Below are 53,053 nucleotides of genomic sequence, written 5' to 3'. Positions count from 1 at the left end.
ACACGTTGGTGTGCGATCTGAGTGTGATGCAAGGGATCGAAGGCGGCCGTCGTGATCAGGATGTGGGCGCCTCCTGGGGTGGCAGGACCACGAGCTTGCCGTGAGGCGCGCCCGAAACGCTCGCCTCCATGGCCTCGCGCCAGTCGCTGAATGGGAAGGTGCCCGCGATGGGGAGCCGGAACTCGCCTCTGGCTGCGAGGTCGGCGTACTCCGCGACGACACCGGCATCCGGAAACGCGCCGGAGGCGAGGAGCAGGTCGAGGTTGACCCGGGCGCCGAGCTGTCGCGCTTCGTCGTGGTTGCTGATGGTGACGACACGGGACGGCACACCGCCTGCGAGCACGATGAGTTCGGCCAGTGTTCCCGGGCTGGGGCGCGGGGTGTCGAGCACCAGGTCCACGTCGCCACCGGCTAGGGCGCGCACCCGATCGGGCATTCCCTCTCCATAAGGAGTGACAAGAGCGCCGAACTCCTCCAGCTGATCCGCGAGGCTCGGTCCAGCTGTCGCGATGACGCGAACGCCGTGCCGCAGGGCCACCTGCACCGCCGCGAAGCCGACCATGCCGCCGGCGCCGTGGACGAGAAGCGTGGAGCCACGCTCCACCCCCATGGCGTCGAGCGTCCACACCGCTGTCTTGACGACCATCGGGAGGGTGGCGGCATGCGCTTCGTCGAGACCGTCGGGCAGCGGGAACCACTCGCGCAGGATCGCCACATCGGCAAGGCCGCCGCTGGCCTGTCCGGTGACGTCCGCCGTGCCGAAAACCCGATCGCCGACGGCGACGCCATCCACCCCTGCTCCGACCGCGTCAACGGTTCCGGCGACGTCGAAGCCGATCCCGCGCGGCAGTGCGCCGGCCTGGAAGCCGCGGCACACCTCCCAGTCGGCGGGATTGAGGCCGACCGCGGCGACTCGGACACGGACCTGGCCGGCACCGGGATCGGGGATCTCGGTCCGCTCCTCACGGAGCACATCGGACGGTTCGCCGTATTCGTGGAAACGGACGGTGCGGGATGGGATGGCGGTCATGCGCTCCTCCTCGGTATCGTTGTGACAGTCGCTGACGCTACCACGTTAAGTCAGTGACTGTCACTACGAAGGAGATCGCATGCCGAGAAGCGGCGAGGATGCACGCCGTCGCCTGCGGGAGGCTGCGCTCGAGCTCTACGGCGAGCAGGGCTACGACTCGACCACCACCGCGCAGATCGCGGCCCGCGCCGGCGTAACCGAGCGCACCTTCTTCCGGCACTTCGCCGACAAGCGGGAGGTGCTCTTCGGCGGTGACTCCGAGTTGCGGGACACGATGGTCGGCGCCATCGCGGGCGCGGCGCCTGAGACGTCGCCCCTCGATCTCGTGGTCGGCGCCTACCTCGCCGCCGTACCCCTGTTCGTCGCCGGGCGCCCGATCGCGATCCGGCGCGCGGAACTCATCGACGCCACTCCGGCCCTTCAAGAGCGAGCGCACGCCAAAACCGCTGCCCTCGCCGACGCGGTCGTCGACGCCCTGATGTCGCGGGGGATCACCGAGCCGACTGCCCGACTCGCTGCCCAGGTCGGCGCCGCAGCATTCCAGCGCGCGGGCGCGCAGTGGTACGCAGACCCGTCGCTCGACCTCCCGGCACTGGTCCGCGGCGCCGTCGACGAGGTCCGGCGGCTCTGACACCGAACCATGAGGTTGTAGCTGCACGCGGACGGCCGGGCGCCACCCCTGCCACCTGACGCGTCCGACCTCCTAACCTGGGGACGTGAGCCGCGAAGTCGAGGAGCGCAACCGGCGCCTGCTGCGTGCCCGCGACGCCATGGACAGGTCGTACGCCGAGCCGCTCGATGTGCGCGCCGTCGCGGCCGTCGCCCACATCTCGCCTGCGCACTTCAGCCGCTCCTTCCGTGCCGTCTTCGGCGAATCGCCTCACCAGTACCTGCAACGACGGAGGGTCGAGCGGGCGATGTTCCTGCTGCGTGAGACCGGACGTCCCGTGAGCGAGATCTGCCTCGACGTCGGGTTCAGCAGTCCGGGGACATTCAGCAGAACCTTCCGGGCGATCGTCGGGGTGACCCCCGGCGCCTACCGGAAGCGGCACGGGCCCGCGGTGACGCCGCACTGTGTCCAGCTCACCGTCATGCGACCCGTCCCCGGGCCGCCTCGACTCGAGCAAGAGAGCACGTTCGGATAAGTCGTCGACCCTCGCCGCTTTCTAGGATCGGGATCGACAATGGGGACTCATAAGGCGAAGGAGCCGGGAAGACGATGATCACCGCACTGAATGTCGCGTCCATCTTCGTTCTGAACAAGGACGAGGCACTGGACTTCTACGTCGGCAAACTCGGGCTGGAGAAAGGGAACGACGTCCAGCAGGGCACCTACCGCTGGCTCACGGTCCGCGTACCCGGAGGCGAGACCGAGATCTCCCTCGAGGAGCCCGGCCCGCCGGTGCACGACGAGGCGACCGGCAATCAGATCCGCGAGCTGATCACCAAGGGCGCACTGGGCGGGGGCCTCGTGTTCATTGCGGATGACGTGAGAGCCCTGTACGACACTCTGCGCGAGCGCGGCGTCACCGACTTCACCCAGGAGCCGACCGAGCACTTCTACGGCACCGACATGGGCGTCCGCGATCCGTTCGGCAACCCGATCCGCATCCTGCAGCAGGGGAACGGCTGAGCCGTCGCCGGCTCGTCCGATCAGCTCCCGTCGATCACCGTGTCGTCGGCGTGAGCGCCGTAGAACTCCGACTGCCGCCGCATGATCTCCCGCATCGACGTGTCGAGACCGGCGCCGTAGACGGTTCCCGCGTAGTCGAGTTCCCGCTGGATGGCCCAGATGTCGTCATGCCGTTCCGGCGGCAGGATGGATGCGGGTGAACCGACCGCGATCCATCCGATCGGGACGACGGCGCCCGGCTCGAGCACGGTGTTCACCTGGACGACCCCGTTGATGCGCACCTCCGCGCCCGTGCCGATGCGGCTGCCGGGGAAGAGTGAGGCGCCGGTCGCGATGAAGGCCTCATCCTCGACGATGCTCCCGTTCACGTGGGCATGCGGCCCGACCATGACGGCGGCGCCGACCCGCGCCGGGTGCCCCGACCGTCCGCGGATGAGCGCATGCTCCATGACGACGGTGTCCTCGCCGATGGTCACCTCACCGTCCTCCGCGCTGAACACGGCCCCGTGAAGGATGCGAGCGCCCGCCCCGACCCGGACGTTGCCGACGAGGACCGCGGACGGCGCGACATAGGCGGTCGCGTGGATCGACGGTTCACGGTCTCGGTGTCTGATGAGCATGCGCCCATGATGGCCGATCGCGGTCGTGGACGGGATCATCCTCCGGGAGGACGCGCGATCGGGTCCGGAGGCGTTCAATAGACGCATGATCGGCATCCTCCTCCCGGTGCTGCAGGGCGCAGGCAGCGTGGCGCTCGCGTTCGTCGCTTTCGCCCTCGCGTTCAGCTGGCCCTCGCTCCTGGCGCCGCTCCTGCGGCTGCGGACCGAGCGGGCACGGCTCGCCGGGTTCGCCGGCCTGGGGCTCGTGCTCGTGCTGGCCGCATCCCTCATCTACGCGACGCCGGGCGTGCTGCTCCGCGACCCGCTGGGGCTGCTGCTCGCGTTCCCGGTCGCCGCACTGTGGCTCATCGGCGCCGTCGCCCTCGTCATCCGCGGGCTCATCCTGGACGGCGCCGCGCGCGCCATCTCGGTCGCGTTCGCTGTGGTGGCGGGATGCGGAGCCCTCGCCGGCATCGTCTCGGCCGTCCTCGTCCAGCACGGGATGCCGGACACGGTCACGCCGACGGGCGCGTTCCTTCTCACGGTCGGGGCGCTCGCCGCTGTAGTGTTCTGGGCGCGCGCGGAGGAGCCGGAACCGCAGCTCAGCTGACCCCGGCGGCCGCCGCTGCGGCGTCGGGCAGGGGCCGACCGCCCCGCCACCGTCGGGAGATCCAGACGACTCCGTAGCCGGCGGCGAGGATGACGACGGCGATGAGAACCACGTAGAACGCGACGGACAGGTAGCCGTTCGGGCTCGTCTGCGGGTTCAGGAACGGGTACGGATACCACGGCGACTTCCCCGTCACCGGGTCCGCGGCGAACGGCGCGCGGATCAGCGTGTACACCGCCCAGAGGATCGGGAAGACGGCGATCCCCCACACGGCGCGCAGGCGCAGTGGGGTGCGCCCGGGCGCGAAGAGCCAGTCGATCAGCAGGTAAGCGGGCGCGATCACGTGCAGCACTTCGTTCGACCAGCCGACCGTCGTCCCCTGCGCGAGCGAGATGTTGCGCAGCAGCAGGTTGTAGACCACCCCGGTCGTCACCAGATAGGTGACGGATGCGGCACGCAGCCCGGTGAACCATCCCGGGTCGTCCCCCTTCCGCACGATCAGCAGAACCGCGCCGATCCCGAGCACGACGACTCCCAGAACGTTCGAGTCGATCGTGAAGAAGCTGAAGAAGTTCGCAACCAGACCGGCGACGTTGCCGCCCCGATCGCCGATGGATCGAACACTGGTCGTGAACTGGGCGATGACCGCCGCCAAGGTGAGGAGGAAGAACACCGCGCGGAGAACCGCGAAACCGATCCGCATGCCGCGATCGTAGCGAGCGAGCGGCCGTCGGTGGGCGAACGCGCAGGAACCCGCCGACTAGAATGGTTGGCGAATCCCGTATGAAAGAGGGCCTACGTGGCTACCGCCGTCCCTGCCCAGCATTCCGACATCCACGCGCACAGCCGGTACTGGGTCGTTCCCGCCGTCCGTGCCGTCGTCGCGTTGGCCGCCGCAGCGGTCATCACGTTCACCCGGGATGCGCACACGGCGATGTTCGGCCTCATCGTGTTCGGGGTCTTCGCGATCGTCGACGGGCTCGCCACCGGCGTGCTGAGCGCACTGCTCGCCGGCCGCCGCATCACCCGCGTGCTCTTCGCGGTGCAGGGAGCGATCGGCGTGATCGCCGGCGTCCTCGCCCTGGTGCTGTCGCACTCCGGCCTCGGCCTCTTCCTCTACCTGGTGACGGTGTGGGCGGCGCTCACCGGCATCCTCGAGCTCTACAACGGTGTCCGCGAACGCGGCCATGACGCCGCCGCCCGCGACTGGCTCATCACCGGCGCCCTGACCGCGGTGCTGGCTCTCGTGCTGCTGTTCGTGCCCGCCGACGCGGTGCTCGCGATCGGCCTGTTCGGCGCCTGGGCCGTCATCGTCGGCGTCTTCCAGGGGATCGGGGCGGCGACGTTGCGGAGCGCGGCGCACGAGCGGACGCCGTCGCGCGGAGCGGAGAGCGGATCGTGAGCCGGCGCAGCAAGAAGGACCCCCGAGTGAACCAGAGCCTGCAGCCGACGCGCCGCGACCGCTTCCTTCCCGTCGAGCTGCTGGGCATCTCGGCCGGGCTCGCCGTCTTCGTCGGTCTGATCGTGCTGGTCGCCACGCGGGAGTTCGTGCTCGCCGGGGTCGGTTTCGGCGTCACCTTCATCATCAGCGTCGTCCTGCTCGCCCTGTTCGCGCTCGCGTTCAAGCCGACCGAGGCCGAGGTGGAGGACATCCACGAGCAGGATGCGGAGGCGCGCGCCAAGGCGCAGGCCCGCGCGGAGGGCGAAGACCGGCCCCGCGGCCACTGACCGCTCCCCTGGCCCGCGCTGGCGGGGTCGCCGTGCCCTACAGGTAGTCGACCAGCTCCGACGCGAGGCCGATGTAACCGGCGGGCGTGAGTGCCAGCAGCCGGTTCTTCGCGGCCTGGCCGATCTCCAGCCCGTTGACGAACTCGGTCAGCGCGGCGTGATCGACCCGCTTGCCGCGCGTCAACTCCTTCAGCAGCGCGTACGGGTCGGTGATGGTCGAACGGCCGGCGGTGACCTCGGCGCGGATCACCGTCTGGATGGCCTCGGCGAGCACCTCCCAGTTGGCGTCGAGATCATCGGCGAGAGCCTGGCGGTCGATGGCGATCTGGCCGAGTCCGCGCTCGATGTTGTCGAGGGCGAGCAGCGAGTGACCGAGCCCGACGCCGATGTTCCGCTGCGTGGTCGAGTCGGTCAGGTCGCGCTGCAGGCGGCTGGTGACGAGCGTCGAGGCGAGCGAGTCGAGCACCGCGCTCGAGAGCTCGAGGTTGGCCTCGGCGTTCTCGAAGCGGATCGGGTTCACCTTGTGCGGCATGGTCGACGAACCGGTGGCGCCCGGCTCGGGGACCTGACGGAAGTAGCCGAGCGAGATGTACGTCCAGATGTCGGTGCACAGGTTGTGCAGGATGCGGTTGGCGTGCGAGATGCGCGAGTAGAGCTCGGCCTGCCAGTCGTGCGACTCGATCTGCGTGGTCAGCGGGTTCCAGTCGAGGCCGAGGCTCTCGACGAACTCGCGCGAGATGCGCGGCCAGTCGGCGTCCGGGTCGGCGACGAGATGCGCCGCGAAGGTGCCCGTCGCGCCGCTGAACTTGCCCAGGTGCACGCCGCCCTCGATCTGCTCCCGCACCCGCTCGAGGCGGTGCACGAAGACCGCGAGTTCTTTGCCCATCGTCGTCGGGGTGGCCGGCTGCCCGTGCGTGCGGGCGAGCATCGCGTCGTCGCGGTACTGCTTCGCCTGCGCGCGGAGCTCCGCGATGACCGCCCGGAACTTCGGCAGCCAGGACTCGCTCACCGCGGCGCTCACCGTCAGGGCGTACGAGAGGTTGTTGATGTCCTCGCTGGTCGCAGCGAAGTGCGTGAGCTCGGCGATGTGGTCGAGTCCGAGCGCGTGCAGCCGCTCACGGACCAGGTACTCGACGGCCTTCACGTCGTGCCTGGTGGTCGCCTCCAGCTCGGCGAGCCGGTCGATCTCTGCCTGCCCGAATTCGTCGGCGAGCGCCCGGAGCATCGCCTTCTGCTCACCGGTCAGCGGGGAGGAGCCGAACATCCGGTGCTCGGTCAGGTAGATCAGCCACTCGACCTCGACCTGGACGCGGGCACGGTTCAGACCGGCCTCCGACAGGTGGTCGCCGAGGCCGATCACGGCGGACCGGTAGCGGCCGTCGAGGGGGCTGAGCGGCTGGGGAGGCAGGGCGGACATGGTGCTCCTCGCGGGATCAGGCGGCGGGTACCCGACCATTCTCCCGCACGTGCGCGGCGCCCGCGGACGTCAGTCGCGGCTGACGGGCCGGATGAGCAGCCCGAGCAGCCACGCGATGATGCCCAGCACGAGCGCGCCGAGGACGCCCCACCAGAAGCCGTCGATGTGGAGCCCGAAGCCCATGGCATCGCTGATCCACGACACGATGAACAGCAGGAACGCGTTCACGAGCAGCGAGATCAGCCCGAGCGTGAGGATGTACAGCGGGAACGCGACCACCCGGATGACCGTGCCGACGATCGCGTTCACCAGGCCGAAGATCAGCGCGATGAGCAGGTAGGTCAGAACGGTGGCGGTGGTGTCCGGAGCGTACGGGTGCACGGTCACACCGCTGACGATCAGCGTCGTGAGCCAGAGGGCGAGGGCGTTGACGATCAGTCTGAGCAGGAATCGCATGGCTTCATCCTTCCAGTGAGCGCGGCTGGGGTACAGGGGTGGCGCTAGAGTCGGCGCGTGGCGAGAGCGGATGGGCTGATCGAACCGGAGCCGTTGCGGGCCGTCCCGGCGAAGAAGGTGTACCCACCACTGCAGTGGTGGCCGCTCCGCGTGATGAACCCGTGGCACAAACTCGCGGTGCTCGTCGTGCAGAACGCGGCGATTCGTCTCATCAGCCTCAGCCTCGGTCTGGTGCTTCCGGCCATGGAGAACTCGGTGGTCACCCAGACCCTCGTGGTTGTCACTGTCATTGCGACGGCGCGCTCGTTCCGCGGCTTCGGAGAGCCCGTCGCCGCGCCCAGGGCGTGGTGGAGGCTGTCGGCACGCCCGCTGATCGGCTGGTGGCTGGCCGCGATGTACCTCCTCGGCGCTTCCACCCCGTTCTTCGACCCCCGCCTCCGTGACGCGGGCTGGGCGATCGTGTTCGTGGAGACCGCCTTCTTGGGCCTCGCCTTCCTCAACTCGTCGATTCGCCTCACAGCCCAGCGGCGTCATCCACAGATCTAGGGAATTCCTCCCGCGGTATGCGGGCGCGGCTAAGTTGGGTCTGTGAGTTCGGATGACACGCTCGGCGTGAGACTACGGCCCGAGATCGTCGCGGTGCCCGCCTACAGGCAGGGGCGACCCGCGCCGGCTGACGGCTTCAAGCTGTCGAGCAACGAGAATCCTTTCCCGCCTCTGCCCTCGGTCGTCGAGGCCGTGGCGGCCACCCTGCGCGAGCTCAACCGTTACCCGAACGCGGGCGGCGCCGACCTGCGCGAGCGCCTGGCGGAGCGGCATGGCGTGAGCGTCGGCGAGGTCCACCTGGGCAGCGGCTCGGTCGCGCTGCTCTCTCAGCTGATCTCGGCTGCAGCCGGGGTCGGCGACGAGGTCGTGTACTCCTGGCGGTCGTTCGAGGCCTACCCCGGTCTGGTGACCGTCGCGGGAGCGACCAGTGTGCAGGTGCCGAACCGCCCAGACGGCAGCCACGACCTGGAGGCGATGGCCGCCGCCATCACCGACCGCACGCGGGTGGTCATCGTGTGCACTCCCAACAACCCCACCGGCACCATCGTGACCGCCGCCGACTTCGAGGCGTTCATGGCACGGGTGCCGTCCGACCTGCTCGTGCTGCTCGACGAGGCGTACTACGAGTTCGTCACCGACGATGCGGCTGTCGACGGCATCCCGCTGCTCTCCCGGTATCCCAACCTCGTCGTGCTGCGCACGTTCTCGAAGGCCTATGGGCTGGCGGCGCTGCGTATCGGCTATGCCGTCGGCCCGCAGGCGGTGCTGGATGCTGCCCGCTCGGCGGCCATCCCGCTATCGGTCACCGACGCCTCCCGGGTCGCGGCCCTTGCGTCCATCGAGGCGGAGGACGAGCTGATGGAGCGCGTCGCCCGAGTGGCGATGCGCCGCGACCGGCTCCGCGACGCCCTGCTCGAACAGGGCTGGGCGGTTCCGGAGGCCCAGGGCAACTTCGTGTGGCTCGCAACCGGTGAGCAGACCGTGGAGGCCAACGACGCCTTCTTCGACGCCGGGCTGACCGTACGGGCTTTCCCGCCGGAGGGCATCCGCATCAGCGTCGGCGAGGAGGAATCTGTGGAGAAACTCCTGCAGGTCGCGGGGGATCTTGTGCGGAACCTACCAAATGGGCACTCGGGCAAGCGGTTAGGTTAGACAGGTGGTTGCGACGAACGAAATCCCGCGCCCGGCGAACACCGTCCAGCTGCTGACCGCTGAAGGCCGGTTCCAGCCGAGCGAGACGTCGGCCGAATACCTCCCCTACCTGGAGCGGCTCGACGAGAACGACTACCGCCGCTTCTACCGCGACATGGTGCGCGTTCGCGCCTTGGACCATGAGGCGGCGAACCTGCAGCGGCAGGGACAACTCGGGCTCTGGGTCCCGAGCGAAGGGCAGGAAGGTGCCCAGGTCGGCTCGGCGCATGCCGCCAAGCCGCAGGACCACCTCTTCCCGTCCTACCGCGAACACGCCGTTGGCATGGTCCGGGGCATCGACCCGATCGGGATCATCGGCCTCCTCCGCGGCACGACTCACGGCGGATGGGACCCGACCGACCCGGCCGTCGGCAACTTCCACCTCTACACGCTGGTCATCGGCTCGCAGACCCTGCACGCCACCGGCTACGCCATGGGCATGAAGCTCGATGGAAAGGTCGGCACGGGCGACCCGTCGAAGGACGAGGCGTCCATCGTGTACTTCGGCGACGGCGCGACCAGCCAGGGGGACGTCAACGAGGCGTACGTCTTCGCGGCCAGCTACCAGACCCCGCAGGTGTTCTTCCTGCAGAACAACCACTGGGCGATCTCCGTGCCGGTGAGCACGCAGTCGCGCACCCCGCTCTACCTCCGGTCGAGCGGGTTCGGCATCCCGGGTGTCCAGATCGACGGAAACGACGTGCTCGCGGCCTACGCCGTGACCGCCAAGCACCTCGACGACGCCAGGAACGGCGAGGGCCCGAGCATGATCGAGGCCCTGACCTACCGGATGGGCGCCCACACCTCCAGCGACGACCCGAGCAAGTACCGCACCGACGAGGAGCTGGCCTCCTGGGCCGAGCGCGACCCGATCCGCCGGTTCCGCGTCTTCCTCGAAGAGCAGGGCGTCGGGCAGGGCTTCTTCGACAGCGCGGACGAGGAGGCGGCCGATCTCGCCGCCGACATCCGCCGTCGCACGCTCGAGCTGGCGCCGCCGCCTGTCGCGTCGATGTTCCAGCACGTCTACAGTGAGCCGCATCCCGTGACGGACGAGCAACGACGCTGGCTCGAGGAGTACGAGGCGTCGTTCGGAGGTGACGCATGAGTGACGTGAGGAGCGAGGCCGAGTACGTGGAGGCCGAGCTGATCGAGAATCCCGGCGACAGCGCAGAGTCACGCGACGACGGCGCGCCCGTCGACACCGCGTCGCTCGACACGCAGGCGATCGACGTCGTCGAGATCGTCGAGAGCGACCCCGACTCCCGCGTGCTCGAGGAGCACGTCGCCGAGCAGGAGTGGACGCGTGAATTCGTGATCGACGACGAGGAGAGCGATCGGGTCGACGAGCAGGAGACCGCGCAGGCGGACCTCCAGGCATCGGCCGAGGTCGGAGAGGCGGCGGCCGAGGCGGAGCACGACGGTCCGGCGGTCACCGACGCCGAGCCGACGGTGGATGCGGCGCCCGAGCCGCGCATCCAGTCACTCCCGATGGTCAAGGCGCTGAACGCCGGTCTGCGACGCGCGCTCGCCGACGACCCGCGCGTCATCCTGATGGGCGAGGACATCGGCCCGCTGGGCGGCGTCTTCCGCGTCACCGAGGGGCTGCAGAAGGAGTTCGGACCGCAGCGGGTGATGGACACACCGCTCGCAGAGGCCGGCATCATCGGAACCGCGATCGGACTCGCGATGCGCGGATACCGTCCGGTCGTCGAGATCCAGTTCAACGGCTTCGTCTTCCCCGGCTTCGACCAGATCACGACGCAGCTCGCGAAGATGACCAACCGCCACAGCGGCCGCATCCCCTTCCCCGTCGTCATCCGCATCCCCCACGGCGGACACATCGGGGCCGTCGAGCACCACCAGGAGGCTCCGGAGGCGTACTTCGCGCACACCGCAGGTCTGCGCGTGGTCGCCCCGTCCACACCGCACGACGCCTACTGGATGATCCAGGAGGCGATCCGCTCCGACGATCCCGTCGTCTTCTTCGAACCGATGAGCCGCTACTGGCCGAAGGGCGAGGTCGACCTGGTCGAGAACCCGACGCCGCTCCACGCCAGCCGGGTCGTCCGAACCGGAACGGACGCGACCGTCGTCGCGTGGGCGGGCATGGTGAGCGTCGCCCTGCGCGCCGCCGAGCTCGCCGCCGAGGAGGGCCGCAGCCTCGAGGTCGTCGACCTCCGCTCGCTCTCCCCCGTCGACTACCGCCCGGTGATCGCATCCGTGCAGAAGACCGGCCGGCTGATCATCGCGCAGGAGGCGCCGAGCAACGTCTCGGTGGGCTCCGAGGTCGCGGCGACCGTCGCCGAGAAGGCCTTCTATTCGCTGGAGGCGCCCGTTATGCGCGTCGCCGGCTTCGACGTCCCGTTCCCGCCGGCGAAGCTCGAGGAGCTGTACCTCCCCGACGCAGACCGCATCCTCGAGGCCGTCGACCGGGCGCTCGCCTACTGACGCCCGGCGCATACATCGGCGGCGCTGCCCGCCGCGAGACCGACAGAGAGAAGTCGCACATGAGCGAGTCCCAGTTCCTCCTGCCCGATGTGGGCGAGGGCCTGACCGAGGCGGAGATCGTCTCGTGGAAGGTGACCCCGGGTGAGCAGGTCGCGGTCAACCAGGTGATCGTCGAGATCGAGACCGCGAAGTCGCTCGTCGAGCTGCCGTCGCCGTTCGAGGGAACGGTCGGCGAACTCCTCGTCTCCGAAGGCCAGACCGTCGAGGTCGGCACCCCGATCTTCACGGTGACGGCCGGCGGGGAGCCTGCCGAGGCGCCCGTCCGTGAGCCGGAGCCCGCCGAGGAGGTCGCGGCCGACACCGCCGCGAGCGTCTCGCACGAGGAGGAGCCGAAGGCCGGTGCTGTGCTGGTCGGCTACGGCTCCGCCGGGCACGGATCGAGCCGTCGCCGCCGCGTCACGCACCCCGGCACGGCGTCCCTGCCCGTGGCCTTCTCCGGATCCGTCGCACAGCAGGCCGCGCCCGCCGCCCCGTCGGCTCCCGCTCCCGCTCCCGCGGCTGCACAGGCTACCCCCGCCCCGGCGGCGACCTCCCCGGCCTCGGCACCCGCCGCGCCTGCACCCCACCCAGCACCTGCGGCACACACCGCTCCGACGCCGCACGCCGGCGGCCCGGTGATCGCCAAGCCGCCCGTCCGCAAGCTCGCCAAAGACCTGGGCGTCGACATCACCGTCGTCACTCCGACCGGCCCTGTCGGCGACGTCACCCGCGACGACGTGCTGCGCGAGGCGTCGCAGGTCACCGTCTTCCGCAATATTCAGACGCCGGAGTGGCCGGACGACCGCGAGGAGCGCATCCCGGTCAAGGGTGTGCGCAAGGCGATCGCCAACGCGATGACGTCGAGCGCGTTCAGCGCCCCGCACGTCAGCCTCTTCGTCGACGTGGATGCCACCCGCACCATGGAGTTCGTCAAGCGGCTCAAGAACTCGGCCGACTTCGCCGGCATCAAGGTGTCTCCGCTGCTGATCATGGCGAAGGCCATCATCTGGGCCGTCCGTCGCAACCCCACCGTCAACTCGGCGTGGACGGACGAGGAGATCATCGTCCGCCACTACGTGAACCTCGGGATCGCCGCGGCGACCCCCCGCGGCCTCATCGTGCCGAACATCAAGGAGGCGCAGGGCATGACGCTGCTCGAGCTGGCGCGAGCCCTCGAGCAGCTGACCCTCACAGCCCGCGACGGCAAGACGCCGCCGGCAGACATGAGCGGCGGCACGATCACCATCACGAACATCGGCGTGTTCGGGATGGACACCGGCACGCCCATCCTGAACCCGGGCGAGGTCGGCATCGTCGCCCTCGGGACGATCAAGCAGAAGCCCTGGGTGGTCGACGGCGAGGTCCGCCCGCGCTTCGTAACCACACTGGGCGCGTCGTTCGACCACCGTGTCGTCGACGGGGATGTGGCATCGCGCTTCCTGGCGGACGTCGCGTCGATCATCGAAGAGCCTGCGCTGCTCCTCGACTGAATTTGACAATCATTTTCAATAAGCCGTAATGTGAGCCGGTGCCCGCGACCGCGGGCATCCACTTCTTCACGTCGTTCGCGACTTAGACAGGCTCACCCATGAAGACGCGTTCTCTCGTCTCCGCCCTCACCGCGGCCGCCATCGCCCTGACCCTGGCCGGCTGCTCCTCCTCGTCGTCGGCCGGCTCCGACGACGGCACCGTCCGCGTCGTCGCCAGCACCGATGTATACGGCGACATCGCGACCACCATCGGCGGCGACGCCGTGCACGTCACCTCGCTGATGACCGACCCCGCGCAGGATCCGCATTCCTTCGAGGCGAGCGCCCAGAACCAGCTCGCGGTGTCGAAGGCCGACGTCGTCATCGAGAACGGCGGGGGGTACGACGACTACATGCAGAACCTCGTCAAGGGCGCGAAGAACAGCGGCGTCAAGGTGCTCAACGTCGTCGATCTCTCGGGCAAGAAGCCCGTCGACGGCGAACTCAACGAACACGTCTGGTACGACTTCCCCACGGTGCAGAAGTTCGCCGATGCGCTCACCGCCGCCCTGTCCGCCGCGGACCCGTCGCAGAAGGCGGCCTTCGAGAAGAACGCCTCGGCGTTCGGCGAGAAGCTGTCGGCACTCGAGGCCACCGAGGCGCAGCTGAAGTCGACCTACGCGGGCGAAGGCGTGGCCATCACCGAACCTGTGCCGCTGTACCTGCTGGACGCCATCGGGCTGGTCAACAAGACCCCCGAGAAGTTCAGCGAGGCCATCGAGGAGGAGAACGACGTCTCCCCCATCGTGCTGAAGGACACCCTCCAGCTGTTCAGCGGTCACCAGGTGAAGCTCCTCGCCTACAACGAGCAGACCACCGGCGCCGAGACCGAGAAGGTCCTCGCTGCGGCCAAGGCGGCCGGCATCCCGGTCGTCCCGGTCACCGAGACCCTGCCAGAGGGCATGCACTACATCGAGTGGATGAGCGGCAACCTCGACGCCGTGAAGGGTGCGCTGGCGAAGTGACCGAACCGCTCGAACGCGTGCCCGTCCCCGACTCCCGGGACGTGGTGCTCCGGCTGCGCGATGCGTCGCTCGGCTTCGGCGACCGCACCCTCTGGAGCGGTCTCGACCTCGACGTGCACGCTGGCGAGTTCGTCGCGGTGCTCGGGCCGAACGGCTCCGGCAAGACCAGCCTGCTGCGGACCATCCTCGGGCAGCAGCACCTCGACAGCGGAGAGATCGCCTTCGAGGGGCACCCGGTACGCCGTGGCGACCGACGGATCGGCTACATCCCGCAGCAGAAGCTCATCCCGGCGGGAACGCCCATGCGCGCCCGCGACCTCGTCGCCCTCGGCGTCAACGGTCACCGTTGGGGGCTGCCGCTCCCCCGCCGCTCCGACCGCGAGCAGGTCGACCGGCTGATCGACTCCGTCGGCGCGCGCCGCTACGCCGACACGGCGGTCGGCTCGCTGTCCGGCGGCGAGCAGCAGCGACTGCGTGTGGCGCAGGCGCTCGCCGGTGACCCGGCTCTGCTGCTCTGCGACGAACCGCTGCTGTCGCTCGACCTCCAGCACCAGCGCGGCGTGAGCGAGCTCATCGACCGCCGGCGCCGCGAACACGGGAGCGCCGTCGTCTTCGTCACCCACGACGTGAATCCGGTGCTCGGGATGGTGGACCGCGTCCTGTATCTGGCCGGCGGACGCTTCCGCACGGGCACACCGGACGAGGTGCTCCGCAGCGACGTGCTGACCGACCTGTACGGGACGCCGGTGGATGTCATCCGCAGCCGCGGCAGGATCGTCGTCGTGGGCATCCCGGACGCCGAGACGCACGACCACCACATCCACACCCGCACCGAGCACCCGGAGCCGGCGGCATGATGCACCTCGACATCTGGCAGCAGCTGTTCGACTTCAGCGACTACGGCGAGCTGCTCCTGCTCGTGAAGAACTCGATCTTCGCCGGAGCGATCCTGGGTATCGTCGGCGGTCTGATCGGCGTGTTCGTGATGCAGCGGGACATGGCGTTCGCGGTGCACGGCATCAGCGAGCTGTCGTTCGCCGGAGCGGCGATCGCCCTCCTGTTCGGCGTCAACGTCGTGGCGGGGTCGCTCGCCGGATCGCTGGTCGCGGCCGTCCTGATCGGTCTCCTCGGGGCGAAAGCCCGTGACCGCAACTCGATCATCGCCGTGCTGATGCCTTTCGGGCTCGGGCTCGGCATCCTGGCGCTCGCGCTCTACCCCGGTCGCAGCGCGAACAAGTTCGGGCTGCTCACCGGGCAGATCGTGTCGGTCGATGATCCGCAGCTCGGCTGGCTGCTGATCATCGGCGCGATCGTGCTGGTCGCGCTGCTGCTGATGTGGCGCCCGCTGACCTTCGACAGCCTGGATGCGGACGTCGCCGCCTCACGCGGCGTCCCGACCCGGTTCGTCGCCCTGGCCTTCATGGTGTTGCTCGGCCTTGCGGTCGCGGTGTCCGTCCAGATCGTCGGCGCGCTGCTCGTGCTCTCGCTGCTGGTCACACCCGCCGCGGCCGCGATGCGCATCTCGTCGTCGCCCCTCGGCGTGCCGGTGCTCAGCGTGCTGTTCGCTCTGGTCTCGGTGGTGGGCGGCATCCTGCTCGCCCTGGGCAGCGCGCTCCCCATCAGCCCGTACGTGACGACCATCTCGTTCCTGATCTACGTCGTCTGCCGCATCGTCGGCGGTCGGCGTGTGCGCCGCCGCGGTGCGGCGACGACTTCTCGGCGACTCGTGAGCCAGGCGGGCTAGCCTGGGATGGTGAAGCGGAACACCTGGCAGCGGGAGGCCGTCCGCGAGGCTCTGACCTCGACGGAGGGCTTCATCAGCGCGCAGGGGCTGCACCTGAGCCTGCACGAGGCGGGCTCGCCCATCGGCCTGGCCACCGTGTACCGCGCGCTCGCCGACCTCGCGGCCGAAGGCGACGCCGACTCGCTCCAGTCGCCCGAGGGCGAGAGCCTGTACCGCGCCTGCACCACCGGCCACCATCACCACCTGATCTGCCGCAACTGCGGGCTGACGGTGGAGATCGAGGCGGACGCGGTCGAGCAGTGGGCGCGGCAGGCCGCCGCTGCCCACGGATTCACGCAGGCACAGCACGTCGTCGATGTCTTCGGGCTGTGCGCCGCGTGCACGGCCAAGAGCGATTTGGCCGGCACCGCGTCCATGCCGTAGCATGGATGTTTGGCTGAGTGGGCTCCTCCCGCTCAGATCGTATGCGAAACCCCCATCACGAAGACGACGGGGAAGTCGTATGCCGACAAGTGACCTTGGGTGGTGCCGACCGGCACCACGGTATTGGAGAAGAAAGCAATGGCAGCAGTGTGCCAGGTGACTGGAGCCGTTCCCGGCTTCGGTCACAACATCTCGCACTCGCACCGTCGCACGAAGCGCCGGTTCGACCCGAACATCCAGAAGAAGACGTACTACGTGCCGTCGCTTCGCCGTAACGTCACCCTGACGCTGAGCGCCAAGGGCATCAAGGTCATCGATGCCCGTGGCATCGAGTCCGTGGTCAAGGACCTCCTGGCCCGTGGGGAGAAGATCTAAGCATGGCGAAGCAGCAGGACGTCCGTCCGATCATCAAGCTCCGTTCGACGGCGGGCACCGGGTACACCTACGTGACCCGCAAGAACCGCCGCAACGACCCCGACCGACTCGTGCTCAAGAAGTACGACCCCGTAGTGCGCAAGCACGTCGACTTCCGAGAGGAGCGCTAAACATGGCCAAGAAGTCAAAGATCGCCAAGAACGAGCAGCGCAAGGTCATCGTCGAGCGCTACGCCGCGAAGCGTGCCGAGCTGAAGAAGGCTCTCGTCGACCCGAACGGCTCCGACGAGTCCCGTGAGGCCGCTCGCCTGGGCCTGCAGAAGCTGCCCCGCGACGCCTCCCCGATCCGCGTGCGCAACCGCGACGCGGTCGACGGCCGTCCGCGCGGAAACCTCAGCAAGTTCGGTATCTCGCGTGTCCGTTTCCGTGACATGGCGCACCGCGGCGAGCTGCCCGGCATCACCAAGTCGAGCTGGTAAGCCAGCGCGACGACGCACCTCGAGGGGCGTCCGGCTTCGGCCGGGCGCCCCTTTGCCGTACCCGAATGGATGCTCGAAGCTGCGCATCCGGTCCGATGTCGGCGAAAGAGGACGAAGTTCCGCGTGTTTCCGCGGGTTTCTGATACATTCAAGGCGGTCAACCGACCAAACGTTACGGCCCTCAGTGGCCTCAACCGTTCCACAAGATAGCTGTAGATCCAGCACAAGGTCCGAGGAGGACACTCAATGGCTGACAACCTGAACAAGACCGAGCTCGTTGCTGCCGTCGCTGCGGCGTCGGGTCAGAGCCAGGCCACCGTCTCGAGCGTCGTCGACGCGTTCTTCAGCACCATCAGCGAGACCGTCGCCAAGGGTGGCAAGGTCACCATCCCCGGCTGGCTCGCCGCCGAGCGCAGCGAGACCGCTGCCCGCACCGGCCGCAACCCGCAGACCGGCGAGGAGATCTCCATCCCGGCCGGCCACCGCGTCAAGCTGACCGCGGGCTCGAAGCTCAAGGCTGCCGTCAAGTAGTCCTTCCCAGCTTTGCCTGAGGGCGGCGCCGCATCGTGCGGCGCCGCCCTCGTCGTATCTCCGGCGGGCAGAGGGGCGAACAGGCTGTGGGCGGCCGTCCAGGGCGGGGGACGTAGGCTGGACAGGTGCCTCGAATCCTCCGTGTGATCGGCCCTGCCGCGCTGCTCGTCGCAGCCGTGGCGGCGATGATCGCCGCCCTCGCATTCGGCGGAGGAGCGAACGCGCCGCTGCTCGCGGACCCTGGTGCGCTCGTGCGCTGGGGTCTGCCCGCGGCGACCCTGGTGGTCAACCTCAGCCTGGCGGGCACGGTGGGCGCCCTCGTCCTGGCCTGCTTCGCGTTCAGCCCGGATCGCGACGAGTACGGCAACGCCCTCGATTTCGCCGCCGGCAGCGCCGCGGTGATGACGGTCGCGTCCGCAGCGACGGGACTGTTCACCTTCGTCAGCGTGTCGAACGTGCCCTGGTCGTTCGACGCGACCTTCAGCAACGGGCTCAGCTCGTTCATCACCAGCGTTTCGCTGGGCCAGGCGTGGCTCGGGATCACCCTCATCGCCGCGGCCGTCACGGTGCTGTGCTTCGCGGTTCGCAACCAGACGGCGATCGTCTTCGTCACCCTGCTGGCCATGGCGACCGTCGTGCCGATGGCGCAGCAGGGCCACAGCGCGGAGGCAGCCGGTCACGACGCCGCGGTGACGTCGTTCGGGCTCCACGTGCTGTTCGCGGCGATCTGGCTGGGCGGCTTGGTGACGCTCATCGTGGTGAAGCAGCGGCTGGGCAACGGGCGACTCGTCACCGTCCTTGAGCGGTACTCGACCGTCGCGCTGATCTGCTTCGTGGTCGTCGCCGCGTCCGGATATGTCAACGCCGAGCTCCGCGTCGGGACCCTGGCCGAGCTGGCGACGCCGTACGGCATCCTCGTGCTGGTCAAGGTCGCCGCGCTCGTCGTGCTCGGCCTGTTCGGCCTCACGCAGCGGCGGTACCTGATCGGTCGGCTCAAGCAGTCCGGCGAGCCGCGGAGCTTCTGGTGGATCGTCGTGGCCGAGCTGGCGTTCATGGGCATCGCGTCCGGCGTCGCCGCAGCGCTCGCCCGCACGGTCACGCCCGTCCCGGAGACGCGCGCGGCCACCCCGACGCCCGCCGAGATCCTCACCGGAGAGAAGCTGCCTCCCGCGCTCACCTGGGACCGGCTCTTCACCTCGTGGAACTTCGACCTGCTGTGGGTGCTGGCCTGCGCCTTCGGCCTGTTCTTCTACTTCGCCGGGGTCTGGCGGCTGCGCAAACGCGGCGACGCGTGGCCGATCTACCGCACGGTGCTGTGGACGCTGGGCATCGTCCTGCTGTTCTACATCACCAACGGCGGCGTCAACGTCTACGAGAAGTACCTGTTCTCGGCCCACATGTCGGCGCACATGGTGCTGACGATGGGGGTGCCCTTGCTGCTCGTCCCCGGTGCGCCGATCACCCTGGCGGCGCGGGCGATCCGGAAGCGTCGCGACGGTTCGCGCGGCGGCCGGGAGTGGCTGCTCCTCGCCGTGCACTCGCGTTTCGCGGGTGTGATCTCCAACCCGATCGTCGCGGCGGTCCTGTTCGCCGGGTCGCTCTGGGTCTTCTACTACACGCCCGTCTTCCGCTGGGCGACGACCGACCACATCGGGCACGAGTGGATGATCGTCCACTTCCTGATCACTGGCTACCTCTTCGTGCAGTCGCTGATCGGGATCGACCCGGTCAAGTACCGCCTCCCGTACCCGTTCCGGCTGCTCCTGCTGCTGCTCACGATGGCGTTCCACGCGTTCTTCGGGCTCTCGATCATGCAGATGCACGGACTGCTGCTGGCCGATTGGTTCGGGGCCATGGGTCGAACCTGGGGCGACTCCCCGCTTGTCGACCAGCAGGCCGGCGGAGGCATCGCGTGGAGCATCGGCGAGATCCCCACGGTGATCCTCGCCATCGTCGTGGCGATCCAGTGGAGCCGCAGCGACGAGCGCGAGACGAAGCGGCGCGACCGGAATGCGGATCGCACGGGCGAGGCCGAACTGAAGGCGTACAACGAGCGGCTGGCGCGCATGGCCGACCGCGACCGCGTCTCCCGCTGACCGGTTGCTCGGAGACGGCCCGGGCTGAGGTCGGCGCTCGCGCTCAGGGCTCCTGTGCGATGACGATGTCGAGCGAGCCGTCCGAACGGATGGTGACACTGCTGAGGCTCATCGCGAACGGCTCCGGATCGCTGCGCGGGGTCACCGTTCCGTCGAACAGCGACTGGACGGTCACGTCGAGGTGTGCGACGCCGACCATCCGGCCGGTGACCCATCCCGTGTCCCCTGCCTGCAGCCGGACGTCGGGGTAGGTGTCGATCGACCAGGAGGGGTCGCCCTGCACCCGGTCGTCTATCTCGACGCCGAAGGGGCACCCGGCGGGTTGCAGCACGTGCTGCTCGGCGCAGCGGTCGAGGAAGCCGTCGACCTGCTTCTGCACCGCGGACGTGAACGCGGGGGTGGGCTGCGCATCCACCGTGGTCTCGGTGATCCGGCCGGGCGAGGCGGATGCGGCGACGGGCGTGGCGCGGACGTAGCGCGAGCTGTGGCTCAGCTCGAGGGGCGCGAGCGGCAGCACGAGGTAGTCGGCGGAGACCGTGAAAGCGTCGGCGGGCTGATCGGGCGATGCGGCACGCGGGTTCACGGTGTGGCGGCCGACGGTGAAGGTGGAGGCGTGCGCGACGGTGATGCGCGCGACGCCGACGGGCGAGGTCGCGAACGACCAGGTGGGCAGCATCCCGAGCACAGCTCCCGTCTGACGGACGCGGAACGTCGCCGACACGGGGTCGCCGTTCGCGACGGCCCGCACTACGACGGTGTGGACGCCGTCCGCTCCGGTCGTGTCGGAGGTGACGGCGATATCGCGCACGGCCGGCAGGATGTCGGAGCGCAGGAGCTCGCGGGAGGCGCCCAGCGGGAGCCCCGCGGCGTCCAGGGCCGAGGAGGTCGGGTTGGCTCCCGGCATGGCGAGAGCTGTGGACACGTCATGGGAGGCGATCGACTCCGCGAACGCCGTGACGAAACCGGTCGGGCTGTAATACGCGCGCTGCACGGCGCCGAAGCCCGCAAGCACGGCGGCGACCAGGAGGACGCCGACACCCGACCAGATCAGGACGGCGCGTCGGTGCGCGTGCGCATCCCCCACAGCCATGAGGCCATCCTAGGGTCCTGTGGATGAGCGGCTCCGGGGAGCTGCGCCGGGTTAGAGTAGTCCGGCAGGTCGGGCGACACGGAAGGGGCGGGGATGGGCCGGCTTTCCCTCTCGCCGGAGCAGCAGGCGGTGTTCGAGCTCATCGAGCACACCCGCGAGCATGTCTTCGTGACCGGCCGTGCCGGCACAGGCAAGTCGACGCTTCTCAACCACCTCTCGTGGAACACCGAGAAGTCGCTCGTCATCGCGGCACCGACGGGTGTCGCCGCGCTCAATGTCGGCGGCCAGACCATCCACTCGCTGTTCCGGCTGCCGATCGGCGTCATCGCCGACCACGCCATCGACCAGAGCGCCGAGCTGCGCAAGCTGCTGAACAGCATCGACACGCTCGTCATCGACGAGGTCTCGATGGTGAACGCCGACCTGATGGATGCGGTGGATCGCAGCCTGCGCCAGGCACGTCAGCGGGCGGGCGAGCCGTTCGGCGGCGTCCAGGTCGTGCTGTTCGGCGATCCGTACCAGCTCGCCCCGGTTCCCGGCGACCGCGAGGAGCGCGCCTACTTCGCCGACACCTACCGCTCGATGTGGTTCTTCGACGCGCGCGTCTGGCAGGAGACCGATCTGCGCATCGTCGAGCTGCTGCAGGTGCACCGCCAGCACGAATCCGACTTCCGGTTCATGCTCAACGCCGTGCGCCACGGACAGGTCACCAAGGAGATCGCCGACCGGTTGAACGAGGTCGGCGCGCGCCCGGCGCCCGACGACGGCACCATCACCCTCGCCACCCGCAACGACACGGTCAACCGCATCAACGCGCAGGCGCTGGAGCGCCTCCCGGGCCGTGCCCTCACCGCGAAGGCGGAGGTCAGCGGTGACTTCGGCGGACGCAATTTCCCGGCCGACGAGTCGCTCGAGCTCAAGGTGGGCGCCCAGGTGATGTTCCTGCGCAACGACGTGGGCCAGGGCGACGGGCCGCGCTGGGTGAACGGCACCATCGGCACGGTCACGCGCATCGACTCCAACGTCTACGTGGATGTCGACGGCGAGGTGCACGAGGTCGAGCCGGCGATCTGGGAGAAGTTCAAGTACACCTGGTCGCCCGAGACGAAGAAGCTGACGAAGGACGTCGTGGCGGAGTTCACGCAGTTCCCGCTGCGGCTGGCGTGGGCCGTCACCATTCACAAGTCGCAGGGCAAGACCTACGACGCGGCGATCGTCGATCTCGGGACGCGCGCGTTCACCTCGGGGCAGACGTACGTCGCCCTGAGCAGGATCACGACGCTCGACGGGCTGTACCTGACGCGACCGCTGCGGCCGAGCGACATCACCGTCGACCCGGATGTGGAGCGCTTCATGCGCGACGCCCGGCCGGTGACGATCCCGGTCGCGGGTGCCCAGCAGGCCGGATGAGACGAGTGCTGACGATGCATCAGGGGAGGGGTCGGACGTGGCGGTGACCTTCGTGCTGGACTTCAGCGACGGACAGCACATCGAGACGAGCGGCAACGGCGTGATCGGGCGCAACCCGGCCGTCCACACGCCGGGGACGGAGATGGACGACCCCGGTCACGTGCAGCTGATCACGATCCAGGACGACGTGAAGTCGGTGTCGCGAGCGCATCTGGCGTTCGGTCAGTACGACGGCGTGTTCTGGGTGATGGACCTGGGCTCCGCCAACGGCACCACGATCACCTACCCGGGCGAAGGCACGTTCGCGTGCGACCCGAAGACGCGGCACGAGGTCGACCCGGGGTCGATCGTGCGGTTCGGCGCCGAGTCGTTCGCACTGACCCGCCGCTGACGCGTCGCTGACCCGCCGCTGACGCGTCGCTGACCCGGCCGCGCGGGAGCGTGCCCGGCGCGTCCTCAGTGGTGGTGATGCACCGTGACGGCGGCGATGCCCGCGTCGGTGAGCCCGAGCGCCGGGATGGTGACGGCGCAGACCGCGCAGGCGCTCAGCACGAGCGCGAGGAAGAAGCGCAGTCCGCCCTGGTCGGGTCGGGCCTTGCCGGCGCGGATGACGACCGCTGCGGTGGCTGCGACGGCGACATCCAGCAGGGAGGCCGCGCCCATCGGAATGAGCGGGAGCGCGATGACCGTGCCGCCGGTCGCCGTTGCTCCGACGATGGCGAGCGCCGCCCAGAGACCGACCGGGAGGAGGGCCAGCGCGGGGACGAGGCGGAACGCCGGAGGACGATCGCGCGCGAGGGTCGCGGCCGCCCATCCCAGCTCCGCCACGGCGAGCAGGAGGAAGGCCGCCAGCAGAGCAGGGGGTGCGCTGGGGGCGAGTGCCGCGTGAAGCAGCCCCGCCCCCAGAGCGGCCACGGCGAGGAAGGCGCGGGTCGCCGAGCCCACCGCGACGGCCGTGGTGGCCGAGGCGGCGGGGGCGACCCGCAGCGTTCCTGTCATCCTGCTCATGGGAGCCGTGGCCCCGCCGGTCAGGCGGCGGCCGTCGTGGCGCGCGTTCCGCGGTCGGCACCGAGGCCGGTTCCGAGGAGGACGATCGCGCTCACCAGGTGGAGGAAGTGGTCGGGGGTGTTCAGCGCGAGGATGTTCGCGTCGGTGCCCACCAGGAAGAAGCCCACGATACCGAGCAGCAGGTAGACCGCCCCGACCGTGATGTTGACGGCCTTCGCGGCCGCAACGCGGGTCAGGCCGGCGATCAGCAGAGCGGCGCCGATGAGGAGGTGGGCGATGTTGTGCAGCGGGTTCACTTCGAAGATGCCCAGCAGCAGACCGCCCTTGGTGGCGACGAATCCGACGCCTCCGGTGACAGCGAAGCCGAGCAGCCCGACGAGCAGATAGACCGCTCCGAAGATGGTGGCAACAAGGCGGTTCGGAGATGTGCGCATTGTTCGTTCCTTCCGTAGGACGGCGCACGGACGCGCGCCTCACTTGTCCATTCGCAGCATCGGCCCGATCGGATTGCGGCCACAGCCCCTTGCGCGTCCGTTCCGTTTCTGCCGCACGTTACAATCGCTGGACACGCAGGGCCGACACCCCGGGAGTTTCATCGATGCGACGTCACACGAAGTTCGGGCGGATCGCGCTCGCCGCGACAGCCGGACTCGTGGCGCTGGTCCTCTCGGCCTGCACCTCGACGGCGGGCGCGAAGCTCCCTGAGCAGCAGAAGGGCGGGTTCTCCGCGGACGTCGAGAAGCGGCTCTCGTCAGCGGTCACCGACGCGATGACGCTCGCCGACGCCTCCGCCGGCTTCGCCGGGGTGTGGGCGCCCTGGTCCGGGACCTGGACCACCGCGCAGGGGACGACCACGCGTGGAGGCTCCAAGCCGGTCAGCGAGGATATGCGCTTCCGTATCGGGCAGAACACCACGCCGATGACCTGCACGGTGCTGCTGCAGCTCGTCGACGACGGAGAGGTGGGGCTCGACGACCCGCTCACCAAGTGGCTTCCCGGACTGGTCGGGGTCGAGGGCGTCACCCTGCGCGAGCTCTGCCAGAACACCTCCGGCATCGGCGACTACCTGGCGCAGCTCAACCCGGAGTTCATCATGAACCCGACGCGGCAGTGGCCCCCGCTGGAGCTGGCCAGCGACGGGATCGCGATGCAGCGCTACGGCAACCCCGGCGAGAAGTGGGGTCGCTCGTCCACGAACGCCGTGCTCCTGGGGATGGCCCTCCAGAACGCGACGAGTCGCAGCTGGCACGACCTCTACAAGCAGTACATCTTCGACAAGCTCGGGATGACGGCGAGCTCCCTGCCCGAGAGCTCGCAGTTCTCGGTGCCCGGGCCGCATCCCACTGGTTATTCGGTGGGGCTGGATGGGGCGGGCGCCATCGTCTGCGAGCCGATGCGCGATGTGAGCAGCATGTCGCCGTCCCAGGGCTGGACCTCGGCCGGAGTCGTCTCCAACGTCACCGACCTGAAGGCGTTCGGCCAGGCGCTCGCATCGGGGAGCCTCCTGAGCGAGAAGTCGCGCAAAGCGCAGGCCGACGGGATCGTGATCGGCCAGTCGTGGGAGAGCTACGGGCTCGGGATGCAGATGCTCGGCCCGCTGCGGGGCAGCAGCGGCGCGGTTCCCGGGTATCTGTCCGCGATGTACACGGACCCGGCGTCCGGCTTGACGATCGTCGTCGCGCTCAACAACTCCACGCCGGGGCCGGGCTTCGCCCAGCTCCTGGCCCAGCGGCTCGCCTCCATCGTCTCCAAGACGCCGGCCAAGGAGAAGGGCGCGAAGGTCGTCGCTTCCCTGCCCTGGTCCGAGCAGCAGGCGGTCGACGGGATGACCAAGTCGGCACCCTGCCCGGCCAAGAAGGTCGGATAGGCGGCGAACGCGGGCCGGTTACGCTCCTGCGAGAGCCGCCAGCTCGGCGCGCACCGGGAAGGCGTCGTCGTCGAGCACCAGCTGGAGAGCCGAGCCGGTCGCTCGGTTGACGATCACCGGGGCCAGCAGGTTGACCGTGCTGCCCTCGGGCGACGGCGTGACCACGACGAGGAGCAGTGCGTCTGCGGCCTCGGCGATGCCGAGTTCGGCGGCACGGTCGTCCGGCAGCTCCGGGGAGTAGCCGGGCAGGTGGCGCTCGGCGTCGATGGTGAACAGCCGGATCTCGGGCCGCTCGATCGAGGCGAGCGTGTACAGCCCGTCGGCGCCGGCGACCGGGTCGAGGTCGAACGCATCCAGGGGCTCGAGTCCGGGCGGCGGGGTGAGGAAGCGGACGGCGCTCATCGGAGGAAGTCCATCAGCGTCGGCTGGAGCACGCGGGCCGTGACGGCGATCGCGGTCTGGTAGTTCACATCCTGCGTCTTCAGGTCGAGGATCACCTTGCTCAGGTCGACGTCCTCCAGGGAGGAGCGCTGACCCTCCAGCGCGTTGGCTCCGACGGCGAGCGTGTCCTTCGCCTTGTCGATGCGGGTCTGCCGACCGCCGACCTCCGCGTGCTCTCCCACGATCGCCTTCATCCTGTCGTCGATCTCCGCGAGGCGCGGGGTGACGTTCACACCCGTGCGGAGGTCGTTCACGGTGTTGTCGATCAGCGCGAACACCGACGACGCGCCGGTTCCGAAGACCGCGGCGCCGTCCGCATCCACCCGCACCGTGGTGTCGGGGCCGATCCTGCGCTCCACTGTACTTCCCGCCGTCCCGGTGAACGAGTAGTCGGGCTGGAAGGCGACGCCGGCGTCCGAGTTGCCCGCGAACACCGTGCGGCCGAGGTAGGTGGTGTTGGCGAGCGAGAGGAGGCTCTTCTTGAGTCCGTCGAGTTCCGTCGCGATCGACTCCTTCGCCTCGGGCGACATGGCGCCGTCGTTCGCGCCCTGCAGCGTGAGGTCGCGGACGCGGCGCATGAGCGTCTCGACCGATGTCAGGGCCGAGTCGGCGGTGGTCAGCCAGGCGTCGCCGTTGCCGACGTTGCGCTGATACTGGGCGGTGGCCGCGGCGTCCGACCGCACTCCCATGGCGCTCGCCGTGGCGGTGGGGTCGTCCGACGGCTTGTTCAGCAGCCGTCGGCTGGTGGCCTGGTCGTACAGCTGCGCCTGGCGCTGCAGACTGAGCTGCAGGTTGCGCTGGGCGTTGAGGGTCTGGGTGGCGTTGGTCACGCGGCTGATCACGGTTTATCTCCCGACGAGTCCGGTGTGGTTGATGAGCACATCGAGGGCCTCGTCCACGGCGGTCATCACGCGCGCGGCGCCCTGGTAGGCGTGCTGGAAGGACAGCATGTTCATGTTCTCCTCGTCGAGGTCGACGGAGGAGCCGGCGAGCTGGGCGTTCGTCGCGGCACTGCTCGCGAGGTCGGCGAGGTCCGACTGCTGCTTCTCGGTGCGGCTGGCGACGCCGACGCGAACGACGAAGGACGACCACTGCTTGTCGACGGCGTTCGCTCCGGTGCCGAGCTGGCTGATCGCGTCGGCGATGCTGCCGTCGGTGCCACCCGCTCCCGGGGTGCCCGTGGCGATCTGGCCGACGCCGGTCGGCACGACGGAGAGGCCGAGCGCGGCCGGTTTCGTGGGGTCGATGGCGAAGAAGTCGAGGCCGGTGGCGCCGGTGGGGGTCGCCCCGGTGGAGTGGACGGCGTTGACGCGCTGGGCGAGCGTCACGGCGAACGCGTTGTAGCTGACGGCCGCTTCCGCGAGCACTCCCCCGGTGCCCGAGGCGTCGGCGGGGGCGAGCGTGGAGACGGCTCCGGCGATCGATCCGCCCTCGAGCGCGATCGCCGCGCCCGGCCGGTACGCCCACTCGAGGCGCGCCGGGTCGGCCGCGGCGTCCGCCATGCGGGAGGCGCCGGCCGCCTTCACGAGGTTGGTGCTGGTGCCGGAGACCAGCGCGTTTCCGCCGACCAGCACATCCACGGTGCCGTCGTCGTTCGGCCGGACCGCTCCCCCGGCGAGCTTGGCGATGGATGCGGTGAGCAGGTCGCGCCGGTCGAGCAGCTCGTTCGCCGACTGACCCGACGCCAGTGCGGAGCGGATGCGCCCGTTGAGGTCGGCGACGGCGGTCGCCGCGGTGTTCAGGTCGGAGGCCATGCCGTCCATCGACGCGCGGAGCGTGGTCCACTGGTCGTCGACCGACCGGTACCCGGTCTGCAGCTGGGTGACGAGGCTGCCCGCCTGCCCGAGCAGAACGCCGGCCGGCGCCTGCTCCCCCGCCTGGTTGGCGACGTCGCCCCAGGCCGACCAGAACTTCTGCAGCTGGGCCGAGAGGCCGTTGGTCCCCGGCTCGTTGAGAGACTGCTCGAGGGTCGCCAGGGCGTCGGCACGGGTGTTCGTGTACCCGGAGAGCGCGGTGGTCGTGCGCACCCGCGCATCCAGTGCGGCGTCGTCGAGGCGCTGGATGCCGTCGATCGTGACGCCCTGGCCCGGGCGGACGCCGCCGCTGAAGAGCCCGGCGGACGACAGCGCGGGCACGCCCGAGGTGGTCACGCGCTGCCGGGTGTAGCCCTGCGTGTTCGCGTTCACGAGGTTCTGGCCGACCACGTCGAGGCCCGCCTTGGCGGCGACCAGCCCGGTGTACGCGGTGTTCAGGCCGCTGAAGGTGCTCATCCGGTCAGGCCTCCGTGTCGAAGAAGCGCGCGGTGTCGCCCGCCTGGCCCGTGCCGCCTGCTCCGTACACGCCCGGGTCGTCGCCGGCGCCCGAGAGCGAGCTCAGCGTCTCCTGCGTGGAGCGGGCGGCCTCCCGGAGCAGGCGCTCGTTGGTGTCGCGCACCTCGGCGATCTGCGCGGTCAGCTCGGTCATGGCCGCGAGGTGCGACCCGAAGATGTCGGACCAGATGCCGTCGGGGGCGGCGGTGGCGAGCTCACGGAGGGTCGCATCCTGACCGAGGCCCCACTCCTCCGCCAGCGCGGCGACCTCGACCGTTCGCGCGAGGCCGACGGCGCGCATCCGCTCGATGACCTGCTCGACCTCACGGGTGGCGTGCGAGATCCACCGCGACTTGCCCGCGATGAGCAGCAGCTGCTCCTCCTCCAGCTTGAACAGCAGGAGCTCGAGGAGCTCGCGTTCCTTCCAGAGCTGCGCAGAGAGTTCGTTCGCGGCCATGTCGCTACCAACTTCCTCGTGAGTCGATGTGCGCACCTGGTCTCCTCGGGTTCCGAAGGCGGTGGATGTGTTCCGCCACCCCAGACCATCGGCACGCTTGCGCCCGATGTTAGGCGCGCGATCACCCCGGCGAGAGGCACGACCTACCGCTTTTCGGGGTGCTGTCAGTATTCCCCGTACTGGGGGTACTCACTGCCCCGTAATGGGGACAGAAAGCATGCAATCTGAACAGTCTCGAATTGTTACCGTGAACAGCGGAAGACTCCTAGCACCTCGCTCGGCACCCGACCCAGCCCGAGCGTCCACCGCACCGCCCGAGTACCCGCGACACCCTCCCCGAAAGAGGTCGACGCGCGGTACCCGTCCGATGAAGAGGGGTCGCCCAGCGTGAACCGGAACGAACGCAACACGCTCGTCGTGGAGAACCTGCCGCTCGTCGGCTATCTGGTCTCCGACCTGTGCTCCCGCGCCACCCACCTGTCGCGCGACGACCTGGCCTCGGCCGGCGCCGTCGCCCTCGTGCAGGCGGCCGACGCGTACGACGCCACCACGGGCGTCCCGTTCGGCGCATACGCCCGCACCCGCATCCTCGGCGCACTCGCCGACGAGCTGCGCGCATCCGACTGGGCCACACGTTCCGCGCGCAAACGCATCAAGGAGACCCTCGCGGTGCAGGAGAGCCTGACCTCGGCCCTCGGGAGGAAGCCCAGCGTCGACGAGATCGCCGGTGCGCTCGGCGTCGACCGCGAGACGGCCGCTGCCGGCCTCGCCGACGCCTCCCGCACGGTGACCGCGCTCGACGAGACCATCGAGCCGCTGCTCGTCTCGGAGACCGTCGGCCCCGAGGACTCCCTGCTGGCCGACGAGCAGACCGCCTACGTGCGTGCTGCGGTCGCCGCTCTTCCCGACCGGATGCGATCCATCGTCGAGGCCATCTACTTCGACGACCGCACGGTGACCGAGATCGCGGAGGAGCTGGGGATCACCCACTCGGCCGTGTCGCAGCAGCGTTCGGAGGCCATCCGCCTCATGCGCGAGGGCATGGCCACCCACTACGCCGACGAGGGAGACCCCGTCGTCATCGAGGCGAAGACCTCGCAGGCCCGGCGCAGCGCCTATCTGGCGCGTCTCGCGCAGCACGCGGTCGCGGGCGTCTCGCGCCTCTCCCCCACGTCCCCGAGCTCTGCCCGGGCGTCCTGAGCCATCAGCTCCTGACTTTTTCCGCCTGAATCGGCCGAAATGCGCGAAAAAGTCAGGAGCGGATTGCTGCTAACGGGACGGACAAGACAGCCGATAGAGGCTGATGCGGACCACGGAAGGGCCGCGAACCACCACCCAGTCATGGAGGAAACATCATGGGTATGCAGATCAACACCAACATCGCGGCGAACAACGCCTACCGCAACCTGAACAACACGCAGAGCGACCTCTCGAAGTCGCTCGAGAAGCTGTCCAGCGGCCTCCGCATCAACCGTGCGGCGGACGACGCGGCGGGCCTCGCCATCTCGGAGGGCCTGAAGTCGCAGGTCGGCGGTCTGACCGTCGCCGCCCGCAACGCTCAGGACGGCATCAGCGTCGTGCAGACCGCTGAAGGTTCGCTCACCGAGGTCCACTCCATCCTGCAGCGCATGCGCGACCTCGCGGTGCAGGGCGGTAACGACTCGAACAACACCACCTCGCGTGCGGCCATCAAGACCGAGGCGGACGAGCTCGGCAAGGAGCTCGACCGCATCACGCAGGGCACGAACTTCAACGGGATCGACCTGCTCAAGGGCGGCTCGCTGAACTTCCAGGTGGGCGCAGGCTCGACGGCGAACGACACCATCGCGGTCGGCCTGGCCGATGTCGCCACCTCCGTCGGCACCCTCGGGGGCGCCACCGGCGCGACCGGGTTCGACGTCAGCACCAACGCTGCCGCGAACACGACCATCACGGCGATCGACACCGCGATCACCGCGATCTCGACCGCTCGCTCGGAGCTCGGCGCCTCGCAGAACCGCTTCGAGTCCGCTGTCCGCAGCCTGAACGTCTCGAAGGAGAACCTCTCGGCCGCGTCCAGCCGCATCACCGACACCGACATGGCGGAGGAGATGGTGAAGTACACCCGCTCCAACATCCTGTCGCAGGCCGGCACTGCGATGCTCGCTCAGGCGAACCAGTCCAACCAGGGCGTCCTGCAGCTGCTCCGCTGATCGGGCCCGGCGGCCGGGGCGTAGTCCCCAAAGCGTGCCCCGGCCGCCGCACCACCCCGCACCACCCCGCACCACCGCACCACCCCGAACCACCGTCGTAGGAGGGAGACCACCGCATGGGCATGGCGATCGACGGGCTCATCAGCGGCCTGCAGACGACGGATCTGATCAACAGCCTGATGCAGGCGGAGGCGATTCCGCAGACGCTGCTCAAGAACAAGGTCACCGACTCCACCAACTTCATCTCGGCGATGCAGGCGCTCAACTCGAAGGTCGCCGCGCTCGCCGACTCCGCCGCGAAGCTGGCGAAGCCCGCCGGCACCGACCTGCACACGGCGAGCACCAGCTCCACCACGGTCACCGCCACCGCCGGCACGGGCGCCGTGGACGGCACCATCGACTTCACGGTCGACCGCCTCGCGCAGTCGCAGGTCACCGTGACCGGGCCGCTGACCGAGTGGCCGGACCAGCCGCCGACCCTCACCTTCGTCGCCGCCGACGGCACGACCAAGCAGATCACCGCCGCCAGCTCGTCGCTCGCCGATGTCGCCGCCGCCATCAACCAGGCCGGCGCGGGTGTCAGCGCGACACGGGTCGCCGCGGGTCTCGACCCGGCGACCGGGCAGCAGTTGTACCGCCTGCAGCTCAGCTCCACGAAGACCGGAGCCGCGGCCGCCTTCACGGCCTATCGCGGGACGGCGGCGGATGTCGCGGCCGGCACCGCCACGAACATCCTGTCGGACGCGGGCTCGTCGCAGGTGCGACAGGCGCAGGACGCCCAGCTCACCCTCTGGGCCGGCACCGGCGCCGCGCAGACCGTGACCAGCGCGACCAACAGCTTCGCCGACGTGCTCCCCGGCGTGACCGTCTCGGTGACCGCCGCGTCCACCTCACCCGTGACCCTGACGGTCGCGCGCGACGACAAGAGCATCTCCGCGGCGGCCGGCTCGCTGGCGACCGCCGTCAACGACATCCTCACGTACATCGGCCAGAAGCAGGCCGTCTCGACCTCGACCGACGCCGCGGGCGGCACGGTCGTCACAGGAGGCGTGTTCACGGGCGAGTCGTCGGTGCGCGATGTCAACCAAAAGCTGGTGGATGCGGTGATCGCCCCGATCGGCGGCGTCTCCCCCTCGACCTACGGCATCAGCATCACGCGGGACGGCGCCGTCACCTTCGACCAGGACGTCTTCGCCACGGCGATGGCCGCCGACCCCGACGCGGTGAAGACCGCCGTCGCCACGATCGCCCAGCGCGTCGCGGACGCGGCCACCGACGCCAGCGACACGTACACCGGCTCGATCTCGCTCAAGATCAAGGGCGAGCAGTCCACGGTCAAGAGCCTCAACGACCAGATCACCGATTGGGACGGCCGTCTCGCCGACCGCCGCGCGACCCTCGAGAAGACGTACGCCAACCTCGAAGTGCAGCTCCAGCAGCTGCAGTCCCAGTCGTCGTGGCTCACCGGCCAGCTGTCCTCCCTCCCGTCTGCGAGCGCATCATGAACGTCCTCACCTCCGCGGCCGCGAAGCTCTCGGCCTACAACCGCGACAGCGTCCTCTCCGCGAGCCCGGCACGACTCCTCACGATGCTGTACGACCGGCTCCTGCTCGACCTCACCCGCGGCGAGGCCGCGCTCACGGCCGAGCAGTGGCCGACCGCCTGGGAGAACCTGCGGCACGCCGACCAGATCGTGGCCGAGCTCGCGGGGACGCTGCGGGTGGAGCTGTGGGACGGCGCCGAGGGTCTGCTGCAGCTGTACGGCTACCTGGCGGATCTCATCGTCGGCGGGATGATCGAGCGCGACCCGGCGAAGGTGCGCGAGGCCATCGAGCTCGCCGAGCCCCTGCGCCGGACCTGGCACGAGGCCGCGGCGCTGCTGCCGGCGGCCGCCACCACGACGGAAGCGGACCGTGACCTCGGCGTCGCCTGACGACGTGTCGCGCGACCTGCCCGAGGTCGCTCCGGAGGCCGCTCCGGAGCTCGCTTCCGAGGCCGCCGCCTGGGCCGAAGCGCTCGATCGCATGGAAGACGAGCTGCACGGCGCGCTCGCACAGGTGGACCCGGTCCCCTGGCGTCCGCCGATCGCGCTTGGCCCGATCCCACCGGAGCTGCAGGAACGTGCGACGCGTCTCCTGGAGGCGCAGTTGCACACCATCCGCTACCTCGAGGACGTGCGTCAGACGACCGCGCGGCACCTCGCGGCGGTGCGTTCTGTACCCCGGTCCGAGGTCGGCGCGCACCCGGTCTACTTCGACCTGATCGGCTGACTCCCCATAGCAGTTCTCCACCTGTGGATAACTCTGTGCAGAATCAGTGGATGAGAGCACGAATCGTGTGGAGGACACGCGCGAGATGTGTGCACTCTCAGATTCCCAGGTTTGTGAAACTGCCTCTGACCTGCGATTTCGCTCGGATTCTGTGACGATCGAACACCCCTTCGAAACCACACCGGTGTAATTCACATCGGGGTACACGCTGTGGATGACGGTGTGGGAAATCGCTCGGCGAACACGCCCGGGATGTCGTCCCTAACGGGCGGGGGAGAGCTGCCGATAGCTCCTTTCGAGCACGGATCGCTCATCGACTTGGCCACGGATGGGCCGCCCCACGACCCAGGAGTGCAGCTGTGCTCGAATCCGTGACCAGCGCCGCCCTCGCGAGCGCCCTCGACGGCCTCGCCGCGCGCCAACGCGCCATCGCGAACAACATCGCCAACGTCAACACCCCCGGCTACACGGCCGAGCGCGTGTCGTTCGAGGACGCTCTCGCCGCCTCCGTCGCCGACCACGACGGGCACGCAGCCGCGACGACCGCCCGGTCGCTGGAGCCGACGCGGCTCGACGGGAACAACGTCAACCTCGACACCGAGACGCTCTCGAACGTCGACACGGTGCTGCGCTTCCAGTTCGCCTCGCAAGCCGCAGGCGGGCAGTTCTCGGCCATCCGCGCCGCCCTGAAGACCAGCTGAGCCAGGACATCGACGAGAGGAGCACGACATGACCTTCGACGCCATCGGAATCGCCGGGACGGGGCTGAACCTGCACCGCCACTGGCTGGACGCCATCTCCGACAACCTGGCCAACATCAACACCGCGAAGCCGACCAACGGTGCTGCGTTCCAGGCGCGCTACGTGGTCGCGCAGGAGGGCGAAGGCGTCTCCGGCGTCTACGTCGCCGGCGCCGCCCTCGGAAGTGCCGAGGGACGCATGGTCTACGAGCCGGACAACCCCGTCGCCGACGAGAAGGGGTACGTGCGGTACCCCGACATCGACCTGTCCGAGCAGATGGGCTCGCTGATCATGGCGCAGCGCGGCTACCAGGCCAACGCGGCCGTCGTCGACCGCGCCAAGGAGACCTACCAGGCGGCGCTCCAGATCGGGAGGAACTGATGCCCATTCCCGCGATCGGAGCGCTCTCCGGCATCGACGCCACCGCCGGGGTCTCAGCGACCCAGCAGACCGGCGGCACCGGGGGAGCCGCCTTCGGCAACGCCCTCACCGGGGCGATCGACGACCTGCAGGGCCTGCAGGGCACGAGCGACCGCCTGGCGATCCAGGCCGTCACCGGCAACCTCGACGACATCCATAACGCGACGCTCGCATCCACGCGCGCCCAGGTCACCCTGGAGCTCGTCGCCGGCGTCCGGAACAAGGCGGTCGACGCCTTCAACGAGATCATGCGGATGCAGGCCTGATGCCTCAGCAGGTGACCAGCTTCTTCCGGCGGATCGGCGACTCGATCCGCGGCTTCTCCGTGGCCCAGCGGGTGATCGCCCTCATCGGTGTCGCGGTCGTCGCGCTCGGCGCGACGGGTCTCGCCCTGTGGGCGTCGCAGCCGTCGTACACGCCGCTGTTCTCCGGCGTCGCGGCGTCGGACGCCTCCGCGATCGTCGACCAGCTCCGCACGGACGGGGTGCCGTACCAGCTCACGGACGGCGGCTCGACCATCCTCGTCCCGCAGGAGAAGGTCTACGACGAACGGCTCAAGGCCGCTTCGGCGGGCCTTCCGGCCTCCACCACCGGCGGGTACTCGCTGCTCGACAAGATGGGCGTGACCTCGTCCGAGTTCCAGCAGAACGTCACCTACAAGCGCGCGATGGAGGGGGAGCTCGGCAACACCATCGCCGCCATGAAGGGCGTCAAGGCGGCGTCGGTGCGCCTCGCCATCCCGGAGGAGACGGTCTTCGCGTCCGAGAAGAAGGACCCGACCGCGTCGGTGTTCGTGGAGACGCAGAGCGGGGTGACCCTCAGCGCCGACCAGGTGCAGGCCATCGTGCACCTGACCAGCGCCGCCGTTCCGGGCATGAAGCCGACGGACGTCGCCGTGGTGGATGCCGACGGCACCGTGCTCAGCACGGTCGGCGGGGGCGCGACCGGGGGAGCGGACAAGCAGGCCAGCGACTATGAGACCCGCGTGAAGTCCGCTGTGCAGGAGATGCTCGACAAGGTCGTGGGCCCGGGAAACGCGACCGTCGCCGTCGCCGCCGATGTGAGCACCGAGAGCGCCCAGCGCACGGAGGAGTCGTATACGGCCCCGACGGATGCGCCGTCACTCAGCGAGACGACCCAGAAGGAGACCTACACGGGCTCCGGCGGCAGCAACGCCGGGGTGCTCGGACCCGACAACATCGCGGTCCCGAACGGCACCAACGGCAACGGCACCTTCAACTCCGAGTCGAGCACGAAGGACAACGCGGTCGACAAGGTCACCGAGCAGCGGACCATCCCGGCCGGTGCGATAAACCGGCAGACCGTCTCCGTCGCCCTGAACTCGGATGCCGTGGGGGATGTCAGCGCCAACGAGATCCGCAATCTGGTCAACGCGGCCGCCGGCATCGATGTGAAGCGCGGCGACGCGGTCAGCGTCGAGATGGTGCCGTTCAGCAAGACCGGTGCGACCGAGGCGGCCAAGGCGCTGCAGGAGGCCAAGGATGCCGCTGCGGCCGACCAGCTCAGCAGCATCATCCGGACCTCCGTCATCGCGGCGGCGATCGTCGCCGCGGCCATCATCGCGTTCCTCCTGTTCCGCCGCGGCCGGCGCCGAGCGGCCGAGACGGCGGCGCTCGCCGAAGACGCCGACACGCTGGCCCTCGACGCAGCGGCCTTCCCGATCGCGCTGGAGCAGGCCGCGCCGACGGTGCCGATGCAGCTCGACCCGCTTCCCGACCCGACGCCCGACCCGGCCGAGGTGGAGGCCGACCGCCGTCGCGCCGAGATCGAGGCGCTCGCCGAGCGCGACCCGCAGCGCACGGCGGAGTTCCTCCGCAGCCTCATGGATGACAGGGCGGGCGTATGAGCACCGCTCTGACCGGCGCGCAGAAGGTCGCCGTCGTGCTGATGAACATGGATCAGCAGCGCGCGGCCCAGGTGATGAAGCAGTTCTCCGACGAGGAGGCCGACGAGATCACCGCCGAGATCCTGCGGCTGCGCCGAGTGGATCCGGGGGTCGCCGAGAAGGCGCTCAACGAGTTCCACGACCTGGCGACCCGCGGTGCGGTGACCACGCGCGGTGGGCGGGATATCGCGGTCGGACTGCTGGAGGCGTCGTTCGGCGCCGAACGGGCGACCGGCGTGCTCAACAGGGTCGCATCCAATCTGGCCGGGAAGCAGTTCGAGTTCCTCGACGCGGTGGAGCCGGCGCAGGTGCAGATGCTGCTCGCCGGGGAGCTGCCGCAGACCAGCGCGCTCGTGCTCGCGCACCTGCGGGCCGATCACGCGTCCCGCGTGCTCGCCGGGCTGGATGACACGGCGCGTACCGAGGTCGCCCACGCCATCGCCACGATGGGATCGCCCAGCCCCGACGCCGTGCGGGTCGTCGCCGAGACGCTCAAGCAGCGGGCCAGCGCGGTCGTGTCGTCGCGGGCGGCGTCCGACGCCGTCGGGGGAGTGCAGCCGCTCGTCGACATCATCAACCGCTCCGATGCGGCCACCGAGAAGGCCCTGCTGGAGGCGCTCGAGCAGCGCGACCCGCAGCTCGCCGAAGAGGTGCGGTCGCGGATGCTCACGTTCGACGACATCGTCCGGCTCGAGTCGCGCGACGTTCAGCAGGTGCTGCGCGGCGTCGACGCGGCTGTTCTGGCGGTCGCGATGAAGGGCGCGTCGGAGGCGGTCAGCGAGATCATCACCACCAACCTGTCGGAGCGCAACCGCGAGATCCTCGAGGACGAGGTGCGCATCCTGGGTCCGGTCCGCGTCTCGCAGGTGGAGGACGCTCGCGCCGAGATCGTGCGGGCCATCCGCGACCTGGAGGCGACCGGCGCGATCACCGTGCAGCGCGGGGACGAGGACGCATATGTCGAATGACGCCGCCGTCGCGCGCGATTTCGCGCCGCTGACCGTCCCGGTGCTGGCCGAGACGGAGCACGAGCGCGCCGCCATGACGTCCGCCCGTTCCCGCGGCTACGCGGCCGGCTTCGCCGAGGGGCGCCGGGCGGCCGCACGCGAGCAGGCGGAGTGGGTCGACCGGGCGGACGCCGCACGTGCCGCCGAGTCGGCGGAGGCCGCCGAACAGGTCGCGGTGCTCGCGCGGGCGCTGCGCACGGCGGCCGTCGAGCTGCGGGAGGCGACCGTTCCGGTGCTCGCCGACGCCGAGTCCGCGCTGGTGGATGCGGCGTTCGAGCTGGCGACGGCCGTCGTCGGTGTCGCGCTGAAGGACCGGGTCACCGCCGCCCGCGCTGCCGTCGGACGTGTGCTGTCCGCAGCGCCGGGCGGTGTCGTGCCGGTGGTCCGCCTCCATCCAGATGACGTCGCCGCCCTCCGCGTGGCCGGGGCCGAGGAGGACCTGCAACTGATCGCCGACCCGACGCTCGCGCCGGGCGACGCCATCGGCGAGCTCCCGCACGGCTGGCTGGATGCGCGCATCCACGCCGCGCTCGACCGGGCGAAGGAGGCCCTGTCGTGAGCGCGGTGCTGAGCCCGGTCATCGGCGGTCGCTGGGATGCGGCCGTGGCGGCCGCACAGGTCGAGACCGTCGGCCGGGTCAGCGCCGTGGTGGGTCTCGGCGCCGAACTCGAGGGCGTTCCCGCCGCCATCGGCGACGTCGTGGTCATCGGGGACGAACCCGGGGTGCACGCCGAGGTCGTGGCGACGACCGCCGACCGCGTCCGCGTGATGCCGTACGGCCCGTTGACCGGTGTGGCCGCCGGTGCCCCCGCACGCGCCGTGCGCGCCCCGCTGCTCGTTCCGACCGGGCGGGGGATGCTCGGCCGCGTCATCGACGCGCTCGGCCGCCCTGTCGATGGCCGGGGGCCGATCGAGGCGGACGGCTTCGTCGCGCTCGGTAACCGCGCACCCGACGCGATGCGCCGCGCGCGCATCCTGCAGCCCATCGGCCTGGGCGTCCGCGTGCTCGACACGATGGTGACCACCGGCCGCGGCCAGCGCCTGGGCCTGTTCGCCGGCTCGGGCGTCGGCAAGTCGTCGCTGCTCTCGATGATCGCGCGGGGGACAGACGCCCAGGTGTCGGTCATCGCGCTGGTGGGGGAGCGCGGGCGCGAGGTGCGAGAGTTCCTCGAAGACGACCTCGGCCCCGAAGGCCTTGCACGCTCGGTCGTGATCGTGGCGACCTCGGACGAACCGGCCGTCATGCGCCTGCGTGCGGCGTTCGCGGCGACCCGCATCGCCGAGGCGTTCCGCGACGAGGGCGCCGACGTCGTGCTGATGATGGACTCCCTGACCCGTGTCGCCATGGCGCAGCGCGAGATCGGCCTGTCGGCCGGAGAGCCGCCCGCGACGCGCGGCTACCCGCCGTCGACGTTCTCGCTGCTCGCGCAACTGCTCGAGCGGGCGGGGACCGGCGAGACCGGCTCGATCACGGGTCTGTACACCGTGCTCGTGGACGGCGACGACCACAACGAGCCGATCGCCGACGCGGCGCGCTCCATCCTCGACGGTCACGTCGTGCTCGACCGCAGGCTCTCGGTGGTCGGGCACTTCCCGTCGGTGGATGTGCTGGGCTCGGTCTCCCGTCTCGCCTCACGCGTGACGACCCCCGAGCAGCGCGCGGCGGCGATCGCCCTGCGCAGCGTGCTGGCCGCCAAGGTCGCGGCACAGGACCTGCTCGACGTCGGCGCCTACAAGCCGGGGACCAATCCGAAGGTGGATGCGGCGGTCGCCAACGCCGACGCCATCGACGCGTTCCTGCGCCAGGGAATCGGCGAACCGGCCCCGTCGGCGGAGTCGTGGGCCCGGTTGCAGGCACTCATCGGGATGCTGGGAGGCGTGTGATGGCACGAGCATTCGCACTGGCCGGTCTGCTGCGGCTTCGGCAGATCGAGAAGGAGCACGCCGCGAGCGACCTCGCCGCGGCCAACGCCCTCCGGCGGGATGCGGGGGAGCGGCAGGCGCGCGCCATCGCCGCGCTGCACGCCGTGCCCGCGGAGGCGACCGATGCGGGGACGCTCTTCGCCATGGCGGCCGCGCGCGCATCCAGCCGCAGCATGCTCGCGGACCTGTCGGCGCTCGCCGCGGAACGCGAAGCCGACGCGGCCGCTGCTCAGGAGGCGTTCACCGAGGCCAAGAAGCGCGCGGTCGGGCTGGAGAAGCTGGAGAACCGCCACCGCGCCGAGGTCGTCGCCGGCGAACTGAGCGCCGAGCAGTCGGCCATCGACGAGATGGCCACCGGCGCGTGGCAGCGCGCGCGAGAAGGGGGAGAGGCATGACCGTCACGGACGCCATCGGGCGCATCGCGCAGATCCAGGCGACGCTGGTGCAGCTGGAGAACCCGGCGAAGACGGCGGGTGCCGGGTCGGCAACGTCCGCTTCCGGAACGTCGGGGGCGTCGGCAACGTCGGCCACGGACTTCGCTGCTGCGCTGTCCGGCGCGCTCGGTGCGACGAGCGGCACCGGGTCGCCGACGGGCGCCGATGTCGTCGCGGACGCCAAGAAGTACCTCGGCGTTCCCTACGTCTTCGGCGGCACCAGCGCCTCCGGGCTCGACTGCTCCGGGCTGGTGCAGCGCGTGTTCAAGGATCTCGGTATCGACGTTCCGCGCCTCGTCTCCGGACAGTCGACCGTCGGCACCGAGGTGCCGTCGCTCGCTCAGGCGCAGCCGGGCGACCTCATCGTCACCAACGGCGGCGAGCACATCGTCATCTACGCGGGAGACGGCAAGGTCATCCACGCTCCGAGCGAAGGGCGCAACGTCAGCCTGGTGGACAACTGGATGAGCGACTCCGACATCGTCACGATCCGGCGGGTGGTTCCGCAGGCGGCGCCGGCGAGTGCGGCTCCGGCTGCGGCGCTGGCGGGGCTCGGTGGCTTTGCGTCGTCGGCGTCGTCCGCGTCGTCCGCTCAAGCGGACATGATGCGCTCGCTGTTCGCGTCACTGGTGCAGGGAGGCTCCCTGTGAGCCCGGCTACGGTCACCTCCGCTCCGACCGCTGCGCCGTCCACGGCAGCCCGGCCCGGCTCCGGCGCGACGAAGGGTTCCGGCGACGCGTTCGACGCCTTCCTGCAGGGCGCGGTGGATGCCACCCCGCGGGATGCGCACGGCGGATCGCGGCCGAAGGCGGCGCGCGAGCACGACCGGAGTGTGGACAAGCCGGATGCGGCGGGGGCCGCCGCCGCGCGAGACACTGCTCGACCGGCGCAGACCGCGGGCGCGGACGGCCCGAAGGACGCTGCCGCCGAGACGGACGGCCCGTCAGCGGGTGCCGCAACGACCGGCACGGAGACTCCGTCTTCGTCGACCGCCCCGACGCAGACCGCCACCACGGTTCCGGGTCTCCCGGCCGCTACGACGGACGCCGCAACGTCCCCCGTCGTGACCGCGGCCGCCGCATCCACACCGGCCGCCGCATCCCCGATCGCCGCCACCCCGACCGTCGGTGGCCCATCCGTCGGGGCGCCTTCCGCTGTGGCCCAGACCGTCGACGCGCCGGCCGCCGCGCCTCAATCCGCCGCGCCGACGCCCCCGGTCCGCGCCGCCCCGGCCTCGACCAGCGACATCACGTCACCACTCGACCCGAATTCGAGCACCGAGTCACCGCTCGTGGCGGCCGTCGCGGTCGCGAACGCGGGGGAGAGCGGAGAGGCGGGTGCTCCTTCGCGGCCGGGCCGCGGCACGAGCGGCCCCGCTGCCGCCTCGCGCGTGGATTCGGGCGAGGCTGGTGCTGCCCCGGCTCCGACAACGGGGACCGGCGGAGCGGCGACCGCGCCCGCGGCACCGGCGGCAGGTGCCCAGGCCGCAGCCGTTCCGACGACGCCTCCCCTTTCCCCGCAGACCGCGGCCGTCGGAGCGTCGGCCGAGGCTGCGTCGTCCGCAGCCGCGGCGCCCACCGCATCCACTCGTCCCGAGTCGCCGAAGGCCGACCCGATCGCCGCACCGACGGCCGCCCCGCAGCCGCTGCCCGGTCTCGACCGCGCTCCGATCGCGCAATCGGTCGCCGCTCCCGCTGCCCCCGCACCGCAGGCCACGCTGGGCGCGCAGCTCGCTCGCCCGGTGTTCACGCTCGCGGCGGCCGGCGCCGGCGAGCACGTCATGACCGTGCACGTCACCCCGGACACGCTCGGGCCGGTGACGGTCCGTGCGCACGTCGGCGGCGAGGGCGTCCGCGTCGAGCTGTTCGCGCCGACGGATGCCGGGCGGGATGCGCTGCGCGCCATCCTCCCGGACCTGCGCCGTGACCTCGGCGGCGCGGGCCTCACCGGGACGCTCGACCTGTCGTCCCAGAACCAGCCGGCGCCGCAGCACGACGCACCGGGCGGCGGTCGTCACGGCGTACCCGAGGGACGCCCGACCGCACCGCGGGCCTCCTCCGAGGGCGTCGCATCCCCCCGATCCACCCTGTCCGCGCCCGCGGACGGGTCCGCTCACACCATCGACCTGATCGTCTAGAAGGGAGCCACCGTGGCCGTCGACCCCATCACCGGAGCAGACACCGCCTCCACGGGCGGCATCTACTCCACCCCGCCGACGCGGACGCCGAAGCAGTCGCTCGACAGCGAGGCCTTCATGCAGCTGCTGGTCACCCAGCTCCGCAACCAGGACCCCAGCTCGCCGATGGACACCAACCAGATGATCGCCCAGACGACGCAGCTGGCCATGATGGAGAAGCTCACCAACATGGACACGACCGCGCAGGAGGGTTTCGCCCTCCAGATGCGGCAGGCCGCGGCCGCGCTCATCGGTCACACCGTGAGCTACCTCGACAAGAACGGCGACACCCAGACCGGGCTCGCCTCGTCCGTCTCCTACGCCGGCGCCGTCCCGATCGTCACGGTCGGCGATCAGAAGCTCGCCCTCGACGCCATCCTCGGCGTGGTCACCCCTGCCCCAGCCGGCTCGGGCACCACGACGCCGACCGCCTGACCTCACGCACCTTCCTCAGAAAGGAAACGCCATGCTCCGCTCGCTCTACTCCGGAATCTCCGGCCTCCGCTCGCACCAGACCATGCTGGATGTGACGGGCAACAACATCGCCAACGTCAACACGACCGCATTCAAGTCGTCCGCCGTGCAGTTCCAGGACACCCTGTCGCAGCTGGTGCAGGGCGCCGGCGCGCCGCAGGGCCAGACCGGTGGAACGAACCCGGCCCAGATCGGCCTCGGCGTGCTCGTCGCGGGCATCTCCACGAACTTCACGCAGGGCGCCGCCCAGGCGACGGGTCGCTCCACCGACATCATGATCAACGGCGACGGCTTCTTCGTCATGAAGGTCGGCGGCGAGACCGTCTACACGCGCGCAGGGTCGCTCGACCCCGACGCGCTGGGCCGTCTGGTCGGCCCGGGCGGTGCCATCCTGCAGGGGTGGAACGCCGTCAACGGCGTCATCCAGCAGGGCGGCGCGCTGAGCGATATCACCATCCCGCTGAAGGCGGTCACTCCCGCCGCGGCCACGACGACCTCGAACGTCACCGGGAATCTGCCCTCCGACGCCGCGGTCGGCGACCAGCTGGTGCGCGACATCTCCGTGTACGACGCCAACGGCACCGCCCGGAAGCTCACCCTCACCTTCACCAAGACCGGCACCGGCTGGGATGTGGCGGGCGCCGACGCCGCGGGAGCGACAGGAAACAGCACGCTCACCTTCACCAACGGCGTCCTCACCGGCGGCGGCGCGCTCACCGTCGGCGGCGTCGCGGTCAACCTGAGCGCGGTCACCGGGTACTCCGGCATCACCACGGTCGCCTTCAAGGACCAGAACGGCCGTGCGGCGGGAACCCTCGAGTCGTTCACCCTCGACAAGGACGGCACCATCACCGGCCTCTTCTCGAACGGCGACAAGCAGGCCGTCGGCCGCATCGCGCTCGCCACGTTCGTGAACCCGGGCGGCCTCGAGAAGGGCGGCGGGTCCACCTACCGCGCCACGGTCAACTCGGGCGCGGCTCAGCTCGGCGGCCCCGGCGAGGACGGTCTCGGCCAGCTGCAGGGCGGCTCGCTCGAGATGTCGAACGTCGACCTCTCGCAGGAGTTCACCAACCTGATCGTCGCGCAGCGCGGCTTCCAGGCGAACGCCCGCATCATCACGACCTCCGACGAGGTGCTGCAGGAGCTCACCAACCTCAAGCGCTGACCGCGTCGAAACGGAGGGGATCCGGCGGACGATCGGCCGGATCCCTCCGTTTCGTGCATCCGGTCCTGACCCTCGCTGCCTCACTGCGATTAATACAGCGTTTGCTTTACTATCGGTGTCATGACGATCGTCGCTCCTGCCGCCACCGTCACACACACGGCTGCACTGGCCCGCTTCGGCCATGCGCTCTCGGACCCGACGAGAGTCGGCATCCTGCTCGCGTTGCGTGAGGCCCCGGCGTTTCCCTCCGACCTCGCCGAGGCGCTCGGCGTCTCTCGGCAGGTCATGTCGAATCAACTCGCGTGTCTGCGCGGGTGCGGGTTGGTCGAGGCCATCCCGGAAGGGCGGCGCACCTGGTATCGGCTGGCTGACGGGCACATCGCGCCCGCCCTGCAGGAACTGCTTCGGGTGACGCTGTTCGTCGAGCCCGGATGCTGCGCCGGCGAGGAGTGTCACTGCGCATGACCGCAACCGTCTCCGTTGACCGCGCCACCCTCCTGCAGCGCCGGATCCGCTGGATCGTCGGCGCGACGATCGGCTACAACCTGGTCGAGGCCGTCGTCGCGATCGCCGCGGGCAGCGCCGCCTCGTCCTCAGCTCTGATCGGATTCGGACTGGACTCGACGATCGAAGTCCTCTCCGCCGCGGCGGTCGCCTGGCAGTTCACGCGCCGAGACCCGGGACGCTGGGAGAAGCCCACCCTGCGGGTGATAGCGGTCGCGTTCTTCGCCCTCGCCGCCTACGTCACGGTCAGTGCGCTCGTGACCCTGGTCGCTCACGTCGAGGTCCATCATTCGCCGGTCGGAATCGTCCTCACCGCGCTGAGCGTGGTCGTCATGCCGTTCCTGTCGTTCGCGGAACGTCGCGCGGGTCGCGAGCTGGGATCCGCGACCGCCGTCGCCGACTCCAAACAGACGCTGATCTGCACCTACCTGTCGGTCGCCGTCCTCCTCGGACTCCTGCTGAACAGCCTGTTCGGCTGGTGGTGGGCCGACCCGCTCGCCAGTCTCGTCATTGCGGCCTTCGCCGTTCGTGAGGGCGTCGAAGCCTGGAAAGGCGATGCCTGCGCGACGTCCGTCGGAATGCTGCTCGAAGACGACCACGAGGACGAACACCACCTCTAGCCGCTGACGCGCCTGCGTCGCCTGTTTTCCGCTGCCGCGGCGCCGCGCCGTAGGCTCGTCGGGTGCCCATCGTCCACGAGCTGGCGCCCACGCTGCTGGGCGTCGCCGTGCTCGCGCTCGTCGCGGTCGGGGTGCTCGCCGCCTACGGTGTGCCGCACCGCTGGGCGCCGGCCCTCGCGATCCTCCGCGGCGCCGCGCAGCTGGCCGTCATCAGCGTGGTGCTCGCCGGCGTCATCACCGACCCGCTGTGGGTGGCGCTCGCCCTGCTCGTCATGTTCTCCGTGGCGGCCGCGACGGCGACGCGACGGATCGGATGGTCGTCGGAGCACGCCGTCATGATGGCGACGGCCATGGCGGTCGGCGTCGTCGTGTCGTTCTCGGTGGTGTTCCTCACCGGCGCCATCGAGTTCAGCGCGCGCTACGCGCTCGCGATCGGCGGCATCGTGATCGGCAACTCGATGAGCATCGCCACGCTGGCCGGACGTCGATTCACCGAGGCGGTGGGCGACCACTGGGACGAGGTGGAGGGATGGCTCGCGCTGGGCGCGACGCCCCGGCAGTCGACGCTGGAGCTTGCACGCAACGCCGTCTATTCGGCCCTGATCCCCTCCGTCGACCAGACGAAGACGACAGGTCTCGTCACGCTTCCCGGGGCCTTCGTCGGAGCGATCTTCGGTGGGGTGTCGCCGCTCGAGGCCGGCCGGTTCCAGGTCGTCGTGCTGGCGGCGATCGTGGCGGCGGGAGCTCTCACGGCGGTGATCGTCTCGGCGTGGCTCGCGCCGGTGCGCGTCCGCCCCGCTGCTCTTCGCTGACCCGGCGCCGCGGCACTCGGCGGGAGTGCGGACCGCTCCGGCGACGATCGCCGTTCCAACGTTATAAAGTCACACCAGGACGCCGAGAGGGGAGCGTGCATGGCCGCGACGATGCAGGATGTGAGCGTGCTCGCCGGAGTGTCGGTGAAGACCGTCTCCAACGTGATCAACGACCACCCGCACGTGCGTGAGCAGACGCGACGCAAGGTGCTGGATGCGATCGACGTGCTCGGCTACCGGCCCAACTTCCTGGCGCGTGGGCTCCGGTCCGGGCGGACCAACGTGATCTCGCTGATGATCCCGAACCTGCGCAACGCGTACTTCGCCGAACTGGCGGACGCGGTGATGATGGCGGCGTCCGAGCGGGGGCTCGCCGTGCTGATCGAGCAGTACGGACTCGACCGCGGGCAGGAGATCGGCGCTCTGCGGCATCCACACGCCCAGACGGTCGACGGCGTGCTGCACAGCGTTCTCGCCCTCGATCAGAGCGACGTCGACCTGCTCGCGGAGCTGGGCACGCCGGTGGTGCTGCTGGGAGACCGCAACGTGGATGTGCCGCGCGACCATGTGATCATCGCCAACACCGAGGGGGTCCGGGCGGCGACGGAGCATCTGCTGTCCTCCGGCCGCCGGCGGATCGTCGCGTTCGGCGCGCATCCCGCCGCCGTCGTCGGCTCGGCCGCCCTGCGCCTCGAGGGGTACCGTCAGGCGCTCGACGCCGCGGGCCTCCCGTTCGATGAGGCGCTCGTGGTGCAGGTCGATCCCTGGCACCGGCGTAACGGGGCCGACGCGATGCGCGAACTGCTCGCCACCGGGATGCGGTTCGACGGTGTCGTCGCCTTCAATGACGCCATCGCGCTCGGGGCGCTGCGCGCGCTGCAAGAGGCCGGGCGACGGGTCCCGGAGGACGTGGCTGTCATCGGCTTCGACGACATCGAGGAGACGGAGTACTCCATCCCGAGCCTGTCGACGATCGACCCGGACCGGGAGCGGATCGCCCGCACGGCCGTCGACCTGCTGGTGCGGAGGATCGAGCACCCGGACGAGCCGTTCGTCCCGGAGCGACTGCCGATGCCGTTCCGCCTGGTCGAACGCGAGTCCACGGCGTCCTGACCGCGCCGTTTGACACGGTCACATTCCGTTCTGCATCATGGTTCTACATCGTTATTCTCTAACGTTGTAGACAGCGGTGTCGGCGCGCGAAGGGCTCCCGACGACGAAGGTCTGCACAGCGGCAGAGACTCGAAAACAGGAGACCCTTTTGTCTGAGACCCGCATCGCCCTCGACCGCACCGCGCGCGTCGCCACCGTCAACCGCCGCATCTTCGGCTCGTTCGTCGAGCACCTGGGGCGCTGCGTCTACGACGGCATCTACGAACCGGGGCACCCGACTGCCAACGAGGACGGCTTCCGTCTCGACGTCGTGGAGCTCGTCCGCGAGCTCGGCTCGACGACGATCCGCTACCCGGGCGGCAACTTCGTCTCCGGCTTCCGCTGGGAGGACTCGGTCGGCCCGCGCGACAAGCGCCCGGTGCGGCGCGACCTCGCCTGGCACTCGCTGGAATCCAACCAGGTCGGACTCGACGAGTTCTCGCGCTGGCTGAAGCTCACCGACTCGGAGCTGATGCTCGCGGTGAACCTCGGCACCCGCGGGATCCAGGCCGCGCTCGACCTGCTCGAGTACGCCAATCACCCGTCGGGGACGGCGCTCAGCGACCAGCGCATCGCGAACGGCACTCCGGAGCCGCACGACATCCGGATGTGGTGCCTGGGCAACGAGATGGACGGGCCCTGGCAGACCGGCTACATGATCGCGGACGACTACGGCAAGCTCGCCGCCCGCACGGCTGCAGCGATGAAGATGGCTGACAAGGACCTCGAGCTCGTGGTCTGCGGCTCCTCCGGCTCGGGGATGCCGACCTTCGGCGAGTGGGAGCGCGTCGTTCTCGAGCACTCCTACGAGCACGTCGACTACGTGTCGGCGCACGCGTACTACCAGGAGCGCGGCGGCGACCTCGGCTCGTTCCTCGCCTCCTCCGTGGACATGCAGTACTTCATCGACACGGTCGTCTCGACCGCCGATCACGTCGGCTACCGGCTCAAGAGCAAGAAGAAGATCCAGATCTCGTTCGACGAGTGGAACATCTGGTACCTCGACGAGCACAAGGAGTCGGAGGAGGTCAACGACGAGTGGCGGTACGCCCCGCGGCAGCTGGAGGACGTCTACTCGGCGGCCGACGCCGTCGTGCTCGGCAACCTGCTGATCACGCTGCTGAAGAACCACGACCGGGTGACCAGCGCCTCCCTCGCCCAGCTGGTGAACGTGATTGCGCCGATCATGACCGAGCCGGGCGGCGACGCCTGGCGCCAGACCACGTTCTTCCCGTTCTCGGTGACCAGCCGGCTGGCCCGTGGCGAGGTGCTGCGCCCGCGCATCGAGACCGGCTCGTACGAGACCGCCGTCTACGGCGAGGCGGACCTGGTGGATGCGGTGGCCACCTTCGACGAGGCCGACGGCTCGGCCGCGCTGTTCGTCGTGAATCGGAGCCTCACCGAGACGCAAACCGTCCGGGTGGACGTGCGCGACCTCGGAGTCTCCGCGGTGCGCGAGGCCGTGTCCCTGTGGGATGAGGACGTGTACGCCAAGAACACCCTGCACGATCAGAACCGCGTGGGCCTGCGCCCGACGCCCACCGCATCCCTCGACGACGGTGTACTCACCCTCGAGCTCCCGCCCGTCTCGTGGACGGGCGTCGCGCTCGGCTAGAGCAGGGTCGTCCCCAGCATCCGGTGGCCGATGGCGATGGACTCGCCATCGACCGCCGACAGGGGCGAGGTGAGGAAGGCGACCAGGTCGGCGATCTGGTCCGGAGACGATTCCCCGCCCCGCCCCGGTGCGACCTGGGCGTCGGGGGTCTCGGTGACGAGGCCCGGGTTGATCACGTTGACGGCGACGCCCGTGCCGGCCAGCTCGTCGGCGAGGTTCTTCGCGATGAGGATGGTGGATGCGTTGCGCACCACCGCGGTGATGTTGCCGCTGATGTAGGCGTTCTGGCCGCTGATCGCGACGATCCGGCCGAAGCCGGCCTCCCGCATCGCGGGGATCACCGCGCGAGCGACCCGGAGGAACGACAGCGCCTTGCCGTCGATCGCGCTCAGGATCTGCTCGGGGTCGGAACTGCGGGCGGGGTCGAGGGTCTGCGCCGGCGGCGCGGCCGTCACGACCAGGCCGTCGATGCGTCCGTGACGCTCCAGCACGGTGTCGATGCCGCGGCGCACGGACTCCTCGTCCGAGGCGTCCAACGTGACTCCCTCGGAGGAGTTGCGGGAGGCGACGACCACGGTCGCGCCCTCGGCGCGAAGGCGGTCGGCGACCGCGGAGCCGATGAAGCCGGTGCCGCCGACGACGAGGACGACGCGATTCTCAAGCTGAAGATCCATACCCGTCCCAACCCCGTCGAGTCCACAAAAATTGCACGCCTGAGCCGTGGTTTCTGTGCAATTTGTGCGTACTCGACGGTGGGTGGAGGGCGTCAGCGGGAGGCGGCGGGGGCCGTGGTGGGCGCGGGCGACTGCAGCGCCTGGGGGATGAGCTTGCGGATGGCGTCCGGCTGCGACGACAGCACCACCACATCCACCCGCCGGTTCTGCGCCAGGTCCGAGTCGGTCGTGCCGGTGTGCCCGGCGACCGGACGCGCCGAGCCAAAGCTGACCGCGGCGATGCGCTCCTGCGGGAAGCCGTTCACCTCGACCAGGTGCCGCAGCACGCTGGTCGCTCGGCCCGCGGAGAGCTCCCAGTTGGTCGGATACGGAGCTCCGGGCTGCCGCAGGTCGGCGTGGCCCTCCACCGAGACCTCGTACGCTTCCGGCGCGAGCACCGGTCCGATGTCGTTCAGAACGGATACGGCGCGCGGGCTGAGCTCCGCGCGGTTCGAGTCGAAGAACGTCGAGTTGCCGACCAGGCCGATCGTGAGGCCGCGCTCGTCGATCTTCAGCTCCACCGCATCCTGCAGGCCGTCGCGGGTGAGGGCGGCCTGGATGAGGTCCTTCAGGTGCTGCAGGTTCTGCGCCTCCTGCTGGGCGAGGGCGAAGTCGGTCGACTTGCCGGACTCGTCGACGTGCTTGGGCGGCACCACGACCCCGGATGCGGTGTCGACCTTCTGGGTCTTCACCTGCCCGAAGCCGGTCGCCAGCGAGTCCTTCAGCTGCTCGAATTTCTTCGCATCCACCGTCGACATGGCGAAGAGCACGATGAACATGCACATGAGCACGGTGACCATGTCCATGTAGGAGGCCATCCAGCGCTCCTCGTTCTCGTGCTCCTCCGGCTCCTCGTGTCTCTTCCGACGGCGGGCCGACATGTCAGGCCGCTTCCTCGACGGGATCCTTCGAACCGCGTGCGGGCTTGGCGGCCTTCGCGGTGCCCTTCTCGGCGTCGCCGTCGGGGACCATCGCGCGCAGGCGCTCGCCGAGGAGGCGCGGCTGCGAGCCGGATTGCACCGCGAGCACGCCCTCCATGAGCAGGGTCATGCGCTCCACATCCAGTTCGGACAGCCGGCGCAGGCGCGCGCCCAGCGGGAGCCAGAGGAAGTTGGCCGACAGCAGGCCCCAGAGCGTCGCGACGAACGCGCTGGCGATCATCGGACCGAGCTCGCCCGGCTCGGCCAGGTTCTCGAGCACGTGGGTCAGGGAGACGACGGTTCCGATGATGCCGATCGTTGGCGCATACCCGCCCATCGCGCTGAAGAACTTCGCAGCGACACGGTCCTGCTTCGACCGTGTCGCGATCTCGTCCTCCAGCAGCACGCGCAGCTCGTCGCCGTCGGTGCCGTCCGCGATGTTCTGCAGCGCGCGCTTGAGGAACGGGTCGTCGACGTTGTCGGCCTCCTGCTCCATGGCGAGCAGACCGTTGGCGCGGGCCTTCTCCGCCAGGCCGACGACCTGGTCGATCACCTGCTGCGGCGGCTCGACCTTCCCACGGAGCGCGCGGGGGAGCGCCTTGACCGCGGTCAGGAAGTCCTTGATCGTTCCGCTGGCGATCCCGACCGCGATGGTGGCCCCGAAGACCAGCACCATGGGGGCGGGCAGCAGCAGCGCGCTCAGGTGCGCGCCCTCCATCGTCACCATCGCGACGACGGCGCCGAACGCGAGGACGATGCCGATGATCGTTGCCGGGTCCATTACTTCTTCCTTGCTCGCAGGGGGACGGCGCGGGCTTCAGGGTGAGCCCTCCCCGTCTCGTCGTCTTCCAGGCCGGTGAGCGTCACGAGCCCGAGCGGCGGCGCGGGAACGGGTCGCGGGCCGGCGGCGGGCAGATCGTGGGCGAGCGCGATCACGCGCGCCCGGTACGCGGCGATCTTCTCGATCACTTCGGACATGGACTCGGTGACGATGAACTTCGCCCCGTCGACCATGACGAGAGTGGTGTCCGGACTGGCGTGGATGCGCTCGATGAGGTCGGGGTTGACCGCAAACTGGCTGTCGTTCAATCGGGTGACGACGATCATGGGCGCGAATCCTGGTCTCGGCTCCGGGTGAGCCGTCACGAGTGCACTATCGGCCCGCGTCGGTCGGTCGTTAGGGGGACGTGATGGGGATGGGGCACGTATACCGCCGTCCCTTGCTACAGGCGAGAGGCCGCGACGATCGCCCGCGAACCGAAGAACCCGTCCCAGCCACGCAGGTCGAATCTGTATCGGACTCCGGGTTCGAGCGAATCGCCCAGGAGCCGGACCGCGGTCCTGTCGAGCGTTCCTCCAGTGACGATTCGAAACTGAGGGCAGTCGTCGGAGCGGACGACGTAGGTCATGTATCGGCCACCGCGGCCGACCTGTTCAGTGGCGGCGACCCGCGAGACTGTGCAGGTTGTCGTCGCGCGGGTGCCCCACCATGTCGCGAACAGGGTGACCGGCGCGGCGGCGAAGAGCAGCGGAAACATGATCAACACAGCCATGAGGGAGTGTGTCGTGCGCATAGAGCGCACCTTTCCCGCGTCGTCGACGGGCGTCGCCGATGTGGTGTCCAGCGGGACTGCTTCGAACCGCTGCTGCAGCTGGTCCGCTGCAGACCGTCGGGCTCGGATACGCATGATATGGAAGATACCAGAGGTGGTGAGGGTCGTCCCTAACGAGCCACGCCCACCTGCCGATAGTCCCTCCCGTGACGACTCTGCAGGCCCCGTCGCCGGACGCCCCCGAGGCGCCGGTCTACGACTTCCGGCGGCCGACGACGCTCGCGCGCGAGCATTCGCGCGTGCTGGAGCTGGCGTTCGAGACGTTCGCCCGGCAGTGGGGCACGCAGCTGACCGCGAAGGTGCGCGTGCTCAGCCAGGTGGAGTGCGACTTCGTCCAGTTGCAGACGTACGACGAGTACGCGGCGTCGCTTCCGGCGACCACGGCCATGGTGCTGTGCGAGCTGGAGCACATCGCCCCGAAGGCGGTCATCCAGTTCCCGACCACGGCCGCCCTCTCGTGGGTGAACGCGATGCTCGGCGGTCAGGGCACCCCGGTCGATCACGAGCGCACCTTCACCCAGATCGAGCACGCGCTGGTGCGCCGGCTGATGGATGACGCACTGGAGGATCTGCGATATTCGCTCGGCTCCATCCTGCTCGCGCCGATCACGGTGGACGCCATCCAGTACAACTCGCAGTTCGCGCAGGCCGCCGCGACTTCCGAGCTGATGATCGTGGCGGGCTTCGAGCTGCGTGTCGGCGAGAACGTGGCCCGTGCGACCGTCGCCCTGCCCGCCGTCGCCCTGCTCCCGCAATTGGGCGAGACGAATCCGACCCACAGCACCGAGAACGCGCGCGAGCTGGTCGACGCCCAGCTGGCGCGCGTCCCCGTGGATGTGGCCCTGCGGCTGGCCCCGGCGGCCGTGCGTCCCAGCGTTGTGCTGGGGCTGGCGGTCGGCGACCTGCTGCCGCTCCCGCATCCACAGCACCGACCTTTCGATCTCACGGTCGGCGGGCAGACCGTCGCTTCGGCCGCTCTCGGCTCGAGCGGCTCGCGTCTCGCCTGCGTGATCGTCAACACAGAGGACTGATTCCGATGAGCATGACCAGCACCGCACACGCCTCCGGCCTCTCGCTCGGGCAGGCGCAGGCCGCCGCCGAGGCGCTCGCCCGCGTGCTGCCGACCGGCGCGCCGCTGACCCCGCTGCTGTCGCAGGGGTCGGATGTGCAGGACGCGGCACGTGCCGTTGTCGCGACCTTCGTCGGCGCCGTCTCCGCCGATCTCGCCGTCGTGCTGCTCGAGGCACCGCAGTTGGTCGACGAGGGTGCGGACGGCGCGCCGGTGGTGGCGCTCCAGGATGTGCTGCAGCCGGCTCTCGAGGCCGCCAGCGACACGCTCGGCGCGGGGGTCCTGGATGACGCCCGCCCGGACGACGCCACGGAACTGTTCGCCGACCCGGCCACCTCGGTCTTCGCCCTGTCCGGTCCGTCCGGGGTCGCCGGCTGGTTCGCGGTCCGCGGCCGCGCGTCGGTCGCCGAGCGTACGGGCAACAACGCGCTGGGCGGCAAGCTGGCGCGCATCAGCAACGTCGAAATGGCGCTGACCGTCGAGATCGGCCGCACCCGCATGGCCGTGCGCGACGTGCTCGCGATGGAGCCGGGCGCCGTCATCGAGCTCGACCGCTCCGCCGGGTCACCTGCCGATGTGCTCCTCAACGGCCGCCTGATCGCGCACGGCGAGATCGTGGTCGTCGACCAGGACTACGCGGTCCGCATCACGAAGATCCTCGACACGGCGGAAGACCTGGACTGACGCGCGGCGGCAGTCACCCTCACCGCAGCGGCGTCCACCCCGGCGGCAGCGCGCCGCCGAGCCCGGCGCGCTCGGCATCCGCGGCCGCCGACCAGCCCTGCGCCGCGCCCTCGGCATCGAACCCTCCCCGGGCCACGCGGAAGCCGACGTCCTCGTGCTGCGTGCGCGGCGGTCCGCCGCGCCGGACGGACGCCCGTACGTTCCACGCGTCGTCGGCGAACCC

65 protein-coding genes (1 of these 65 only partly in view) are annotated in these 53,053 nt (G+C 69.9%); 47 read left to right on the top strand and 18 right to left on the bottom strand.

Features of this window, described 5'->3' with window-relative positions:
• Positions 1 to 55 precede the first annotated feature (55 nt).
• Entirely contained in the window at positions 56 to 1,030 is a 975-nt protein-coding gene (locus tag ABIC47_RS06525; RefSeq protein WP_354478475.1) for an NADP-dependent oxidoreductase, read from the bottom strand.
• 79 nt (positions 1,031 to 1,109) lie between these two features.
• Between ABIC47_RS06525 and ABIC47_RS06520 the strand changes: the two genes are divergently transcribed.
• From ABIC47_RS06520 to ABIC47_RS06510, 3 genes are all read left to right on the top strand, one after another.
• Positions 1,110 to 1,661 (top strand): TetR/AcrR family transcriptional regulator, encoded by a 552-nt coding sequence (locus tag ABIC47_RS06520; RefSeq protein WP_354478472.1) that lies wholly within the window; start codon positions 1,110 to 1,112, stop codon positions 1,659 to 1,661.
• Between the two features lie 85 nt (positions 1,662 to 1,746).
• Positions 1,747 to 2,175 carry a helix-turn-helix domain-containing protein gene (locus tag ABIC47_RS06515; protein WP_354478470.1) on the top strand — a complete coding sequence of 143 codons (429 nt, stop codon included), beginning with the start codon at positions 1,747 to 1,749 and terminating at the stop codon, positions 2,173 to 2,175.
• Between the two features lie 74 nt (positions 2,176 to 2,249).
• Positions 2,250 to 2,663 carry a VOC family protein gene (locus ABIC47_RS06510; protein ID WP_354478467.1) on the top strand — a complete coding sequence of 138 codons (414 nt, stop codon included), beginning with the start codon at positions 2,250 to 2,252 and terminating at the stop codon, positions 2,661 to 2,663.
• Positions 2,664 to 2,683: 20 nt separating this feature from the next.
• Here ABIC47_RS06510 and ABIC47_RS06505 read toward each other — a convergent pair whose 3' ends face one another.
• Positions 2,684 to 3,283 carry a gamma carbonic anhydrase family protein gene (locus ABIC47_RS06505; protein ID WP_354478465.1) on the bottom strand — a complete coding sequence of 200 codons (600 nt, stop codon included), beginning with the start codon at positions 3,281 to 3,283 and terminating at the stop codon, positions 2,684 to 2,686.
• An 85-nt stretch (positions 3,284 to 3,368) separates the two neighbouring features.
• Between ABIC47_RS06505 and ABIC47_RS06500 the strand changes: the two genes are divergently transcribed.
• A complete protein-coding gene (locus ABIC47_RS06500) occupies positions 3,369 to 3,872 on the top strand; it encodes a hypothetical protein (RefSeq protein WP_354478462.1) in 504 nt (167 codons plus the stop codon).
• On the opposite strand, the gene ABIC47_RS06495 is transcribed toward ABIC47_RS06500, so the two are convergent.
• Complete coding sequence (locus tag ABIC47_RS06495) at positions 3,865 to 4,575, bottom strand: Pr6Pr family membrane protein (protein ID WP_020076202.1); 711 nt, start codon at positions 4,573 to 4,575, stop codon at positions 3,865 to 3,867. The two genes, ABIC47_RS06500 and ABIC47_RS06495, sit on opposite strands and share 8 nt — an antisense overlap.
• Positions 4,576 to 4,671: 96 nt before the next feature.
• Here ABIC47_RS06495 and ABIC47_RS06490 point away from each other — a divergent pair, with 96 nt between their 5' ends.
• Positions 4,672 to 5,274 carry a DUF308 domain-containing protein gene (locus ABIC47_RS06490; RefSeq protein WP_354478459.1) on the top strand — a complete coding sequence of 201 codons (603 nt, stop codon included), beginning with the start codon at positions 4,672 to 4,674 and terminating at the stop codon, positions 5,272 to 5,274.
• Positions 5,271 to 5,600 (top strand): hypothetical protein, encoded by a 330-nt coding sequence (locus ABIC47_RS06485; protein ID WP_026306986.1) that lies wholly within the window; start codon positions 5,271 to 5,273, stop codon positions 5,598 to 5,600. Before ABIC47_RS06490 ends, ABIC47_RS06485 begins: the two co-directional genes overlap by 4 nt.
• 37 nt (positions 5,601 to 5,637) lie before the next feature.
• Here the strand turns inward: ABIC47_RS06485 and purB are convergent, their stop codons facing one another.
• Together purB and ABIC47_RS06475 are read right to left on the bottom strand one after the other, a co-directional pair.
• On the bottom strand, positions 5,638 to 7,017 hold the full coding sequence (purB, locus tag ABIC47_RS06480) for an adenylosuccinate lyase (RefSeq protein ID WP_354478456.1): 1,380 nt from the start codon (positions 7,015 to 7,017) through the stop codon (positions 5,638 to 5,640).
• Between the two features lie 69 nt (positions 7,018 to 7,086).
• The gene (locus ABIC47_RS06475) at positions 7,087 to 7,473 is read right to left on the bottom strand and encodes a phage holin family protein (RefSeq protein WP_018188998.1); all 387 of its coding nucleotides are present in this window, start codon (positions 7,471 to 7,473) and stop codon (positions 7,087 to 7,089) included.
• A gap of 57 nt (positions 7,474 to 7,530) precedes the next feature.
• On the opposite strand from ABIC47_RS06475, the gene ABIC47_RS06470 reads away from it, so the two are divergent.
• From ABIC47_RS06470 to ABIC47_RS06405, 14 genes are all read left to right on the top strand, one after another.
• Complete coding sequence (locus ABIC47_RS06470) at positions 7,531 to 8,019, top strand: hypothetical protein (protein WP_354478452.1); 489 nt, start codon at positions 7,531 to 7,533, stop codon at positions 8,017 to 8,019.
• A 42-nt stretch (positions 8,020 to 8,061) separates the two neighbouring features.
• A complete protein-coding gene (locus tag ABIC47_RS06465) occupies positions 8,062 to 9,171 on the top strand; it encodes a pyridoxal phosphate-dependent aminotransferase (RefSeq protein WP_269209380.1) in 1,110 nt (369 codons plus the stop codon).
• Between the two features lie 4 nt (positions 9,172 to 9,175).
• Positions 9,176 to 10,315, top strand: a complete 1,140-nt coding sequence (gene pdhA, locus ABIC47_RS06460; protein ID WP_018188995.1) for a pyruvate dehydrogenase (acetyl-transferring) E1 component subunit alpha — start codon at positions 9,176 to 9,178, stop codon at positions 10,313 to 10,315.
• Positions 10,316 to 10,698: 383 nt separating this feature from the next.
• Positions 10,699 to 11,658 (top strand): alpha-ketoacid dehydrogenase subunit beta, encoded by a 960-nt coding sequence (locus ABIC47_RS06455; protein WP_354478718.1) that lies wholly within the window; start codon positions 10,699 to 10,701, stop codon positions 11,656 to 11,658.
• 59 nt (positions 11,659 to 11,717) lie between these two features.
• A complete protein-coding gene (locus ABIC47_RS06450; RefSeq protein ID WP_354478448.1) occupies positions 11,718 to 13,187 on the top strand; it encodes a dihydrolipoamide acetyltransferase family protein in 1,470 nt (489 codons plus the stop codon).
• Between the two features lie 98 nt (positions 13,188 to 13,285).
• A complete protein-coding gene (locus tag ABIC47_RS06445) occupies positions 13,286 to 14,191 on the top strand; it encodes a metal ABC transporter solute-binding protein, Zn/Mn family (protein WP_354478445.1) in 906 nt (301 codons plus the stop codon).
• Positions 14,188 to 15,048, top strand: a complete 861-nt coding sequence (locus tag ABIC47_RS06440; protein ID WP_354478442.1) for a metal ABC transporter ATP-binding protein — start codon at positions 14,188 to 14,190, stop codon at positions 15,046 to 15,048. The genes ABIC47_RS06445 and ABIC47_RS06440 overlap by 4 nt, the downstream gene beginning before the upstream one ends.
• Positions 15,045 to 15,935: a metal ABC transporter permease gene (locus ABIC47_RS06435; RefSeq protein WP_020076213.1), complete on the top strand. Its 891-nt coding sequence runs from the start codon at positions 15,045 to 15,047 to the stop codon at positions 15,933 to 15,935. The genes ABIC47_RS06440 and ABIC47_RS06435 overlap by 4 nt, the downstream gene beginning before the upstream one ends.
• A 6-nt stretch (positions 15,936 to 15,941) precedes the next feature.
• Positions 15,942 to 16,358 carry a Fur family transcriptional regulator gene (locus ABIC47_RS06430; protein WP_020076214.1) on the top strand — a complete coding sequence of 139 codons (417 nt, stop codon included), beginning with the start codon at positions 15,942 to 15,944 and terminating at the stop codon, positions 16,356 to 16,358.
• A gap of 138 nt (positions 16,359 to 16,496) precedes the next feature.
• Positions 16,497 to 16,733 (top strand): 50S ribosomal protein L28, encoded by a 237-nt coding sequence (gene rpmB / locus ABIC47_RS06425; RefSeq protein ID WP_018188988.1) that lies wholly within the window; start codon positions 16,497 to 16,499, stop codon positions 16,731 to 16,733.
• A 2-nt stretch (positions 16,734 to 16,735) separates the two neighbouring features.
• Positions 16,736 to 16,903, top strand: a complete 168-nt coding sequence (gene rpmG, locus ABIC47_RS06420; protein ID WP_018188987.1) for a 50S ribosomal protein L33 — start codon at positions 16,736 to 16,738, stop codon at positions 16,901 to 16,903.
• Between the two features lie 2 nt (positions 16,904 to 16,905).
• Positions 16,906 to 17,211: a 30S ribosomal protein S14 gene (gene rpsN / locus ABIC47_RS06415; RefSeq protein ID WP_018188986.1), complete on the top strand. Its 306-nt coding sequence runs from the start codon at positions 16,906 to 16,908 to the stop codon at positions 17,209 to 17,211.
• A 246-nt stretch (positions 17,212 to 17,457) separates the two neighbouring features.
• Positions 17,458 to 17,742: an HU family DNA-binding protein gene (locus tag ABIC47_RS06410; protein ID WP_018188985.1), complete on the top strand. Its 285-nt coding sequence runs from the start codon at positions 17,458 to 17,460 to the stop codon at positions 17,740 to 17,742.
• A gap of 185 nt (positions 17,743 to 17,927) precedes the next feature.
• Complete coding sequence (locus ABIC47_RS06405; protein ID WP_502910224.1) at positions 17,928 to 19,838, top strand: bifunctional copper resistance protein CopD/cytochrome c oxidase assembly protein; 1,911 nt, start codon at positions 17,928 to 17,930, stop codon at positions 19,836 to 19,838.
• Positions 19,839 to 19,881: 43 nt separating this feature from the next.
• On the opposite strand, the gene ABIC47_RS06400 is transcribed toward ABIC47_RS06405, so the two are convergent.
• On the bottom strand, positions 19,882 to 20,928 hold the full coding sequence (locus tag ABIC47_RS06400; protein WP_354478431.1) for a hypothetical protein: 1,047 nt from the start codon (positions 20,926 to 20,928) through the stop codon (positions 19,882 to 19,884).
• 93 nt (positions 20,929 to 21,021) lie between these two features.
• Between ABIC47_RS06400 and ABIC47_RS06395 the strand changes: the two genes are divergently transcribed.
• Together ABIC47_RS06395 and ABIC47_RS06390 are read left to right on the top strand one after the other, a co-directional pair.
• Positions 21,022 to 22,338 carry an ATP-dependent DNA helicase gene (locus ABIC47_RS06395; protein WP_018188982.1) on the top strand — a complete coding sequence of 439 codons (1,317 nt, stop codon included), beginning with the start codon at positions 21,022 to 21,024 and terminating at the stop codon, positions 22,336 to 22,338.
• Between the two features lie 37 nt (positions 22,339 to 22,375).
• A complete protein-coding gene (locus ABIC47_RS06390; RefSeq protein WP_018188981.1) occupies positions 22,376 to 22,729 on the top strand; it encodes an FHA domain-containing protein in 354 nt (117 codons plus the stop codon).
• A gap of 65 nt (positions 22,730 to 22,794) precedes the next feature.
• Here the strand turns inward: ABIC47_RS06390 and ABIC47_RS06385 are convergent, their stop codons facing one another.
• Entirely contained in the window at positions 22,795 to 23,337 is a 543-nt protein-coding gene (locus tag ABIC47_RS06385) for a hypothetical protein (RefSeq protein WP_354478426.1), read from the bottom strand.
• A gap of 29 nt (positions 23,338 to 23,366) precedes the next feature.
• Positions 23,367 to 23,780 carry a DUF4383 domain-containing protein gene (locus tag ABIC47_RS06380; RefSeq protein ID WP_018188979.1) on the bottom strand — a complete coding sequence of 138 codons (414 nt, stop codon included), beginning with the start codon at positions 23,778 to 23,780 and terminating at the stop codon, positions 23,367 to 23,369.
• Positions 23,781 to 23,944: 164 nt separating this feature from the next.
• On the opposite strand from ABIC47_RS06380, the gene ABIC47_RS06375 reads away from it, so the two are divergent.
• Positions 23,945 to 25,213 carry a serine hydrolase domain-containing protein gene (locus ABIC47_RS06375; protein WP_354478423.1) on the top strand — a complete coding sequence of 423 codons (1,269 nt, stop codon included), beginning with the start codon at positions 23,945 to 23,947 and terminating at the stop codon, positions 25,211 to 25,213.
• A gap of 18 nt (positions 25,214 to 25,231) precedes the next feature.
• Here the strand turns inward: ABIC47_RS06375 and ABIC47_RS06370 are convergent, their stop codons facing one another.
• From ABIC47_RS06370 to flgN, 4 genes are read right to left on the bottom strand one after another with little or no spacing between them, the layout of a single operon-like run.
• Positions 25,232 to 25,615 (bottom strand): flagellar assembly protein FliW, encoded by a 384-nt coding sequence (locus ABIC47_RS06370; RefSeq protein ID WP_018188977.1) that lies wholly within the window; start codon positions 25,613 to 25,615, stop codon positions 25,232 to 25,234.
• Positions 25,612 to 26,484 (bottom strand): flagellar hook-associated protein FlgL, encoded by an 873-nt coding sequence (gene flgL, locus ABIC47_RS06365; RefSeq protein ID WP_331272597.1) that lies wholly within the window; start codon positions 26,482 to 26,484, stop codon positions 25,612 to 25,614. Before flgL ends, ABIC47_RS06370 begins: the two co-directional genes overlap by 4 nt.
• Before the next feature lie 15 nt (positions 26,485 to 26,499).
• Positions 26,500 to 27,924: a flagellar hook-associated protein FlgK gene (gene flgK / locus ABIC47_RS06360; protein ID WP_354478419.1), complete on the bottom strand. Its 1,425-nt coding sequence runs from the start codon at positions 27,922 to 27,924 to the stop codon at positions 26,500 to 26,502.
• 4 nt (positions 27,925 to 27,928) lie between these two features.
• Entirely contained in the window at positions 27,929 to 28,420 is a 492-nt protein-coding gene (gene flgN / locus ABIC47_RS06355) for a flagellar export chaperone FlgN (RefSeq protein ID WP_354478416.1), read from the bottom strand.
• A 387-nt stretch (positions 28,421 to 28,807) separates the two neighbouring features.
• Here flgN and ABIC47_RS06350 point away from each other — a divergent pair, with 387 nt between their 5' ends.
• The 22 genes from ABIC47_RS06350 to arfA all read left to right on the top strand — a co-directional run bounded on the left by ABIC47_RS06350 (position 28,808) and on the right by arfA (position 47,831).
• Entirely contained in the window at positions 28,808 to 29,620 is an 813-nt protein-coding gene (locus ABIC47_RS06350) for a sigma-70 family RNA polymerase sigma factor (protein WP_020076221.1), read from the top strand.
• Between the two features lie 155 nt (positions 29,621 to 29,775).
• Positions 29,776 to 30,612 (top strand): flagellin N-terminal helical domain-containing protein, encoded by an 837-nt coding sequence (locus ABIC47_RS06345; RefSeq protein ID WP_026306982.1) that lies wholly within the window; start codon positions 29,776 to 29,778, stop codon positions 30,610 to 30,612.
• 116 nt (positions 30,613 to 30,728) lie between these two features.
• Positions 30,729 to 32,117 (top strand): flagellar filament capping protein FliD, encoded by a 1,389-nt coding sequence (gene fliD, locus ABIC47_RS06340; RefSeq protein WP_354478412.1) that lies wholly within the window; start codon positions 30,729 to 30,731, stop codon positions 32,115 to 32,117.
• Complete coding sequence (locus ABIC47_RS06335) at positions 32,114 to 32,545, top strand: flagellar export chaperone FliS (RefSeq protein ID WP_018188970.1); 432 nt, start codon at positions 32,114 to 32,116, stop codon at positions 32,543 to 32,545. The genes fliD and ABIC47_RS06335 overlap by 4 nt, the downstream gene beginning before the upstream one ends.
• 4 nt (positions 32,546 to 32,549) lie before the next feature.
• Entirely contained in the window at positions 32,550 to 32,882 is a 333-nt protein-coding gene (locus ABIC47_RS06330) for a hypothetical protein (protein ID WP_354478408.1), read from the top strand.
• 359 nt (positions 32,883 to 33,241) lie between these two features.
• Positions 33,242 to 33,583 carry a flagellar basal body rod protein FlgB gene (flgB, locus tag ABIC47_RS06325; protein ID WP_018188968.1) on the top strand — a complete coding sequence of 114 codons (342 nt, stop codon included), beginning with the start codon at positions 33,242 to 33,244 and terminating at the stop codon, positions 33,581 to 33,583.
• 28 nt (positions 33,584 to 33,611) lie between these two features.
• Positions 33,612 to 34,004 carry a flagellar basal body rod protein FlgC gene (locus tag ABIC47_RS06320; protein WP_020076224.1) on the top strand — a complete coding sequence of 131 codons (393 nt, stop codon included), beginning with the start codon at positions 33,612 to 33,614 and terminating at the stop codon, positions 34,002 to 34,004.
• Positions 34,004 to 34,309, top strand: a complete 306-nt coding sequence (fliE, locus tag ABIC47_RS06315; protein WP_018188966.1) for a flagellar hook-basal body complex protein FliE — start codon at positions 34,004 to 34,006, stop codon at positions 34,307 to 34,309. The genes ABIC47_RS06320 and fliE overlap by 1 nt, the downstream gene beginning before the upstream one ends.
• Positions 34,309 to 35,910: a flagellar basal-body MS-ring/collar protein FliF gene (fliF, locus tag ABIC47_RS06310; protein WP_020076226.1), complete on the top strand. Its 1,602-nt coding sequence runs from the start codon at positions 34,309 to 34,311 to the stop codon at positions 35,908 to 35,910. Before fliE ends, fliF begins: the two co-directional genes overlap by 1 nt.
• Positions 35,907 to 36,917 (top strand): flagellar motor switch protein FliG, encoded by a 1,011-nt coding sequence (fliG, locus tag ABIC47_RS06305; RefSeq protein ID WP_020076227.1) that lies wholly within the window; start codon positions 35,907 to 35,909, stop codon positions 36,915 to 36,917. Before fliF ends, fliG begins: the two co-directional genes overlap by 4 nt.
• The gene (locus ABIC47_RS06300) at positions 36,907 to 37,515 is read left to right on the top strand and encodes a FliH/SctL family protein (protein WP_354478402.1); all 609 of its coding nucleotides are present in this window, start codon (positions 36,907 to 36,909) and stop codon (positions 37,513 to 37,515) included. The genes fliG and ABIC47_RS06300 overlap by 11 nt, the downstream gene beginning before the upstream one ends.
• Positions 37,512 to 38,840 (top strand): FliI/YscN family ATPase, encoded by a 1,329-nt coding sequence (locus ABIC47_RS06295; RefSeq protein WP_354478399.1) that lies wholly within the window; start codon positions 37,512 to 37,514, stop codon positions 38,838 to 38,840. The genes ABIC47_RS06300 and ABIC47_RS06295 overlap by 4 nt, the downstream gene beginning before the upstream one ends.
• Entirely contained in the window at positions 38,840 to 39,274 is a 435-nt protein-coding gene (locus ABIC47_RS06290; RefSeq protein WP_354478397.1) for a hypothetical protein, read from the top strand. Before ABIC47_RS06295 ends, ABIC47_RS06290 begins: the two co-directional genes overlap by 1 nt.
• Positions 39,271 to 39,963, top strand: a complete 693-nt coding sequence (locus ABIC47_RS06285) for a C40 family peptidase (RefSeq protein WP_354478394.1) — start codon at positions 39,271 to 39,273, stop codon at positions 39,961 to 39,963. Before ABIC47_RS06290 ends, ABIC47_RS06285 begins: the two co-directional genes overlap by 4 nt.
• On the top strand, positions 39,960 to 41,450 hold the full coding sequence (locus ABIC47_RS06280; protein ID WP_354478391.1) for a flagellar hook-length control protein FliK: 1,491 nt from the start codon (positions 39,960 to 39,962) through the stop codon (positions 41,448 to 41,450). Before ABIC47_RS06285 ends, ABIC47_RS06280 begins: the two co-directional genes overlap by 4 nt.
• Before the next feature lie 12 nt (positions 41,451 to 41,462).
• Positions 41,463 to 41,924 carry a flagellar hook assembly protein FlgD gene (locus ABIC47_RS06275; protein ID WP_354478388.1) on the top strand — a complete coding sequence of 154 codons (462 nt, stop codon included), beginning with the start codon at positions 41,463 to 41,465 and terminating at the stop codon, positions 41,922 to 41,924.
• A gap of 31 nt (positions 41,925 to 41,955) precedes the next feature.
• Positions 41,956 to 43,128, top strand: coding sequence for a flagellar hook protein FlgE (locus ABIC47_RS06270; protein ID WP_089879265.1), 1,173 nt, complete (start codon positions 41,956 to 41,958; stop codon positions 43,126 to 43,128).
• Between the two features lie 120 nt (positions 43,129 to 43,248).
• Positions 43,249 to 43,593: an ArsR/SmtB family transcription factor gene (locus ABIC47_RS06265; RefSeq protein ID WP_089879263.1), complete on the top strand. Its 345-nt coding sequence runs from the start codon at positions 43,249 to 43,251 to the stop codon at positions 43,591 to 43,593.
• Positions 43,590 to 44,252, top strand: a complete 663-nt coding sequence (locus tag ABIC47_RS06260; protein ID WP_354478383.1) for a cation efflux transmembrane domain-containing protein — start codon at positions 43,590 to 43,592, stop codon at positions 44,250 to 44,252. Before ABIC47_RS06265 ends, ABIC47_RS06260 begins: the two co-directional genes overlap by 4 nt.
• A gap of 62 nt (positions 44,253 to 44,314) precedes the next feature.
• Positions 44,315 to 45,064 carry an ABC transporter permease gene (locus ABIC47_RS06255; RefSeq protein ID WP_354478380.1) on the top strand — a complete coding sequence of 250 codons (750 nt, stop codon included), beginning with the start codon at positions 44,315 to 44,317 and terminating at the stop codon, positions 45,062 to 45,064.
• A gap of 99 nt (positions 45,065 to 45,163) precedes the next feature.
• On the top strand, positions 45,164 to 46,177 hold the full coding sequence (locus ABIC47_RS06250) for a LacI family DNA-binding transcriptional regulator (RefSeq protein ID WP_354478377.1): 1,014 nt from the start codon (positions 45,164 to 45,166) through the stop codon (positions 46,175 to 46,177).
• A 148-nt stretch (positions 46,178 to 46,325) separates the two neighbouring features.
• On the top strand, positions 46,326 to 47,831 hold the full coding sequence (gene arfA, locus ABIC47_RS06245; protein WP_354478374.1) for an arabinosylfuranosidase ArfA: 1,506 nt from the start codon (positions 46,326 to 46,328) through the stop codon (positions 47,829 to 47,831).
• On the opposite strand, the gene ABIC47_RS06240 is transcribed toward arfA, so the two are convergent.
• The 5 genes from ABIC47_RS06240 to ABIC47_RS06220 all read right to left on the bottom strand — a co-directional run bounded on the left by ABIC47_RS06240 (position 47,828) and on the right by ABIC47_RS06220 (position 51,152).
• Positions 47,828 to 48,505, bottom strand: coding sequence for an SDR family NAD(P)-dependent oxidoreductase (locus ABIC47_RS06240; RefSeq protein WP_354478371.1), 678 nt, complete (start codon positions 48,503 to 48,505; stop codon positions 47,828 to 47,830). The genes arfA and ABIC47_RS06240 overlap by 4 nt on opposite strands.
• A gap of 92 nt (positions 48,506 to 48,597) precedes the next feature.
• A complete protein-coding gene (locus ABIC47_RS06235) occupies positions 48,598 to 49,425 on the bottom strand; it encodes an OmpA/MotB family protein (RefSeq protein ID WP_020076240.1) in 828 nt (275 codons plus the stop codon).
• A gap of 1 nt (position 49,426) precedes the next feature.
• Entirely contained in the window at positions 49,427 to 50,245 is an 819-nt protein-coding gene (locus ABIC47_RS06230) for a motility protein A (protein ID WP_354478368.1), read from the bottom strand.
• Positions 50,245 to 50,571, bottom strand: a complete 327-nt coding sequence (locus ABIC47_RS06225; protein ID WP_018188951.1) for a flagellar FlbD family protein — start codon at positions 50,569 to 50,571, stop codon at positions 50,245 to 50,247. Before ABIC47_RS06225 ends, ABIC47_RS06230 begins: the two co-directional genes overlap by 1 nt.
• A 116-nt stretch (positions 50,572 to 50,687) precedes the next feature.
• Positions 50,688 to 51,152, bottom strand: a complete 465-nt coding sequence (locus ABIC47_RS06220) for a hypothetical protein (RefSeq protein ID WP_354478365.1) — start codon at positions 51,150 to 51,152, stop codon at positions 50,688 to 50,690.
• A gap of 71 nt (positions 51,153 to 51,223) precedes the next feature.
• Here ABIC47_RS06220 and ABIC47_RS06215 point away from each other — a divergent pair, with 71 nt between their 5' ends.
• Positions 51,224 to 52,108 (top strand): flagellar motor switch protein FliM, encoded by an 885-nt coding sequence (locus ABIC47_RS06215; RefSeq protein WP_018188950.1) that lies wholly within the window; start codon positions 51,224 to 51,226, stop codon positions 52,106 to 52,108.
• Positions 52,109 to 52,113: 5 nt separating this feature from the next.
• Positions 52,114 to 52,830 carry a flagellar motor switch protein FliN gene (fliN, locus tag ABIC47_RS06210; protein WP_502910219.1) on the top strand — a complete coding sequence of 239 codons (717 nt, stop codon included), beginning with the start codon at positions 52,114 to 52,116 and terminating at the stop codon, positions 52,828 to 52,830.
• Positions 52,831 to 52,849: 19 nt separating this feature from the next.
• On the opposite strand, the gene ABIC47_RS06205 is transcribed toward fliN, so the two are convergent.
• On the bottom strand, positions 52,850 to 53,053 hold the 3' portion of the coding sequence (locus ABIC47_RS06205; protein WP_354478715.1) for a formylglycine-generating enzyme family protein. 525 nt of this gene lie beyond the right edge of the window; only the last 204 of its 729 coding nucleotides appear in the window; its start codon lies beyond the right edge, outside the window — the gene reads right to left on this strand; it ends in the stop codon at positions 52,850 to 52,852.

It is taken from the genome of Leifsonia sp. 563, assembly GCF_040545055.1.
In the GTDB taxonomy this organism is placed as follows: Bacteria; Actinomycetota; Actinomycetes; order Actinomycetales; family Microbacteriaceae; genus Leifsonia.
The sequence above is the reverse complement of the archived record's forward strand: the minus strand, read 5'-3'. Positions and strand labels throughout refer to the sequence as shown.

What these genes read in the sequence shown, in the direction of transcription:
- ABIC47_RS06525 (WP_354478475.1), bottom strand. Translation starts at nt 1,030, where the DNA reads ATGACCGCCATCCCATCCCGCACCGTCCGTTTCCACGAATACGGCGAA.
- ABIC47_RS06520 (WP_354478472.1), top strand. Translation starts at nt 1,110, where the DNA reads ATGCCGAGAAGCGGCGAGGATGCACGCCGTCGCCTGCGGGAGGCTGCG.
- ABIC47_RS06510 (WP_354478467.1), top strand. Translation starts at nt 2,250, where the DNA reads ATGATCACCGCACTGAATGTCGCGTCCATCTTCGTTCTGAACAAGGAC.
- ABIC47_RS06505 (WP_354478465.1), bottom strand. Translation starts at nt 3,283, where the DNA reads ATGCTCATCAGACACCGAGACCGTGAACCGTCGATCCACGCGACCGCC.
- ABIC47_RS06500 (WP_354478462.1), top strand. Translation starts at nt 3,369, where the DNA reads ATGATCGGCATCCTCCTCCCGGTGCTGCAGGGCGCAGGCAGCGTGGCG.
- ABIC47_RS06495 (WP_020076202.1), bottom strand. Translation starts at nt 4,575, where the DNA reads ATGCGGATCGGTTTCGCGGTTCTCCGCGCGGTGTTCTTCCTCCTCACC.
- purB (WP_354478456.1), bottom strand. Translation starts at nt 7,017, where the DNA reads ATGTCCGCCCTGCCTCCCCAGCCGCTCAGCCCCCTCGACGGCCGCTAC.
- ABIC47_RS06475 (WP_018188998.1), bottom strand. Translation starts at nt 7,473, where the DNA reads ATGCGATTCCTGCTCAGACTGATCGTCAACGCCCTCGCCCTCTGGCTC.
- ABIC47_RS06455 (WP_354478718.1), top strand. Translation starts at nt 10,699, where the DNA reads ATGGTCAAGGCGCTGAACGCCGGTCTGCGACGCGCGCTCGCCGACGAC.
- ABIC47_RS06450 (WP_354478448.1), top strand. Translation starts at nt 11,718, where the DNA reads ATGAGCGAGTCCCAGTTCCTCCTGCCCGATGTGGGCGAGGGCCTGACC.
- ABIC47_RS06445 (WP_354478445.1), top strand. Translation starts at nt 13,286, where the DNA reads ATGAAGACGCGTTCTCTCGTCTCCGCCCTCACCGCGGCCGCCATCGCC.
- ABIC47_RS06435 (WP_020076213.1), top strand. Translation starts at nt 15,045, where the DNA reads ATGATGCACCTCGACATCTGGCAGCAGCTGTTCGACTTCAGCGACTAC.
- ABIC47_RS06430 (WP_020076214.1), top strand. Translation starts at nt 15,942, where the DNA reads ATGGTGAAGCGGAACACCTGGCAGCGGGAGGCCGTCCGCGAGGCTCTG.
- rpmB (WP_018188988.1), top strand. Translation starts at nt 16,497, where the DNA reads ATGGCAGCAGTGTGCCAGGTGACTGGAGCCGTTCCCGGCTTCGGTCAC.
- rpmG (WP_018188987.1), top strand. Translation starts at nt 16,736, where the DNA reads ATGGCGAAGCAGCAGGACGTCCGTCCGATCATCAAGCTCCGTTCGACG.
- rpsN (WP_018188986.1), top strand. Translation starts at nt 16,906, where the DNA reads ATGGCCAAGAAGTCAAAGATCGCCAAGAACGAGCAGCGCAAGGTCATC.
- ABIC47_RS06410 (WP_018188985.1), top strand. Translation starts at nt 17,458, where the DNA reads ATGGCTGACAACCTGAACAAGACCGAGCTCGTTGCTGCCGTCGCTGCG.
- ABIC47_RS06405 (WP_502910224.1), top strand. Translation starts at nt 17,928, where the DNA reads ATGATCGCCGCCCTCGCATTCGGCGGAGGAGCGAACGCGCCGCTGCTC.
- ABIC47_RS06400 (WP_354478431.1), bottom strand. Translation starts at nt 20,928, where the DNA reads ATGGCTGTGGGGGATGCGCACGCGCACCGACGCGCCGTCCTGATCTGG.
- ABIC47_RS06395 (WP_018188982.1), top strand. Translation starts at nt 21,022, where the DNA reads ATGGGCCGGCTTTCCCTCTCGCCGGAGCAGCAGGCGGTGTTCGAGCTC.
- ABIC47_RS06385 (WP_354478426.1), bottom strand. Translation starts at nt 23,337, where the DNA reads ATGACAGGAACGCTGCGGGTCGCCCCCGCCGCCTCGGCCACCACGGCC.
- ABIC47_RS06380 (WP_018188979.1), bottom strand. Translation starts at nt 23,780, where the DNA reads ATGCGCACATCTCCGAACCGCCTTGTTGCCACCATCTTCGGAGCGGTC.
- ABIC47_RS06375 (WP_354478423.1), top strand. Translation starts at nt 23,945, where the DNA reads ATGCGACGTCACACGAAGTTCGGGCGGATCGCGCTCGCCGCGACAGCC.
- ABIC47_RS06370 (WP_018188977.1), bottom strand. Translation starts at nt 25,615, where the DNA reads ATGAGCGCCGTCCGCTTCCTCACCCCGCCGCCCGGACTCGAGCCCCTG.
- flgK (WP_354478419.1), bottom strand. Translation starts at nt 27,924, where the DNA reads ATGAGCACCTTCAGCGGCCTGAACACCGCGTACACCGGGCTGGTCGCC.
- flgN (WP_354478416.1), bottom strand. Translation starts at nt 28,420, where the DNA reads ATGGCCGCGAACGAACTCTCTGCGCAGCTCTGGAAGGAACGCGAGCTC.
- ABIC47_RS06345 (WP_026306982.1), top strand. Translation starts at nt 29,776, where the DNA reads ATGGGTATGCAGATCAACACCAACATCGCGGCGAACAACGCCTACCGC.
- fliD (WP_354478412.1), top strand. Translation starts at nt 30,729, where the DNA reads ATGGGCATGGCGATCGACGGGCTCATCAGCGGCCTGCAGACGACGGAT.
- ABIC47_RS06335 (WP_018188970.1), top strand. Translation starts at nt 32,114, where the DNA reads ATGAACGTCCTCACCTCCGCGGCCGCGAAGCTCTCGGCCTACAACCGC.
- ABIC47_RS06320 (WP_020076224.1), top strand. Translation starts at nt 33,612, where the DNA reads ATGACCTTCGACGCCATCGGAATCGCCGGGACGGGGCTGAACCTGCAC.
- fliE (WP_018188966.1), top strand. Translation starts at nt 34,004, where the DNA reads ATGCCCATTCCCGCGATCGGAGCGCTCTCCGGCATCGACGCCACCGCC.
- fliF (WP_020076226.1), top strand. Translation starts at nt 34,309, where the DNA reads ATGCCTCAGCAGGTGACCAGCTTCTTCCGGCGGATCGGCGACTCGATC.
- fliG (WP_020076227.1), top strand. Translation starts at nt 35,907, where the DNA reads ATGAGCACCGCTCTGACCGGCGCGCAGAAGGTCGCCGTCGTGCTGATG.
- ABIC47_RS06300 (WP_354478402.1), top strand. Translation starts at nt 36,907, where the DNA reads ATGTCGAATGACGCCGCCGTCGCGCGCGATTTCGCGCCGCTGACCGTC.
- ABIC47_RS06290 (WP_354478397.1), top strand. Translation starts at nt 38,840, where the DNA reads ATGGCACGAGCATTCGCACTGGCCGGTCTGCTGCGGCTTCGGCAGATC.
- ABIC47_RS06285 (WP_354478394.1), top strand. Translation starts at nt 39,271, where the DNA reads ATGACCGTCACGGACGCCATCGGGCGCATCGCGCAGATCCAGGCGACG.
- ABIC47_RS06270 (WP_089879265.1), top strand. Translation starts at nt 41,956, where the DNA reads ATGCTCCGCTCGCTCTACTCCGGAATCTCCGGCCTCCGCTCGCACCAG.
- ABIC47_RS06265 (WP_089879263.1), top strand. Translation starts at nt 43,249, where the DNA reads ATGACGATCGTCGCTCCTGCCGCCACCGTCACACACACGGCTGCACTG.
- ABIC47_RS06260 (WP_354478383.1), top strand. Translation starts at nt 43,590, where the DNA reads ATGACCGCAACCGTCTCCGTTGACCGCGCCACCCTCCTGCAGCGCCGG.
- ABIC47_RS06250 (WP_354478377.1), top strand. Translation starts at nt 45,164, where the DNA reads ATGGCCGCGACGATGCAGGATGTGAGCGTGCTCGCCGGAGTGTCGGTG.
- ABIC47_RS06240 (WP_354478371.1), bottom strand. Translation starts at nt 48,505, where the DNA reads ATGGATCTTCAGCTTGAGAATCGCGTCGTCCTCGTCGTCGGCGGCACC.
- ABIC47_RS06235 (WP_020076240.1), bottom strand. Translation starts at nt 49,425, where the DNA reads ATGTCGGCCCGCCGTCGGAAGAGACACGAGGAGCCGGAGGAGCACGAG.
- ABIC47_RS06230 (WP_354478368.1), bottom strand. Translation starts at nt 50,245, where the DNA reads ATGGACCCGGCAACGATCATCGGCATCGTCCTCGCGTTCGGCGCCGTC.
- ABIC47_RS06225 (WP_018188951.1), bottom strand. Translation starts at nt 50,571, where the DNA reads ATGATCGTCGTCACCCGATTGAACGACAGCCAGTTTGCGGTCAACCCC.
- ABIC47_RS06220 (WP_354478365.1), bottom strand. Translation starts at nt 51,152, where the DNA reads ATGCGTATCCGAGCCCGACGGTCTGCAGCGGACCAGCTGCAGCAGCGG.
- fliN (WP_502910219.1), top strand. Translation starts at nt 52,114, where the DNA reads ATGAGCATGACCAGCACCGCACACGCCTCCGGCCTCTCGCTCGGGCAG.